This is a genomic window from Nonomuraea sp. NPDC050383, assembly GCF_044459125.1.
In the GTDB taxonomy this organism is placed as follows: Bacteria; Actinomycetota; Actinomycetes; order Streptosporangiales; family Streptosporangiaceae; genus Nonomuraea.
Genome location: NZ_JBITIP010000010.1, coordinates 108577 through 166247, shown reverse-complemented (window position 1 = coordinate 166247; position 57671 = coordinate 108577). Strand labels below are relative to the sequence as shown.

General features: G+C 72.8%; 46 protein-coding genes (2 of these 46 only partly in view). 20 read left to right on the top strand and 26 right to left on the bottom strand.

What is annotated here, in order from left to right:
* Positions 1–706, bottom strand: the 5' portion of a protein-coding gene (locus ACIBG4_RS25065) for a DegT/DnrJ/EryC1/StrS family aminotransferase (protein ID WP_397203861.1). It extends 467 nt beyond the left edge of the window; the window shows 706 of its 1173 coding nt (coding positions 1–706); the start codon lies at positions 704–706; its stop codon lies off the left edge, out of view.
* A 62-nt stretch (positions 707–768) separates the two neighbouring features.
* Between ACIBG4_RS25065 and ACIBG4_RS25060 the strand changes: the two genes are divergently transcribed.
* Positions 769–1974 carry a hypothetical protein gene (locus ACIBG4_RS25060; RefSeq protein ID WP_310713174.1) on the top strand — a complete coding sequence of 402 codons (1206 nt, stop codon included), beginning with the start codon at positions 769–771 and terminating at the stop codon, positions 1972–1974.
* A 73-nt stretch (positions 1975–2047) separates the two neighbouring features.
* On the opposite strand, the gene ACIBG4_RS25055 is transcribed toward ACIBG4_RS25060, so the two are convergent.
* From ACIBG4_RS25055 to ACIBG4_RS25045, 3 genes are all read right to left on the bottom strand, one after another.
* The gene (locus ACIBG4_RS25055; RefSeq protein ID WP_397203859.1) at positions 2048–3124 is read right to left on the bottom strand and encodes a dihydrodipicolinate synthase family protein; all 1077 of its coding nucleotides are present in this window, start codon (positions 3122–3124) and stop codon (positions 2048–2050) included.
* Between the two features lie 31 nt (positions 3125–3155).
* Positions 3156–4172 carry an NAD(P)-dependent oxidoreductase gene (locus tag ACIBG4_RS25050; RefSeq protein WP_355448072.1) on the bottom strand — a complete coding sequence of 339 codons (1017 nt, stop codon included), beginning with the start codon at positions 4170–4172 and terminating at the stop codon, positions 3156–3158.
* A gap of 82 nt (positions 4173–4254) precedes the next feature.
* Positions 4255–5154 (bottom strand): Gfo/Idh/MocA family protein, encoded by a 900-nt coding sequence (locus ACIBG4_RS25045; RefSeq protein WP_397203858.1) that lies wholly within the window; start codon positions 5152–5154, stop codon positions 4255–4257.
* Between the two features lie 120 nt (positions 5155–5274).
* Between ACIBG4_RS25045 and ACIBG4_RS25040 the strand changes: the two genes are divergently transcribed.
* Both ACIBG4_RS25040 and ACIBG4_RS25035 read left to right on the top strand, forming a co-directional pair.
* Entirely contained in the window at positions 5275–6015 is a 741-nt protein-coding gene (locus ACIBG4_RS25040) for a hypothetical protein (RefSeq protein WP_397203857.1), read from the top strand.
* A 50-nt stretch (positions 6016–6065) separates the two neighbouring features.
* Entirely contained in the window at positions 6066–7142 is a 1077-nt protein-coding gene (locus ACIBG4_RS25035) for a hypothetical protein (protein ID WP_397203856.1), read from the top strand.
* Positions 7143–7193: 51 nt separating this feature from the next.
* On the opposite strand, the gene ACIBG4_RS25030 is transcribed toward ACIBG4_RS25035, so the two are convergent.
* From ACIBG4_RS25030 to ACIBG4_RS25000, 7 genes are all read right to left on the bottom strand, one after another.
* Positions 7194–7700 (bottom strand): flavin reductase family protein, encoded by a 507-nt coding sequence (locus ACIBG4_RS25030; protein ID WP_397203855.1) that lies wholly within the window; start codon positions 7698–7700, stop codon positions 7194–7196.
* A complete protein-coding gene (locus tag ACIBG4_RS25025; RefSeq protein ID WP_397203854.1) occupies positions 7697–9040 on the bottom strand; it encodes an LLM class flavin-dependent oxidoreductase in 1344 nt (447 codons plus the stop codon). Before ACIBG4_RS25025 ends, ACIBG4_RS25030 begins: the two co-directional genes overlap by 4 nt.
* Positions 9037–9942, bottom strand: coding sequence for an ABC transporter permease (locus ACIBG4_RS25020; protein ID WP_397203853.1), 906 nt, complete (start codon positions 9940–9942; stop codon positions 9037–9039). The genes ACIBG4_RS25025 and ACIBG4_RS25020 overlap by 4 nt, the downstream gene beginning before the upstream one ends.
* Entirely contained in the window at positions 9935–10768 is an 834-nt protein-coding gene (locus ACIBG4_RS25015) for an ABC transporter ATP-binding protein (RefSeq protein ID WP_397203852.1), read from the bottom strand. Before ACIBG4_RS25015 ends, ACIBG4_RS25020 begins: the two co-directional genes overlap by 8 nt.
* Complete coding sequence (locus ACIBG4_RS25010) at positions 10765–11781, bottom strand: ABC transporter substrate-binding protein (RefSeq protein WP_397203851.1); 1017 nt, start codon at positions 11779–11781, stop codon at positions 10765–10767. Before ACIBG4_RS25010 ends, ACIBG4_RS25015 begins: the two co-directional genes overlap by 4 nt.
* Before the next feature lie 266 nt (positions 11782–12047).
* Positions 12048–12860, bottom strand: a complete 813-nt coding sequence (locus tag ACIBG4_RS25005; RefSeq protein WP_397203850.1) for an alpha/beta fold hydrolase — start codon at positions 12858–12860, stop codon at positions 12048–12050.
* Positions 12861–12907: 47 nt separating this feature from the next.
* Positions 12908–13693, bottom strand: a complete 786-nt coding sequence (locus ACIBG4_RS25000; protein ID WP_397203849.1) for a helix-turn-helix domain-containing protein — start codon at positions 13691–13693, stop codon at positions 12908–12910.
* Positions 13694–13779: 86 nt separating this feature from the next.
* Between ACIBG4_RS25000 and ACIBG4_RS24995 the strand changes: the two genes are divergently transcribed.
* Both ACIBG4_RS24995 and ACIBG4_RS24990 read left to right on the top strand, forming a co-directional pair.
* Positions 13780–14214 carry a hypothetical protein gene (locus tag ACIBG4_RS24995; protein ID WP_397203848.1) on the top strand — a complete coding sequence of 145 codons (435 nt, stop codon included), beginning with the start codon at positions 13780–13782 and terminating at the stop codon, positions 14212–14214.
* Complete coding sequence (locus ACIBG4_RS24990; protein ID WP_397203846.1) at positions 14214–14573, top strand: hypothetical protein; 360 nt, start codon at positions 14214–14216, stop codon at positions 14571–14573. Before ACIBG4_RS24995 ends, ACIBG4_RS24990 begins: the two co-directional genes overlap by 1 nt.
* A gap of 26 nt (positions 14574–14599) precedes the next feature.
* Here ACIBG4_RS24990 and ACIBG4_RS24985 read toward each other — a convergent pair whose 3' ends face one another.
* Positions 14600–15484 carry a TetR/AcrR family transcriptional regulator gene (locus ACIBG4_RS24985; RefSeq protein ID WP_397203844.1) on the bottom strand — a complete coding sequence of 295 codons (885 nt, stop codon included), beginning with the start codon at positions 15482–15484 and terminating at the stop codon, positions 14600–14602.
* Positions 15485–15633: 149 nt separating this feature from the next.
* Here ACIBG4_RS24985 and ACIBG4_RS24980 point away from each other — a divergent pair, with 149 nt between their 5' ends.
* Complete coding sequence (locus ACIBG4_RS24980) at positions 15634–16458, top strand: ABC transporter ATP-binding protein (RefSeq protein WP_397203843.1); 825 nt, start codon at positions 15634–15636, stop codon at positions 16456–16458.
* Positions 16455–17804, top strand: coding sequence for an FtsX-like permease family protein (locus tag ACIBG4_RS24975; protein WP_397203842.1), 1350 nt, complete (start codon positions 16455–16457; stop codon positions 17802–17804). Before ACIBG4_RS24980 ends, ACIBG4_RS24975 begins: the two co-directional genes overlap by 4 nt.
* Positions 17805–17889: 85 nt before the next feature.
* On the opposite strand, the gene ACIBG4_RS24970 is transcribed toward ACIBG4_RS24975, so the two are convergent.
* The gene (locus ACIBG4_RS24970; RefSeq protein WP_355445503.1) at positions 17890–18861 is read right to left on the bottom strand and encodes a helix-turn-helix domain-containing protein; all 972 of its coding nucleotides are present in this window, start codon (positions 18859–18861) and stop codon (positions 17890–17892) included.
* 177 nt (positions 18862–19038) lie between these two features.
* On the opposite strand from ACIBG4_RS24970, the gene ACIBG4_RS24965 reads away from it, so the two are divergent.
* Both ACIBG4_RS24965 and ACIBG4_RS24960 read left to right on the top strand, forming a co-directional pair.
* Positions 19039–22983 (top strand): S8 family serine peptidase, encoded by a 3945-nt coding sequence (locus ACIBG4_RS24965; RefSeq protein WP_397203841.1) that lies wholly within the window; start codon positions 19039–19041, stop codon positions 22981–22983.
* Between the two features lie 109 nt (positions 22984–23092).
* Complete coding sequence (locus tag ACIBG4_RS24960) at positions 23093–23815, top strand: dienelactone hydrolase family protein (RefSeq protein WP_397203840.1); 723 nt, start codon at positions 23093–23095, stop codon at positions 23813–23815.
* A 48-nt stretch (positions 23816–23863) separates the two neighbouring features.
* On the opposite strand, the gene ACIBG4_RS24955 is transcribed toward ACIBG4_RS24960, so the two are convergent.
* Positions 23864–24187, bottom strand: a complete 324-nt coding sequence (locus tag ACIBG4_RS24955) for a cupin domain-containing protein (RefSeq protein ID WP_397203839.1) — start codon at positions 24185–24187, stop codon at positions 23864–23866.
* 71 nt (positions 24188–24258) lie between these two features.
* Between ACIBG4_RS24955 and ACIBG4_RS24950 the strand changes: the two genes are divergently transcribed.
* Positions 24259–25221, top strand: coding sequence for a helix-turn-helix domain-containing protein (locus ACIBG4_RS24950; RefSeq protein ID WP_397203838.1), 963 nt, complete (start codon positions 24259–24261; stop codon positions 25219–25221).
* A 116-nt stretch (positions 25222–25337) separates the two neighbouring features.
* On the opposite strand, the gene ACIBG4_RS24945 is transcribed toward ACIBG4_RS24950, so the two are convergent.
* The 3 genes from ACIBG4_RS24945 to ACIBG4_RS24935 all read right to left on the bottom strand — a co-directional run bounded on the left by ACIBG4_RS24945 (position 25338) and on the right by ACIBG4_RS24935 (position 28217).
* Positions 25338–26288 (bottom strand): DUF5829 family protein, encoded by a 951-nt coding sequence (locus tag ACIBG4_RS24945; protein ID WP_397203837.1) that lies wholly within the window; start codon positions 26286–26288, stop codon positions 25338–25340.
* Positions 26289–26365: 77 nt separating this feature from the next.
* Positions 26366–27682 (bottom strand): UDP-glucose dehydrogenase family protein, encoded by a 1317-nt coding sequence (locus ACIBG4_RS24940; RefSeq protein WP_397203836.1) that lies wholly within the window; start codon positions 27680–27682, stop codon positions 26366–26368.
* Between the two features lie 127 nt (positions 27683–27809).
* On the bottom strand, positions 27810–28217 hold the full coding sequence (locus tag ACIBG4_RS24935; RefSeq protein WP_310713207.1) for a spore-associated protein A: 408 nt from the start codon (positions 28215–28217) through the stop codon (positions 27810–27812).
* A gap of 228 nt (positions 28218–28445) precedes the next feature.
* Here ACIBG4_RS24935 and ACIBG4_RS24930 point away from each other — a divergent pair, with 228 nt between their 5' ends.
* From ACIBG4_RS24930 to ACIBG4_RS24915, 4 genes are read left to right on the top strand one after another with little or no spacing between them, the layout of a single operon-like run.
* Positions 28446–29450, top strand: coding sequence for an NAD-dependent epimerase/dehydratase family protein (locus ACIBG4_RS24930; RefSeq protein WP_397203835.1), 1005 nt, complete (start codon positions 28446–28448; stop codon positions 29448–29450).
* Positions 29451–29460: 10 nt separating this feature from the next.
* A complete protein-coding gene (locus ACIBG4_RS24925; RefSeq protein WP_355445478.1) occupies positions 29461–30126 on the top strand; it encodes a PIG-L family deacetylase in 666 nt (221 codons plus the stop codon).
* A 10-nt stretch (positions 30127–30136) separates the two neighbouring features.
* On the top strand, positions 30137–31078 hold the full coding sequence (locus ACIBG4_RS24920) for a methionyl-tRNA formyltransferase (protein WP_397203834.1): 942 nt from the start codon (positions 30137–30139) through the stop codon (positions 31076–31078).
* Positions 31075–32727: a hypothetical protein gene (locus tag ACIBG4_RS24915; RefSeq protein ID WP_397203833.1), complete on the top strand. Its 1653-nt coding sequence runs from the start codon at positions 31075–31077 to the stop codon at positions 32725–32727. The genes ACIBG4_RS24920 and ACIBG4_RS24915 overlap by 4 nt, the downstream gene beginning before the upstream one ends.
* On the opposite strand, the gene ACIBG4_RS24910 is transcribed toward ACIBG4_RS24915, so the two are convergent.
* Genes ACIBG4_RS24910 through ACIBG4_RS24900 form a run of 3 tightly spaced genes read right to left on the bottom strand, consistent with a single transcriptional unit; the run spans position 32706 to position 36077 of the window.
* Positions 32706–34604 (bottom strand): N,N-dimethylformamidase beta subunit family domain-containing protein, encoded by a 1899-nt coding sequence (locus tag ACIBG4_RS24910; protein ID WP_397203832.1) that lies wholly within the window; start codon positions 34602–34604, stop codon positions 32706–32708. The two genes, ACIBG4_RS24915 and ACIBG4_RS24910, sit on opposite strands and share 22 nt — an antisense overlap.
* Entirely contained in the window at positions 34601–35845 is a 1245-nt protein-coding gene (locus ACIBG4_RS24905; RefSeq protein ID WP_397203831.1) for a condensation domain-containing protein, read from the bottom strand. Before ACIBG4_RS24905 ends, ACIBG4_RS24910 begins: the two co-directional genes overlap by 4 nt.
* On the bottom strand, positions 35838–36077 hold the full coding sequence (locus ACIBG4_RS24900) for an acyl carrier protein (protein WP_397203830.1): 240 nt from the start codon (positions 36075–36077) through the stop codon (positions 35838–35840). The genes ACIBG4_RS24905 and ACIBG4_RS24900 overlap by 8 nt, the downstream gene beginning before the upstream one ends.
* Positions 36078–36220: 143 nt before the next feature.
* Here ACIBG4_RS24900 and ACIBG4_RS24895 point away from each other — a divergent pair, with 143 nt between their 5' ends.
* Genes ACIBG4_RS24895 through ACIBG4_RS24880 form a run of 4 tightly spaced genes read left to right on the top strand, consistent with a single transcriptional unit; the run spans position 36221 to position 50770 of the window.
* On the top strand, positions 36221–37630 hold the full coding sequence (locus ACIBG4_RS24895) for a class I adenylate-forming enzyme family protein (protein WP_397203829.1): 1410 nt from the start codon (positions 36221–36223) through the stop codon (positions 37628–37630).
* 2 nt (positions 37631–37632) lie between these two features.
* The gene (locus ACIBG4_RS24890) at positions 37633–39147 is read left to right on the top strand and encodes a condensation domain-containing protein (RefSeq protein ID WP_397203828.1); all 1515 of its coding nucleotides are present in this window, start codon (positions 37633–37635) and stop codon (positions 39145–39147) included.
* Positions 39144–45326, top strand: a complete 6183-nt coding sequence (locus ACIBG4_RS24885; protein WP_397203827.1) for an amino acid adenylation domain-containing protein — start codon at positions 39144–39146, stop codon at positions 45324–45326. Before ACIBG4_RS24890 ends, ACIBG4_RS24885 begins: the two co-directional genes overlap by 4 nt.
* Positions 45323–50770 (top strand): amino acid adenylation domain-containing protein, encoded by a 5448-nt coding sequence (locus ACIBG4_RS24880; protein WP_397203826.1) that lies wholly within the window; start codon positions 45323–45325, stop codon positions 50768–50770. Before ACIBG4_RS24885 ends, ACIBG4_RS24880 begins: the two co-directional genes overlap by 4 nt.
* Here ACIBG4_RS24880 and ACIBG4_RS24875 read toward each other — a convergent pair.
* From ACIBG4_RS24875 to ACIBG4_RS24850, 6 genes are read right to left on the bottom strand one after another with little or no spacing between them, the layout of a single operon-like run.
* A complete protein-coding gene (locus tag ACIBG4_RS24875; protein WP_397203825.1) occupies positions 50744–51823 on the bottom strand; it encodes a 2-oxo acid dehydrogenase subunit E2 in 1080 nt (359 codons plus the stop codon). The two genes, ACIBG4_RS24880 and ACIBG4_RS24875, sit on opposite strands and share 27 nt — an antisense overlap.
* Positions 51816–52796 carry an alpha-ketoacid dehydrogenase subunit beta gene (locus ACIBG4_RS24870; RefSeq protein WP_397203824.1) on the bottom strand — a complete coding sequence of 327 codons (981 nt, stop codon included), beginning with the start codon at positions 52794–52796 and terminating at the stop codon, positions 51816–51818. Before ACIBG4_RS24870 ends, ACIBG4_RS24875 begins: the two co-directional genes overlap by 8 nt.
* A complete protein-coding gene (locus ACIBG4_RS24865) occupies positions 52793–53671 on the bottom strand; it encodes a thiamine pyrophosphate-dependent dehydrogenase E1 component subunit alpha (protein ID WP_397203823.1) in 879 nt (292 codons plus the stop codon). The genes ACIBG4_RS24870 and ACIBG4_RS24865 overlap by 4 nt, the downstream gene beginning before the upstream one ends.
* Before the next feature lie 59 nt (positions 53672–53730).
* A complete protein-coding gene (locus tag ACIBG4_RS24860; RefSeq protein ID WP_397203822.1) occupies positions 53731–55110 on the bottom strand; it encodes a nitrilase-related carbon-nitrogen hydrolase in 1380 nt (459 codons plus the stop codon).
* 35 nt (positions 55111–55145) lie between these two features.
* Positions 55146–55832, bottom strand: a complete 687-nt coding sequence (locus tag ACIBG4_RS24855) for a response regulator (protein WP_397203821.1) — start codon at positions 55830–55832, stop codon at positions 55146–55148.
* An 8-nt stretch (positions 55833–55840) separates the two neighbouring features.
* Positions 55841–56896 (bottom strand): sensor histidine kinase, encoded by a 1056-nt coding sequence (locus tag ACIBG4_RS24850; protein ID WP_397203820.1) that lies wholly within the window; start codon positions 56894–56896, stop codon positions 55841–55843.
* 154 nt (positions 56897–57050) lie between these two features.
* Between ACIBG4_RS24850 and ACIBG4_RS24845 the strand changes: the two genes are divergently transcribed.
* Positions 57051–57419: a hypothetical protein gene (locus tag ACIBG4_RS24845; RefSeq protein ID WP_397203819.1), complete on the top strand. Its 369-nt coding sequence runs from the start codon at positions 57051–57053 to the stop codon at positions 57417–57419.
* 111 nt (positions 57420–57530) lie between these two features.
* Positions 57531–57671 carry the 5' portion of a hypothetical protein gene (locus ACIBG4_RS24840; RefSeq protein WP_397203817.1) on the top strand. The gene runs 9 nt beyond the window's last position, so 141 of the gene's 150 nt are visible here — the first part of the coding sequence; its start codon is at positions 57531–57533; its stop codon lies off the right edge, out of view.

Sequence of the window (57671 nt, the reverse complement as noted above, 5' to 3'; positions counted from 1 at the left end):
CGTAGGAGGCGTGCGAGCGTCCGGCCGCGCGGTCCCAGCCCTTGTCCGCGAACAGCCGCATCCGCCTGGCCAGCGTGTCGTCCGAGGTGAGCGCCACCCCGCCGTCGCCGCAGGTGATGTGCTTCCACTGCTGGAGACTGAGGCAGGCGACGTCGCCCACGGTCCCCGCCGGACGGGGCGCGCCGCCCGCCCCGTCCGGCGCGGGCAGCTCGGTGAGCCACGCCTGCGCGCAGTCCTCGATCAGCGTCAGGCCGTGGGCGTCGGCCAGGGCGCGCAGCTCGTCGATCCGGGCGGGCGCGCCGAACAGGTGGACCGCCATGATCGCCCGGGTGCGCGGCCCGATCAGCGCGGCGACGGCGGCGGGGTCGAGATTGCCGTCCGCGGGGTCCACGTCCGCGAAGACAGGGACCGCGTTCTGCGCCAAGATGGGGGCCACAGTCCCGAAGTCCGTGATCGGCGTCGTGATGATCTCGTCTCCGGGGTCCGGCGCCGCCGCCACGACCGACAGATGGAGGGCCGCGGTGCCCGAGCTGCAGGAGATCGCATGGCGGAGGCCGTACATCCGCGCGATCTCCTCTTCGAGCCGCCTGGCCTCGGTGCCCCAGACGGAGTTGAGCATGCCGGAGCGGATCACCCGCTCGGCGGCGGCGACCTCCTCGTCGCCGAGCGTTCGGCCCGCCGCCTCGGCCATGGACGGGAACTTCACCGGGACACCTCACAAGGATATGATTGCGGTCTTGACCGAAATGAGCAGAGAGGGGGACGTGGGTGGGAATCGTCATCGGGGTCGTCGGCCCGCATGACCTGGTCGACGACGTCGCGGCCACGTGCGAGGACCAGCCCGGCGTCACCGCGCTGCGCCTGGACTACGACCACGAGTCCCAGGCGCCGGCGATCGCCGAGGCGCACGCCTCGGGCGTCGAGGGGTGGCTGTTCACCGGCATCGTCCCGTACATGCTGGCCCGCGACGCCGACGTGCTGACGCGTCCCGCCGCGTTCGTCGACTACTCGGGCGCGACCCTGCTCAGCGCCCTCGTACGGCTCCAGCGCGACGGCGTGGACGTGACCCGCCTGTCCATCGACACGCTGTCGGCGGCCGACGTGACGGCGACCTTCGCCGAGGCCGGGCTGCCCACGCAGGCGCTGCGCACGCTCCCCTACCGGCCCGAGATGACCTCCAGGAGCGCGATCGCCTTCCACCGCCGCGACCCCGGCCACCCGGTGATCACGTGCCTGAGCAGCGTCCACGAGGCGCTGCGGGACGAGATGCAGGTGCTGCGGCTCGTGCCCTCGGTCCATTCGGTCCGCGTGGCGCTGCGCCAGCTGCTGCTGACGGCCGAGGGCCAGGCCCAGGAGGACGCGCAGATCGCGCTCGGGCTGATCGAGGTGGCGGGCGAGGAGGGCCTGCTGCGCGAGGCCGCCGCGCTGGGCGGCACCGTCGCCGCCTTCCGCGGCGGCACGCAGCTGCTGGTGACCACCCGGGGGCCGCTGCACGACGCCACGGGCGGGTTCACCTGCCTGCCCATGCTGGGGCGGCTGGCCGGTCAGAACGAGGTGGTCCGCATCGGGTTCGGCCTGGGGCGCAGCGCGGCCGAGGCCGAGAGCCTGGCCCGCCGCGCGCTGGCCCGGGCCCGGCGCATCGGCGACGTGGCGGCCGTGCTGTCCTTGCGGGCCGACACCGACATCGTGCTGGAGTCGGTGCCCGCCGCCCCGGCGGCCGAGCACAACCTGTCGGTCATCGCCCGGCGGGTGGGCCTGTCGGTGTCCACGCTGGAGAAGCTCCTGGAGGCGCGGGCCGCCGCCGGGGAGGAGCCGCTGACCACCCGGGAGATCGCCGACCGCCTGGCCGTGCAGCAGCGGACCGCGCGCCGCATGCTGCACCGGCTGGAGCTGGCCGGGCTGGCCGAGCGCACCGGCAACCTGACCAGCGGCTCCAGCGGCCGCCCGCTCACGCTCTACCGCCTCACCCTCTGACCCGCCCGGCCGCCGGGCATGGGGCCGGGCATGGGGCGGGCGGGTCTCGTGCGGTGGCCGGCGGGCGGGCATGTCAGGACAGCCAGCGGTCCAGGCCGGCGGCGACGAAGTCGTCGTCGCGCAGCCACGGGTAGGCGGCCCAGACGCGGTCGAGCTCCTGGAGCTGCCCGGGCGACAGCTCCTCGGCCGGGTCCAGGCACCAGCGGCCGGCCAGCAGTCCCTGCCGGCGCAGCACCTCGTGGATGCCCGGGATGCACCCGTGGAAGCCGTTGGCGGTGTCGAAGATGGCGGCGTTCGCGTCGGTCAGGTGACCGTCCAGGGTGAGCAGCCGCCGCACCGCCGCGTCGTCGCCGGCGCGGGCGAGCTTCGCCTCCTCCAGCAGGTCCACGGCCCGCCGCACCCACACCGCCCACTGGCCGAGCAGGCCGCCGACGAACTCGATGTCCACCTCGCGCCCGTCCACCACCACGCGATGCGTGGTGATGAGGTCGGCCAGGATGTGGTCGTCGTTGCCGGTGTAGAGGGCGACGTCGCCCGCGCGCCCGGCGCGCACCACGCCGTGCAGGACGTCGAGCGTCCGATAGCGGTCGAACGGGGCGACCTTGATGCCCACCACCGACTCGATCGCGGCCAGGCGCGTCCAGAAGTCGCGCGACAGGGCGCGCCCGCCCACGGCCGGCTGGAGGTAGAACCCGATCACGGGAAGCACCTCGCCGACCGCCCTGGCCCGGTCGATCAGGGCGTCCTCGTCCAGGTCGCGGTGCGGGCTGAGCAGCACCATGTGGTAGCCGAGGGACCTGGCCAGCTCGGCCTCCGCCACCGCCTGCGCGGTCGGGCCGGTCGCCCCGGCCACCAGCACGACCTCGCGGCCGGCCTCGCCGGCGGTGCGGGCGGCCAGTTCGAGCACGGGCGCGAGCAGGCCGGTGCCGTGGATCGCGAACTGGGTGGTGTGCACGCCCACCGCCAGCCCACCGGCGCCCGCCTCGACGTAGTAGCGGGTCAGCGCCCGCTGGCGGCGCTCGTCCAGCTTGCGATCCTCGGTCAGGGCGAGCGGGTGCGCCGGGATGACGAGGCCGCGCCGGAACAGGTGGCGCACGGACGTCTGCGCCTCTGGAGCCGTGCTGAGCACGTGGGGGTCCCCCTTTGTCACGGGTGAGTGGGCTGCGGTGGGCGCGGGCGGGTCAGAAGCGGCCGTCACGGCGCTCGAACTTGGTGGGCTTGCCGAGCAGCGGCCCGCCGCCGGCGACCCAGCGGGCGGTGTGCTCGATCAGCTCGGCGGGGGTGATCTGCGGGTAGCCGAACAGGCGGTGGCAGCGTGAGGCGTTCGACAGCAGCGCCGTGGGCGCCTCCTCGCCGGTGAACACCGGCTCCTTGCCCAGGGCCTCCCCCAGCGCCAGCGCCGCCTGCCGCACGGAGACCAGCTCCGGGCCGGTGACGTTGAGCACGTACGGCGGCGCCTCGGCCAGCGCTAGCGAGCGCAGGGTGACCTCGTTGGCGTAACCCTGCCAGACGACGTTCACCTGGCCGGTGGCCAGGTCGACGGGCTCTCCGGCGAGGACCTTCTGGGCCAGGTCGACCAGCACGCCGTACCTGAGCTCGACCGCGTAGTTGAGGCGGATCAGCGCCATGCGGGTGCCGTACGTCTCGGCGAAGTGCGTCAGCACCCGCTCCCGGCCGAGGCAGCTCATCGCGTAGTCGCCCACGGGTCCGGTGGCGGAGTCCTCGGTGCTGCCGCCGCTGGTCACGGGGACGAGCGGGTAGACGTTGCCGGTGGACAGCGCGGCGATCCTGCTGTCACGGAACCGGTCGGCCACGCGGCCGGGCAGGTAGGCGTTGGTGAACCAGGTGGCGTGCTCGCGTCCCGCGGTGCCGAACTTGGCGCCCACCAGGAAGACCACGTTGGCCGCGTCGGGCAGCTCGCGCAGCGCCCGCTCGTCGGCCACGTCGGCGGGCACCACGTCGGCGCCCTCCGCCCGCAGCGCGTCGGCGAGGCCCGGCTCGGAGAAGCGGGACACGGCGATGACCCGCCGGTCGTGCCCGCCGGCGGCCGTGGCGTTGAGCGCGAGCCGCACCAGGCTCGGTCCCAGCTTGCCGCCGGCGCCGAGGATCATGATGTCGCCGTCGAGCCCGCCGAGGTCGTCGACCAGCCCGGCGCTCGGCCGCGCCAGCCGTTCCTCTAGTTCCGCTGTCGTCCGCACGCGGTCTCCCTCTGTACGTCATTTACGGTCCAGACCGTAACTGGCGCACAGTTGACCTGTCAACGGGTGGACGCAGCCGCGGTCAGGAGGCGGCGGGCGGGGCGCTCTCGCGGGCCGCGACCAGGACGCCGAGGACGGCGCGGGTCTGCTCCCACGGGACCGGGCTGGGCGCGCCCGCCACCATGTCGAGGAACGCCGCGATCGTCCCCTCGTAGCCGAGCCCCTTGACCGGGTCGTCGCCCCCCTCGATCACGACGGTCTCGGAGGAGTCGCGCCGGTGCACGGTGACGGTGTACTCCTCCCCCTCCGACACGCCGAGGACCTCCACGACGCCGGTGACGCCGTCCGCCCAGCGCAGCGCCATGACGCCGGTGTCCTCGGAGCGCAGGGTCGCGTAGTGCCGCCGCGCGCCGGCCGCGCCCGCCAGCGCCACGTCCGGTCCCAGCAGCGCGACCAGCAGCTCGACGCCGTGGATCCCCATGGTCACCATCGTGCCGCCGCCCTCGCCCGGCGTGTCCTGCCAGGCGTTGTAGCCGGTGGCCCACAGCCCGACGTCGTGCCGCACGGTGGCCCGCACGGCGAGCACGTCGGCCGGGTCCACCGTGAGCCCCGCGAACGCCGGGGCGAACCGCAGCACCGACGTCGACATCACCCGGTCGTGGATCGGCAGCCGGTCGAGCCGCTCCAGCTGGTCACGGCCGGCTGCCGCGGGCTTGTTGACGAAGCAGGCCGCCCCGGTCTCCAGCACCGCGGCCAGCGCGCCGGGCACCTGCGGGTTGGGCACGGTCAGCACCACCCCGTCGGGGCCGGTCGCCAGCGCCTCGGCGAGCGTCGGGACGACCACGGCCGCGGGGTGCTCGCCGGTGAAGCGCCGCAGCCGCTCGGGGTCCGGCTCCCACACCACCAGCTCGGCGTGGCTCGCCAGCGTGCGGGCGTCGGTGAACGGGTGACTGGTGGCGAGACCGGCGAGAACGATGCGCACGGGAGTCCTCCGGAGCGGCGGCGGGATGGGAGGGGACCATCATGGCAGCCGCCCCGCCGCCGCCCGCAGGTCAGCCGATCGTGCCCGGTTCGTGATCCACTTCCGGCATCATCGCCGACCATGAAGAAGATGATCACAGCATTGGCTGCCTGCGCCGTCATGTCGGCGGCCCTGTCCGCCGTCGCCGCCCCCGCGCAGGCGGCGCCCAAGGATCCCGTCAGCGTGCTGAAGGCCAAGCTCGTACCCGGGCACGGCGTGCGCTTCACCGAAACGGTCACCTGGTCGGACGGCACGGACGAGAGGGAGGTCCAGGACCGCAAGGGCGCCTTCCAGTTCGACCGCAAGGGCGTCGCCGCGTTCGACATCGACATCCACTGGGACGACGACGACTACGGGCGGCAGCGGGCCGTCGGCATCGGCAAGATCACGTACCACTCCGGCGGGGTCATGCCCATCGTTCTGCCGGAGGGCAAGACCTGGTACAAGGTCAAGCGGTACGGGATGCCCGACTCCTACAGCCAGATCCTCAACCCGGCCGAGCCCAGGACCCTGGCCGCGCTGATCGAGCACGGGAAGCCGGCGAAGAGCTCCGTCACCGGCACCATCACCTTCAAGGACCTCAAGCGCGTCTCGGCCTGGTGGGCGGGCGCGAAGGCGGACAAGTCGTTCGACAACACGAAGGTCTCCTACACCCTCACGCTCACCTCGGCGGGCCTGGTGAGCAGGGTGCAGAGCTCGTACACGGCGACGGAGGACGGGAAGAGCGCCATGGTCGCCGTGGACAGCCGCTACAGCGGGTGGGGTGCGAAGGTGTCGGTCAAGGCGCCGGACCCCGCCAAGGTGACCACCGAGTTCCGCTGATCCGCACGCTCGCCGGCGGCCGTGTGCCGTCCGTCTGACATCATCGCTACGTGCGTACGCTGCCGATGGTCCTGCTGATCCCGGTGGTCGCGCTGGGCCTGCTCGCCGGCTGCACGACGCTCCAGAACGCCACGGCCGGCAACGAGCGGTGGCGGCTGGCGCACCGGGCGCCCTCTCTGGAGTTCGGCGCCAGTCTCGTCCCGCTCGGCGAGCGTGAGGCGTGGGCCTTCGGCACCCGCCGGGTCGGGTGGTGGCACTTCGGCCCCACCGCCTACCACTGGGACGGTGAGCGCTGGCGGGCCAGTCCCCTTCCCTCCGGGCCGGGCGCCGGCGGCGGGCCGGCGGGCGCCTCCTCGCCCGCCAACGTCTGGCTCGTCACCAGCGGCGACGACGACGGGCGGCGGGCTCTGCGCTGGGACGGCCGGACCTGGACCACGATGCGGACCCTGCCTTCGCAGTCGGTCCAGGAGGTCGAGGTTCTCGGCGACACCGACGTGTGGTTCTTCGGCGACGACACGTGGCACTACACCGGGTCGGCCTGGGTCAGGGCCGACGTGCCCGTGCTGGTGAGCCGGGCGAGCGCGCGCTCCGCCACGGACATCTGGGCCATCGGCCGGGACAGGCGGGACGAGACCCAGCCCCGGGTGGCCCACTACGACGGCACCGGCTGGCGGATCGAGCCCCTCGGCGACGCCCTCCCCGCCTCCGACACGTCCTCCTCCTACGACCTCGGCGGCATCACCGCGGACGCCTCCGGCGTCTGGATCACCGCCAACGTCTCGGACATGACCGCGCGGACCACCACGCCGCTGCTGCTGCACCGCAGCGGGAACGTCTGGCGGACCGAGCGGGTGACCGCGGTGCCCGGCCCGTGGCGCGAGACGTTCGACCCCGTCCCGGACGGGCGCGGCGGCCACTGGTTCCTCGGCTCCGCCGATGTCAACGGCGACGACGCCGCGCTCGCTCACCGCTCCCCCGCCGGCGTCTGGACCCTGCGCCCGGTCGGCGCCCCGGGAACGGCGGAGTTCACGTCACTGGCCGGCGTCCCCGGCGGCTCGTGGCTGCTCGCCGCCGGCAGCTTCGGCGACGTCCGCGGGATCTTCCGCCACCAGCTGCCCGGCCGGTGAGGCGCCCGCGCCCGCGACCGCGGCCAGCCGGCCACGGTCGCGGGGGCACGGTCACGGGTGGGCGATGAAGCGCCCGAACCTGCCCTGGTGGTAGAGCAGCGGACGGCCCGTGCGGTGCACGTACGCCTCGGCGACCAGGCCCACCACGAGCACGTGGTCGCCGACGTCGGACGTCTCGTGGGGCAGGCAGATCAGGTGAGCCGAGACGTCCTGCAGCAGCGGCGCCCCGAGGGGCCCCGGACGCCACCGGGTGGGCTCGGCGAACCTGTCGATCCCCTTGCTCGCGAACCTGGCCGCCACCTCCGCCTGGTCACTGGCCAGCACGTTGACCGCGAAGTGGTCCGCCGAGCGCAGCCAGGGCCAGGTGGTGGAGCGCCGGTCGACGTAGAAGGAGACCAGCGGCGGGTCCAGGCTGACCGAGGAGAAGGAGGTGGCGGTCAGGCCGACGGGGATGCCGTCGCTCTGCGCGGTGATCACCACGACGCCGGCGGCGTGCACCGCGAGGGCGCGGCGGTAGCCGTCGGCGTCCACCGTGCGGTCGGGCAGGGTCTCGGTCATCCGGCCACCGCCACTTCCAGCTGCGCGCCGTCATGGGCGGCGTACCGGGAGCCGGGCCGGGCCAGTCCGTAGTTGCCGCGCAGGGTACGGCTCTCGTACTCGTCCCGGAACAGGCCCCTGACCCGCAGCTCCGGTACGACGTGGTCGACGAAGTCGGCCAGGCCTGCGGGCAGGAGGGGAGGCATGACGTTGAAGCCGTCGGCCGCTCCGCCCTCGAACCATTCCTGGATCTCGTCGGCGATCTGCTCCGGGGTGCCGGCCACCACGCGGTGGCCCCGGCCGCCGGCCAGCCGGCCGATGAGCTGCCTGACCGTGAGGCCCTCCCGCCTGGCCAGGTCGACGACGAGCTTGCGGCGGCTCTGCGCGCCCTCGGTCTCGACGGGGATGTCCGGCAGCGGGCGGTCGAGCGCGTCCTCGCTCAGCTCGATGCCGGTCATGCGGGACAGCTGGACCAGGCCGTACGCGGGGATGATGAGGTCCTCCAGCTCCTTCTCCAGGCGGAGCGCCTCCCGCTCGGTGGAGCCGATGATGGGCGAGATGCCCGGCAGGACGAGCAGGTCCCCCGGCTGCCTGCCGTGCCTGGTCACGCGGCGCTTGAGGTCGGCGTAGAACTCCCGGCCCTCCGCCAGGGTCTGCTGGGCGGTGAAGACGGCCTCCGCGTGACGGGCGGCGAACTCCTTGCCGTCCTCGGAGGAGCCCGCCTGCACCAGCAGCGGGTGTCCCTGGGGCGGGCGGGAGGTGTTCAGCGGGCCGCGGACGGTGAAATGCTCCCCCGCGTGCTCGATCGGGTGGATCTTGCCGGTGTCGGCGTAGAGCCCGCCCGCCCGGTCGGACAGGATCGCGTCGTCCTCCCAGCTGTCCCACAGCTTGGTGACCACCTCCAGGAACTCGGTGGCCCTGGCGTAGCGGTCGGCGTGCGCGGGCCGTTCGACGCCGAAGTTGTGCGCCTCGGCCTCGCCGGCGGAGGTGACGATGTTCCAGCCGGCCCGGCCGCCGCTGATGTGGTCGAGGGAGGCGAACTTGCGGGCCACGTGGAACGGCTCGTTGTAGGTGGTCGACACGGTGGCGATCAGGCCCACGTGGTCGGTGACGGCGGCGAGGGCCGCCAGCAGCGTCAGCGGCTCCAGGCCGCCGAGCGCGTTGTGCCGGACGTCGCCCCACAGGGCCAGGCCGTCGGCCAGGAAAACCGAGTCGAGCTTGCCGCGCTCGGCGATCCGGGCCAGGTCCTGGTAGTGCCGGACGTCGGCGATCCTCGACGGGTCGGTGCGCGGGTGCCGCCAGGCCGCCTCGTGGTGGCCGACGCCCATGAGGAAGGCGTTGAGGTGCAGCTTTCTCGTCATGTGGTCCTCCAGGTGGAGAAGCGGCGCTCGATCCTGATCAGCAGCAGGTTGAACAGCAGGCCGAGCGCGGAGATCGTGATGATCCCGGCGTACATCTCGGGGATGCGGAAGCTGGACTGGGCGTCCAGGATGAGGTAGCCGAGCCCGGCCTTGGCGCCGACCATCTCGGCGAACAGCAGGACGAGGATGGAGTAGGCGCCGGCCAGCCGCACGCCGGTGAAGATGGTGGGCACGGCGGCGGGCAGGATGACCTTCTGGAAGAGCCGGACCGGGCCGAGGCCCATGGACCGGGCCGACTTGATCAGCAGGGGCTCGACGGTCTTCACGCCACTGATCGTGTTGAGCAGGATCGGCCAGGAGCAGGAGTACAGCACGAAGGTGATCTTCGTGGTCTCGCCGATGCCGAGGATGAGGGTGAACACCGGCAGCAGCGCCACGGCGGAGGTGTTGCGGAAGAGCTCCAGGAGCGGGGTCAGGGTGTCGGCCACCGGGCGGTACCAGCCGATCAGCAGGCCGAGCGGGATGGCCAGCGCGATGGCCAGGCCGAACCCGGACAGCGAGCGGACCAGCGACGCCTCCAGGTGCTCGGGGAGCTGCCCGCCGAGCACCATCTCGTACCAGACGGCGAGGTCCTCCGACAGCGGCGGCACGAAGACCCGGTCGAACACGCCCAGCCGCGGCAGCACCTCCCAGGCGGCCAGCAGCAGCAGGATCGCCGAGGATTTCGTGAGCGCCCGCGAGGCCACGTGCCGATACCGTCGCGCGGCGGCGGACGGGCGGGCGCCGGGAGGCGTCTGCGGGCGGCGCGGCGGGTCAGGGGCGTGGGCGCCGACGGAGAGCCGCTCGGTCGCGCGCTCGCCCAGGGCGGTGGCGGCGGCGAGGTCGCCCGGCCGGTCAGCCATGGGACGTCGCCTTCCGCTCCAGGACCTGCGCCGCGGCGACCTCGTCGCGCAGCAGGGCCCACACGTGATGGCGGTACTCGCCGAACGCCGGGTCCGCGCGCAGGTCACCGTCCCGGGAGTCGAAGGACACCTCGACGATCTCCTTGATCCGGCCCGGCCGGGAGGTCATGACGGCGACCCGCTGGCCGAGGTAGACGGCCTCGTCGATGCCGTGCGTGATGAAGACGACGGTCTTGCCGGTCTTCTCCCAGATCCGCAGCAACTCCTCCTGCAGCGACTCGCGCGTCTGGGCGTCCAGCGCGGCGAACGGCTCGTCCATCAGCAGCACGTCGGGGTCGAAGGCGAGGCTGCGGGCGATCGCCACCCGCTGCCGCATGCCGCCGGACAGCTCGTGCGGGTAGCGCTCCTCGAAGCCGGTCAGCCCCACGAGGTCGAGGTAGTGCCGGGACCGCTCCCGCCGCTCCTTCTTCGGTACGGCCTTCGCCTCCAGGCCGAACTCGACGTTGGCCCGCGCGGTGCGCCAGGGGAACAGCGCGTACTGCTGGAAGACGATCCCCCGGTCCAGCCCCGGGCCGGTGACCGGCGTGCCGTCGATGAGGATCTGGCCGCCGGTCGGCCGCGTCAGCCCGGCGACCAGGTCGAGGAGCGTGGACTTGCCGCAGCCGCTCGGCCCGACGAGGGTGAGGAACTCTCCCTCGCGCACGTCGAGGTCGATGCCGGACAGCGCGACGAACGGCTCGCGGGCGTCCCGGACCTGGAACACCTTGCTGACGTCCCGGAGGCCGATCTTGGTCTTCACCGCGGTCCGGCCGAGTGTGGCGGTCATGACCCGCTCCCGTGGGCGTAGGGGTTGAACTCGTTGGTGTAGAGGTCGGACGGCTTCACCTGGCCGGGCCTGATCTCGCCCTCGCGGCTCAGCCAGTCGATCCACGTCTGGAACTCCTTGGCGGCGATGACGCCGCCCTTGCCGGCGATGCCGGTGCTCTTCCAGAACGTCACCGCGGTCGCGTCCTCGTTGCGTCCGCGCTTGGCGATGATCTGCTTGAACCTGGCGACGACCTCCTCGCGCGGGTGGCTCTGGGCCCACTGGACGGCCTTGGCGAACGCCTCGACGAACGTCCTCGTGGTGTGGGGGTTGCGCGCGATGAAGTCCTCGCGCAGCACGACGGAGCCGGCGGTGAACGGCCCGAACAGGCCGACGTCGGTGAACAACGGGCGCAGGCCGCCGCGTGCCAGCGCCTTGTCCTTGATGATGCCGCCGAGCGTGCCCACGTCGAGCTGTCCCCGGCGCAGCGCCTGCTCGGTGTTGACCGGGGGGATCACGACGAGCTGGACCTGCTTGATCTCCTCCGGGGTCAGGCCCGCCCGCTTCAGGTACTCCTTGATGACGGCCTCGTGGTGCGCGCCGAGCGTGTTGACGCCGATCTTCTTGCCGATGAGGTCGCGGGCGGTGCGGATGGGACTGTCGTCGGTCACGTAGTAGCCGCTGAAGCTTTTGTCGTCGGAGCCGTAGTAGCCGATCACCGCCTTGATCGGCGCTCCGGCCGCCTTCAGCTTGATGATCGCGCCGTTGAAGGCGCCGCCGAAGTCGGTCTGGCCGGTGGCGGCCGACTGGATGTCCTGGGGGCCGCTGGTGGTGTTGCCGACCCACTTGAGCTTGACGTCGCCGAGGTAGCCGAGGTCCTCGGCGAGCTCGGGGTAGGTGACGGCGCCGACGTTGCCCTGGTAACGCAGCACCTTCACCTCCGCTCCGCCGGGACGCGCCGAGCCCTCGGCGGAGCCGCAGGCGGCCAGTCCGGCCGCCGTCAGAACGAGAAGGAAATGCCTGATCTTGATCACGGAACGTTCCTCATGAAGAGGCGCGCCAGTGCGCGGGCGCGCGGGAAGAGGGTGGCACGAGCACCGTCGGCCATGCCGGGATGGGGAAGTGCGCGGTCAGCTGTCCGTGATCAACGACATTGCGCGCTGGCGACGTGACCGAAGTCGACGTGCGGGCGCCGGGTCAAGTGAAGGCCCTGGCTCATACCGGGAACGCTACGGCGCCGGTCGCGCATAGTCAACATTCCCTACTGGATATACATGAATATCCAGGGCCCTCCGGGCCGTCAGAACAGGTCGCGCAGCCGGGCGGCGTACGCGCGCGGGTGGGTGAGATTGCCGTTGTGGCCGCCGGGGAACTCCTCGACCTCTCGCCCGACGAGGGTCGCCAGCTCGTGCGCGCAGCGGTGGTCGAACACGTGCCGGGGCGTGGTGCGCCCCGCCGCCGGGATGATCCGCACCGGACTGGCGGCGATCGCGGCGGTGTCGAGGGTGTCGAGGACGATGGCGCCGAAGTCGTTGCGGATGAAGAAGTCGAAGGCGGCCCTGCGCCGGTCGTCCATGGGGTGCTGGGTGAGCCCGGGCTCGGTCTCCTGCCGGCCGAGCTGGATGCCGAGGACTTCGGCGATCTTGCCGAACGCTCCGGCGAGCCCCTGGTCCTGGTAGAGCCGCTGGAGTTCCTGGAGCTCCTCCTCGTGGAGGCGGCGTTCGGCGGCGGGCAGCAGGGAGGGCGCGACGGGCTCGTGGGCGACGAGCGTGTGGAGCTGGGCCGGGTGCCGGACGGCCAGGTGCAGGCCGAGCACCGCGCCGAAGCTGCAGCCGAGCATGCGGGCGGGCTCGTCGGTGAGCTCGGCGAGCAGCCGGTGCACGTCGTCGGTGTGCTCGGCCACCGTCGCGCCGCCGGCCGGGTCGTCCAGCGTGCTGCGGGACAGGCCGCGCCGGTCGTAGGTGATGACGGTGTGGTCGGCGACGAGCCGGTCCACCAGGTCGACGGTGCGGCCGGCGTCGCCCTCGCCGCTCTGGGAGATGAGCAGGACCGGGCCCGTACCGCGGACCTCGTAGTAGAGCCGGGCACCGGGGACGCTGAGGAATCCGTTCATGGCGAAAACATATCAGACTTGATGCATCTAATCAGATGTAATCTTGGTCACATGGCCCTCCGCCTGAGGATGTCCGCCGTGGGCTCGTCGGCGGGCAGGAACGCTTCGAGGCGCAGCTCGGACAGCGTGACGTCCACGGCCGTCGCGAACGACGTCAGCGTGGTGATGAGGCGCAGCTCGCCTTCCGGCACCCGCAGCCGCAGCGGCACGGCGAAGCCCAGATGCCCCGCCGGTGGGTCCACGTCGGGAAGGTAGCCGTCCAGCTCGGCGATGAACTCCTCCAGGTCCGGATCGGGGCTCTGCCGCAGCTGGTCGCGCAGGCTGCCGGTGATGTGGCGGCCCCACTCGGGCAGGTTCTCCACGCGGCGGGCCATGCCCTCGGGATGCAGGGCGAGCCGCAGCACGTTGAGCGGCGGCTCCAGCAGCGCGGGGGCGGCGCCCTCGTGCAGCACGCCGAACGCCGCGTTGGCGGCGACCAGCTCGCCGTGCCGCCGGACGACGACCGCGGGATACGGCAGGTGGCCGTCGAGGATGCGCTCCAGCGCCTCACGCACCGGGCCGAGCTCGGGGGCGTCGAGGCTCGACTCGGCGTACATCGGCGCGTAGCCCGCCGCGAGCAGGAGCTCGTTCCGCTCCCGCAGCGACAGCCCCAGCGACTCGGCGAGCCGCACCACCATGACGCGGCCCGGCCGTGAACGTCCCTGTTCGAGGAAGCTCAGATGGCGCTGGGTGGTGTCGGCCCGGATCGCCAGGTCGAGCTGGCTGAAGCGGCGGCGCGTCCGCCAGCGCCGTAGCTCGCGGGCGAACTGCTCGGGTTCCGCCAAGACCGTCATGTCACCATTCATAGTGGACATCCGCGGTGGCGCGATTCCCTCCAGGGAATCGCGCGGCCGCCGCCCGGGCCCGCACACTGCTGGCCATGAGCAACACATTCGATGTCAAGCAGTGCGCCGACCGCTATGTCGCCCAGTGGAACGAGCCCGATCCGGCGACGCGCGGCGCCCTCATCCGTGAGCTGTGGGCACCCGGCGGGATCCAGGTGCTGATCGATCCGCCCGAGGCGATCCGCGACGCCGCCGCGGCGCTCGCCTTTCCCGTGCCGCCGCTGGAGGTCCACGGCCACGAGGCTTTGGACGCCAGGGTGACCCGTGCCTACGAGATGTTCGTGGCGCCGGGCGAGCACGTCTTCCGGGTCGCCGGGGAGCCGTTCGTCCTCCTGTCGAACGTGATCGGCGTCCGGTGGTCGATGGTGTCCGTCCGGGACGGCGAGGTCGTGGGCGGTGGCCTGGACATCCTGGCCCTGGACGGCGAGGGCCGGATCCGTACCGACCACCAGTTCATCGGGGTGAGCTGATGCGCTTAACCAGGATCATCCGCACGGAGGACGGCGGTTCGGCGTTCGAGGACGGCGAGATCGCGCTCGAGCGGCGACAGGTCGCCGACGGGGTGCCGGCCATGGCGGTGGGCGGGCTGCCGTCGAGGGACGGCGTGCAGTTCCTGCGCAGCGCCGCGTTCGACAGCAGCGCCCACCCGGCGCCGCGCGAGCAGTGGGTGGTGATGCTGCGCGGCACGATCGAGGTGACGGTGACCGACGGCGGCCGGCGCCGTTTCGGCCCCGGTGACCTGGTGCTCGCCGCCGACACGACCGGCCTGGGGCACGTCACGACGGGCGTCGGCGAGGCGCCGTTCGAGGCGCTGTTCATCCCGCTCTGACGGACGGGGCGACACGGCGGGCGCGGCTAGGGGGCGCCGGGGCCGCGGTCCAGCAGGGCGGCGATGCCGTCGAGCATGCGGTGCAGGCCGAACTCGAAGATGCTCTCCGGCTCCGACGCCTGGAACGCCTCGCTGCCGAACTCCGACACCATGGGCAGCCGCGCGGCGTGGATGGTGCGGTGGATCGCGTCCTGCCGGGCGTCGGCCCACTGCTGACGGGTGTGCCGGGTCGTCCGGGCGACCTGCGCCTCGTGGGCGAGGGGGATGGCGGCGCTCTGCAGGTAGGTGCCGATCATGATGGCGACCTGGACCAGCGTGGTGAAGTCCAGGTCGTGGCCGGCCAGGGCGCGCATCCGCCAGTCGGTGTAGGCCATGAGGTTGGGGGCGACGGGCGGCCGGGTCGTGACCGCGACGAGGTGGGACACCCAGGGGTGGTCCTGGTAGATCGCCCACTCCGCGCGCGCGGACAGCTCCAGCTTGGCGCGCCAGCCGTCGGGGCCGGGCTCGGGCAGCGGCCGTTCGCCGAAGACCGCGTCCACCATGAGGTCGTTGAGCTCCTCGCGGTTCGCGACATAGCGGTAGAGCGACATCACGCCCACCCCGAGCCGTGCCGCGACGCGCCGCATGGACACCGCGGCGACGCCCTCCCGGTCGGCGACGTCGGTGGCGGTGCGCACGATGAGCGACCGGTCCAGGGCGACCTCCGGCGCTCCGCCCTCCGTCCCCGCGGGCGGCGGGTGCGGGACCTCCGCCTCGGGGGCCGCCCGGCCCTCCTCCCGCGCGTCGGCCGCCAGGCGGTCCGCGACCCGCATCCGGTAGGCCCGCGCCCGGCAGGCGCGCGAGCAGTACCGGGGAGGGCGTCCCCGCTCGCTCGCGCCGAGGGCCCGTCCACACGTCTCGCATGTCGGCATGCTCGATGTCCATCCTGATTTTCGTCACGAATCTCGCGGCGTGACGAAAGTATAGACGAAGCGCGGAGGAGCCATCGATTAACCCCATTTCACCTGCGTATATGGCTTCGCGTGCCGCATGTGCTCCCTGGGGGGAGTACGGTGTCTTTATGTCTCGTACAGCGTACTCACGAGGAGGGGGCGCTCCTGCCCCCCACGCCCTCGAACTGCACGACGTGACCAAGCGCCACGGACACGGCGACGCCGCCGTCACCGCCCTCGACCGGGTCACGATGCGCGTCCCCCGGGCCACCTTCACCGCCGTGATGGGCCCTTCCGGCTCGGGGAAGAGCACCCTGCTGCACTGCGCCGCCGGGCTCGACCGGCCCACGTCCGGATCCGTCGTCCTGGACGGCCGCGACCTGAGGGGCATGGACGAAACGGCCCTGACCCGCCTCCGGCGCGACCGCATGGGATTCGTCTTCCAGTCGTTCAACCTCGTGCCGACGTTGACGGTCGAGCAGAACGTGACACTGCCCCTGGAGTTCGCCGGCCGCCGCGCGGACCGCCGGCGGGTGCGGGAACTGCTCGCCCGGCTCGGGCTCGGCGACCGGACCGGCCATCGGCCGGCGGAGCTGTCCGGCGGCCAGCAGCAGCGCGTCGCCATCGCCCGCGCCCTGCTCTCCGAGCCTGCCGTCATCTTCGCCGACGAGCCCACCGGCGCGCTCGACACCAGGGTCGCCCGTGAGGTCCTCACCATCCTGCGGGAGGCCGTGAGCCTGACCGGCCAGACGATCGTGATGGTCACCCACGACCCGGTCGCCGCCTCCTACGCCGACACCGTGGTCTTCTTCGCCGACGGGCGGATCGCCGACAGCATGGCGCGCCCGCACGCCGCGGCGGTGGCCGAGCGCATGGCCCGGCTCTCCGAGCCGGCGCCCCCGGCCCGGACGGCCGGGACAGGCCTGCTGCACCGGACCGGTGACCCCCGATGATGTGGCGGCTGGCGTTCCTCACGATCCGCTCGCACAGGGCGTCCTTCCTGGCCTCGGCCGCCGTGATGGCGGCGGGCACCGCCCTGCTCACCGCGTTCGCGACGCTGCTGGAGACCGGGCTGAGGTCCCACGACGACACCGGGTTCCTCGTCATGCTGCCCGCCATCCTCGGCGGGTGGACGGTGGCGATCGTGGCCTTCGGCGTGGTCTCCACCGTGTCCCTGACGATCCAGCACCGGGAGCGGGAGCTCGCGCTGCTGCGGTCGATCGCCGCCACCCCGCGGCAGATCCGGCAGAGTGTCGTCCGGGAGACGGTGACGGTGGCGGTGCCCGCGGTCGCCGCCGGTCTCGCCCCCGGTGCGGGGCTCGGCGTGGTCGTCTTCCGGAGGCTGGTGGACGGCGGCCTCGTCGGCGCCCGGACCGAGCTCAGCGTGGGATGGCCGAGCCTGGCGATCGGGGCGGGCGTCTCCCTGCTCGCTGCGCTCGGGGCCGCGCTGATCTCCAGCAGGAGGGCGGCGTCCGTCCCGCCCGTGCGGGCGCTGTCGGAGGCCACGCCCGCGGCGGCTCCCCTGCTGACCCGGGCGCGCCTGCTCGCCGGCCTCGGACTCGTGGCGGTGGGGCTGAGCCTGGGGGCGGGGACACTGCTCATGGAGAACGGCCCGCTCCTCTCCAGCACGGCGGGCCCGGCGGGCGTCGCCGTGGCGGTCGGGCTCGCCCTGCTCGGCCCGGCGGCCGTGACGTGGGTCGGGCCGCTCACCCGGGCGGGCATCGGGACGGCGATCGGGGCGAGCGCCCGGCTGGCCGCCCGCAACGTCCACGCGCGGGCCAGGCACACCGCCGGCGTGGCGTCGCCCCTGATCCTCCTCGTGGGCATCGCCGCCGGAACGCTGTACATGCAGAGCACGGAGGACGGCGTTCATCAGGTGGCCGCCGCCGCGGGTGACGTCGGCTCACGGCTGGCCCCGGTGAACTACCTGGTCGTCACGATGATCATCGGCTTCTCGGCGATCGTCGTGGTCAACACCGTGGTGGCGGCCACCCGCCGGCGGCGTGGGGAGTTCGGCCTGCTGCGGCTGTCCGCCGCCACCCGCGGTCAGGTGCTGCGGATGGTCACCGTCGAGACCGCCGTCACGGTCGGCATCGGCGTCGTGCTCGGCACCGTGGCCGCGGCGGTCACGGTCGTGCCGTACAGCCTGGTCAAGACCGGCTCACCGGTCCCTCTGGGACCGCTCTGGACGTACCTGGTCATCGTGGGCGGCTCCTTGCTCCTCGTCATGGCCGCCACGCTCGGCACGGCGTTGGGCGCCCTCCGCGTCCGGCCCGTCGACGCCGTCTCCACCCCGTAGGCCGGCGCCGTCCCGAACCCGTGGGCCGGCGCCGTCCCGAACCCGTGAACGGCGCCTCCGGCGGTGACCCGGCCGCCGCCGCTCCCTAGATCCAGCCGCGCTCGCGGGCCGCGAGCCCGGCCTGGAAGCGGGTGATGGCGTTCAGGTCGCGCATGACCGCGTGGATGCGGCGCTGCACGGTACGCAGGCCGAGTCCCAGCGTCCGCGCGATGGCCTCGTCGGTCAGCCCGCCCGCGAGCAGCGCCAGCAGCTCCCTGGTCGCCTCGTCGGGCCCGTCGGGAGCGGCTGGGCGGGGTGTCCCCCGCAGCGGGAACCCCCGTCCCCACTCCCGTTCGAACAGCGCGATCAGCGCGTCCAGCAGGGCCGACTGGTGCAGGATGAACGCCGCGTCGATGGAGTACGAGCCGTTGCGGATGGGGATCAGCGCGAGCGCGTCGTCGGCGATCCACATCTTGGCCGCCGCCCCGGCCACCACGCGGGCCTGCTCGCCGTGGGCCATGGAGTCCTGGATGAGCCGCAGCTTGCCCGGCACCGCCAGGGACTCCAGGTCGTACACACTGCGGTAGTCGATGCCCGACTTGAGCATCCGCCGCTCGCGCTCGACGTTGTCGGCGTGGCCGCGCATGACGTACGGGGGCTTGTCGATGTTGCGGAACATGGTCTGGGCGCTGTCCTGCAGCGCGTACGCCCGGCTGATGATGTTGCCGGTCCCCGTGACGACCTCGACCTGCTCGGCCGGATGCGTCGCGTAGCGGGAGGCCAGGTGGAACGACGTGGTGAGCTCGTGGATGGCCGTGCGCACCTGGTGCAGCTCCTCCTCCTGGCGGGTGAGCAGCGGCCTGATCGCGATGTCGGGCGCGACGGCGACGTAACGGGCACGGCGGCCGGGCAGCCTGCTGGCCAGGCCGCGCCGCGCGAAGGCCGCCAGCGTGCGGGCCGCCAGGAGCGTGGAGACGCCGCAGTGCGTGGCGAGCTCCGCGGCGGAGGACCGCGGGTTCTCGACGAGCGTCGTGTACAGACGGCTCTCGGCCGGTGACAGGCCGATCGCTTCGAGCATCGGCGACGCCCCTTCTCCCGGTGGAGAGGTGGCGGGATACCGCCACCTGGCGGGTTTTGGCCCGTCCGGCGGACTTGTGCCCTGACTGATTCCCAGATTAGGTCAGCGAGGAAACGATCTCCATCGCGCGCGGGCGACGATGGCCGGTGTTTCTCACGTCTGGAGAAGGTTGTGCGCATGCTGTCCACCCCCCGGCGCCGCGGAGCCGTGGCCTTACTCGCGGCCGTCCTGGCGGTGCCGCTCTCCGCGGTCCCGGCAACGGCCACCACGGCGACCGCCGCCCCCTCGGCCACCAGGGCGAACGCGCCCGCGATCGGCACTCCACCCGTCAGGATCACGCTGATCACCGGGGACACCGTCACCTACGCCAGGGACGGCGCGGGCCGCGCGTCCGCCACCCTGGAGCCCGCCGAGGGCCACGAGGCGCGGACGTACCAGGCCCAGCAGGACGATCACGGCTACTACGTGATCCCCGCTGACGCCGGTCCTTACATCAGCAAGGGCCTGCTGGACAAGGAGCTGTTCAACGTCGACTACCTGGCGGCCAACGGCTACGGCGACGCCAAGGCCGCGCGGATCCCGCTCATCCTCCAGTACCGGCCGCAGACCAAGGCCGGCGACCTGGCGGGCAAGGCCAGGTCACTGAAGGGCGGCGGGGAGCCGGTGGTGCTGGAGAGCATCGACGGCGCGGCGATCAAGCTGGACAAGAAGGACGCCACCACGTTCTGGCAGTCCTTGGGAGGGAGCACGGGCAAGGCCCTGACGGCCGACCTGCGCAAGGTGTGGCTCGACGGCAAGGTCAAGGCGCTCGACGACGTCAGCAACGCGCAGATCGGCGCCCCCGCGGCCTGGGCGGCCGGGTTCGACGGCACGGGCGCCACGGTCGGCGTCATCGACACCGGCATCGACGCCGCCCACCCCGACCTGCAGGGCAGGGTCGCCTCGGCCCGCAACTTCGTCCCCGCGGGCAGCCCGGGCGGCGGCGACCCGGCGGAGGTCACCGACCGCGTCGGTCACGGCACCCACGTGGCGTCCATCATCGCCGGCAGCGGCGCCGCCTCCAACGGCAGGTACAAGGGCGTCGCCCCCGGCACCCGGCTGACCATCGCCAAGGCGCTGGACGACACGGGCAGCGGCAACGACTCCGAGATCATCGCGGCGATGCAGTGGCAGGCGGCCACCGCGCACGCCCGGGTGGTCAACATGAGCCTGGGCAGCAGCAGCCCGACCGACGGCACCGACCCGCTGAGCCAGGCGGCCGACGAGCTGACCGCCGCGTACGGCACGCTGTTCGTGGTCGCGGCCGGCAATTCGGGCCCCGGCCGGTACACCATCGCCTCTCCCGGCGCGGCCACCTCGGCGCTGACCGTGGGCGCGGTGGACTCCGCCGACCGGATCGCCGAGTTCTCCAGCCGCGGCCCCCGCCTGAGCGACGACTTCGCGATCAAGCCGGAGATCACCGCGCCCGGCGTGAACATCGTCGCGGCGCGCGCGGCCGGCACCTCCCTCGGCCAGGGCAGCAGCGTCCCCGGCGGCGGCCCCGTCGACGAGCACTACACCGCGGCGTCCGGCACCTCGATGGCCGCCCCGCACGTGGCGGCCGCCGCCGGCATCCTCGCCGCCCAGCACCCCGACTGGACGCCCGACCAGCTCAAGACCGCGCTGACGGGCACCGCCAAGCCGGGCGACGCCACGGCCCACGACCAGGGCGCGGGCCGGCTCGACATCGGCCAGGCCGTCACCCAGCAGGTCTTCGACGACCTGGCGACCGTCTACGCCGGCTTCACCGACCCGTACACCGGCCAGACGCTGACCCGGAAGGTGACCTACCGCAACACCGGCAAGGAGCCCGTCACGCTGAACCTGTCGCTGACGCTGAAGCACGGTGACGCCCAGCCCCCCGCCGGGATGGCCACGATCACCCCGTCGTCGCTCACCGTCCCCGCGGGCGGCACCGCGAGCGCGGACCTCACGATCGAGCCCACGCTTGGCGATCCCGGCTGGTACGAGGGGCGCCTGACGGCGACCGCGGGCACGGCCCGGCTGACCGCGCCGATCGCGTTCCGTAAGCAGGCCAGGATGAACACCGTGCGCGTCCGGCTCGTCGGCCGGCCCGAATGGACGATGAACCGGGGCATCGTGTCCGCCCTGCGGGTCAGCGACACCGACCCGCTCCTCGAAGGTGAGCCGATGACCGTGGCCACCGACGACTGGCGGGCCACCGACACGCCGGGCACGTTCGAGGCCCGGTTCAGGCTCGCCCACGGCGGCGTCTACTCCTTCGGCGACATGCCCTGGTGGTACACCAAGCCGGACCGGCAGCTCCAGTACGCCACGCTGCTCGCCCCCGAGATCAAGCTCGACGGCGACACCACGGTCACCCTGGACGCCACCGACGTCGAGCCCATCCGCGTGAGCACGCCCCGCACGTCGGAGCCGGTGTTCCTGAACGTGATGAACACCCGCACCACCGCCTCGGGCCGGATGTACGCGGGCGCCTCACTGCTCAGCTACGAGCCGGTCACCACCGGCAGCTACTGGGTCACGCGGCTGCGGAAGGCGCCCACGGTGGGCACCTCCATGGTGCTGTTCGACCAGATCCGCCGAGCCCCCGAGGTCGAGCTGACCGTGCCGGGCCTCCAGCTCAACCCCCGCTACGTCAGCGAGCACGACGCGCTGGTGCCGAAGTTCACCACGGACCGGCGCCTGAGCCTGACCACGGGCGACGACATGCGCGCCGGCGCCGACACGCGCGGCAAGCTCGTCCACCTCCCGGCCAGGGACTCCCTGCAGCTGTTCCTGGCCGACATGGAGCTGGCCGCCAAGGCGGGGGCCGCGGGCGTGGTCACCAGCGACCGGTTCGCCTGGCTGCTCAGCGACGCCGCGTACACGGCCCAGAACAAGATCCCGGTGCTGTGGATCGACAGCGGTGAGGCGGACCGGCTGGGCAAGGTGCTGGCCCGCAAGCCGTATCCGGTCGCCGCGCTGCGCTCCACGCCGACCACCCCGTTCGAGTACAAGCTGGCCTACTACGTGCGGGGCGCCACGGCCGGCCGCCTCACCTTCACGCCGAAGGCCCGCGACCTCACCGAGATCGACACCACCTACCACGCGCAGTTCCCCCCGAAGGCGGGCACATGGGGGCCGCACGCGGACTTCACGGAGGTCAACCACACCTTCGCGGAGGACCAGCGCTTCAGCGTCCGCGGCTCGCACCGCATCGCCGCCCCCACGGCCAGGACCGAGTACTACAACGCGGCCGGCGAGGACGTGCTGTGGGAGCGCGACTACTCGTTCCGCGACCCGGCCTCGGACGCCGAGCGGTACGCCTCCTCCTCCCGCGGCTTCACCCGCCCCACCCGGGAGCGGGAGAACTGGAACGAGGCGCTCGTGCCCGCGCAGCTCACGACCGGCCCGGACCTGCCGGACTGGGTCAGCCCGGCCCTGTACTGCGACGGCTGCCGCCAGGGCGACCGGCTGCGGCTGCGCGCGCTCACCCCGCTCGGCTTCGGCTACTACTCCGACGCCTCCGACCCGAGCCACACCTACCTGGGCGCGCCGGGGACCGAGGAGGTCCGCCTGTTCAGCGGTGACGCCGAGGTCAAGCCGCAGTACGACGACCTGGGCCTGCCCTACTACACCGTCCCCGCCGGGGCCGGGACGTACCGGCTGACGGACTCGTGGAAGGACGCGTTCCCCGGCAAGCACTCCGGCACCGGGGTCGAGACCACCTGGACGTTCCGCTCCGCCCGCCCGGCGACCGGCGACGCCCCGCACGCCTGCCTGGACACCGTGCTGTGGGAGGACAAGCAGCCCTGCGCCCAGGTGCCGCTGATCCGGCTCCGGTACGAGCTCGGGCTGCCGGGTGACGACACCGTCCAGGGCGGCAGGCCGTTCACCTTCACCGTGAAGCCGGAGGGCGGCAGGTCGCCGGCGCTGCGCGGGGTGTGGGTCTCCGCCGACAAGGGCGCCCACTGGACGCAGGCCGCGGTACTGCCCGGCGACAAGGTGCTCGTGCTCAACCCCAAGGGCCCGGGCAGCGTCTCCGTCAAGGTCGAGGCCAAGGACAGGGACGGCAACACCGTCCAGCAGATCCTCTCCGACGCCTACCTCGTGAAGTGACCCGGAGCGGGGGCAGGACACCCTGCCCCCGCTCCTGCGGCGGCCCGGCCTGTTACGTTACGTGTCATTTGAGCGAGGTTCGGGCGAAGGGCCGCTGATGAGAAAAGACGTGCGCATCCCACTGCCGGACAGCGGCTCCCTGGCGGCGACGGTCGCCTTGCCGGAGGGCGTCCCGCCCGCGGACGGGTGGCCGGGGGTCGTGGTGGTGCACGAGATCTACGGCGTCGAGCCGGACATGCTGGACGTGCTCGACCTGTTCGCCGCCCGGGGGTACGCGGCGGTCCTGCCCGATCTGTACAGCCACGGCAGCAGGGTCGGCTGCCTGGCGCGGGCCATGCGGCAGCTCGCGACCGGCAGGCCGGGTCAGCCCGCCGCCGACATCGACGCGACCCGGCGATGGCTGGCCGGCCGCGACGACGTCGACGGCGACCGGCTCGGGGTGATCGGGTTCTGCATGGGAGGCGGGTTCGCCCTGGCGTACGCGGCGAGCGCGCCGCCCGGCGTGCGGGCCGCGTCGGTGAACTACGGCATGGTCCCCCGCGACCAGGAGGAGCTGCGGCCGGTGTGCCCGGTCGTGGGCTCCTACGGCGGCCGCGACCGGGGCTTCCGGCCGCACGGCGCGCGACTGAAGGAGCACATGCGGGCGCTCGGCATCGAGCACGACGTCGAGATCTACCCGGACGCCGGCCACTCGTTCATGACCGACGGCCATCACCCGGTCGCCAAGCTGGCTCTGTTCCCGCTCAGTCACGGCAACGTCCGCCCGGCCGCGGACGACGCGTGGCGGCGCACCTTCGCCTTCTTCGACACGTACGTCGCCCACCCGGAGTGACCACGGATCACGGTGGCTACGGATCACGGTGGCTACGGATCACGGCGGCTACGGGAGGGGGATGCTGAGGCCGAGCATGCGGGCGCCGGTCTCGGTGCGCGGGCGGTGGGTGCTGCCGGGCGCGAACACCACGTAGCTGCCCGGCCCGAGCCGGTGCCCGCGGTCGATGAACTCGCCCGACACCACGTAGTAGCGCTCCTCGCCCTCGTGCACGTCCACCTCGGGCCACTCGGCGCCGGGGGCGAAGTCGTACGCCCAGCCGCGGCACCGGTCGGTGGCCGGCAGAGCGCGCCGGAAGATGCCGGGGGCGACCTCGACGGGCTCGATCTCGTCGAGGTTCAGGATCTGCATGTCGTCAGCAGGTGATGTCATGCCGCCATCGTCCCGGCGGACTCCCCCGCCCGCCCAGCGTCTGGTTTGACACCTACGAGTACTTTTCTGCCATGAAGCTGCACCGGGTGGCCGCTCTCGTGCTGGCGCCGCAGGCGACGTTCGAGCTCGCGTGCGCCCAGGAGGTCTTCGGCGTGCGCCGCCCGAGCCTGCCCGCCCGGTACGCGTTCGAGGTGTGCGGGGAGCGGCCGGGCGCCGTGCCCACCCTGGCCGGCTACGACATGGTGGTGAGCCGGGGGCTGGCGGCGCTGGAGGAGGCGGACACGGTGGTGGTGCCCGGCTGGCAGAACCACGAGCGGCCCGCCCCGCCCGCCGTGCTCGACGCGGTGCGGCGGGCGCACCGGCGCGGCGCCCGGCTCGTCGCGATCTGCTCGGGCGCCTTCCTGCTGGCCGAGGCCGGGCTGCTGAGCCGCCGCAGGGCGACCACCCACTGGCGGATGGCCGCCGAGCTGGCGGCCCGCTTCCCCGAGGTCCAGGTGGAGCCCGACACGTTGTACGTCGATCTGGGGGACGTCGCCACCAGCGCCGGCACCGCCGCCGGCATCGACCTGTGCCTGCACCTGGTCCGCGGCGACCACGGCGCGGCGTACGCCGCGCAGATCGCCCGGCACATGGTGATGCCCCCGCACCGCGAGGGCGGGCAGTTGCAGTACGCCGCCCCCGCCTCCGCCGCCCGCCCGGCGGAGTCCCTGGCCCGGGTCCTCGACTGGGCCGCCGGGCGGCTGCACGAGCCCCTGACCGTGGAGGACCTGGCGGCGCGGGCCGGCCTCTCACCGCGGACGCTCGCCCGCCGGTTCACCGGACAGCTCGGCGTCAGCCCGGGCAGGTGGCTGCTCGACCAGCGGATCGCCGCGGCGCGGGCTCTCCTGGAGGAGACCGATCTACCGGTCGAGACGATCGCCGGCCGCGTCGGCCTGTCCTCGGCCACCAACCTGCGCCGGCGCTTCCGGTCCCTGGTGCACACCACGCCGGGCGCGTACCGGCGCTCCTTCGGCCGGCGCGAGGAGGACGCCTGACGCTTCGCCGTCGTGGCCTCCCCGGAGTCGCCCGGCGGCTGGGCGAAGGAGCGCCGGACGACGATGCCCTCGTCGTCCGGCGGGTTGCCTACCAGGGGATGTTCACCGGGCAGCGGCTACTGGGGGCCGTCGAAGTTCCACACGGCGCGGGTGCCCGGGCCGACGAGGAGGGTCGACCGGCCGATCTGGACCTCGTCCTGATACGTGATCGTCTTGTTGAGCGAGAAGGTGACCTGCTTCAGGCCCGCCTGGGCGCGGGCGACGGCGTCGAGGCGGATCGTGGTGCCGCCGCCCACCGCGATGATGCCACCACCCGAGATGGTGCGGACGCTGAACCCGCCGGCCTTCAGCAGCGGCACCGCGGTGGCGAGGTCGCGCTCGGTGACCCCCATGTGGACGGCGGTGACGTCGCGCATCAGGTGGGTGCTGTAGGCGTCGGACAGGTAGCGCTCCCGGCTGACGTCACCGGGGTAGCTCTCCGGCTCGGTCTTGCTGCGCGGGTCGGCGAAGTACTCCGGCAGGTACTCCATCGCCCAGGGGTCGAAGGCGTCGTACTGGTCGGAGAAGGTGCGGATGGTGTCGAACCACGGGACCTTGACGCCGTCGCCGAAGTCACGCGTCTGGCGGTACTTGGCCGGGTCGGTGATCCCGAGGGCCTTCAGCCGGTCGGTGACCGTCGCCAGGTCGCCGGCGTGCTCGGTGGAGACTCCGAGCCCGGCGGAGCCGAAGAGGCCGTCCTGGCCGGGCAGATCGTTCTCGCCGAACAGCTCGATGTAGGTCTGGCGGCCGTAGAGGTAACGACCCGTCCAGGTCATCCCCCCACCGGTGGTGGTGCGGACCTCGAAGTTGGCGAACTCCTTCAGATAGTCGGAGTGCTCGATGGCGTCGGCGGTCGCGCGGTCGACCACGCTGTAGGCGTGGTTGTAGAACAGCAGCTGGCTGTCGGCGGCGGGCTGGGCTTGGTCGGCCCGCGCCGTCTGCACGCCACCCGCGACCGCCCCGGTGAGCGCGACGGCGAAGGCCGCCGTGAGGACAGTCATCATCCGTAACTTTCGGTAAAGCAGCATGTAAGCGATCTTAGGCCGAAGAAGATCACTTACACGGTTGATTCGAGGAAACCGCCCCCCGTCACGGCGCGCGGCGGCTACGGGCGGCCGACGCTCATGTACGTCCATCCGGCGGAGCGCATCCCGGCCGGGTCGAGCAGGTTGCGGCCGTCGAAGAGCACCGGACGCCGCATCACCGAGGCGGCCTTCGCCCAGTCGACCTCCTTGAGCTGGGGCCACTCCGTCACCACGATCGCCGCGTCCGCGCCCTCGACCGCCAGCTCCGGGGTCGCGTGGCGGCTCGTCGACGTCCACGGCTCCGTCTCGGCCGGGCGCGCCATGGGGTCCCAGCAGCGCACCTCGGCGCCCTCCGCCAGCAGCCGCGCCGCCAGCACCGTGCTGGGCGCCTCGCGCATGTCGTCGGTCCCCGGCTTGAACGTCAGGCCGAGCAGCGCCACCCTGGCGCCGGCCAGGGTGCCGAGCTCCTCCTTCAGCTTCTGGATCGCCCGCCGCTTCTGCAGGTTGTTGACCTCGATCACCGCCGACAGCAGCTGCAGGTGGAGGCCGGTGTTGCTGGCCAGTTGCCGCAGCGCCTCGGAGTCCTTGGGGAAGCAGGAGCCGCCCCAGCCGATGCCGGGCCGCAGGAAGTGGCGGCCGAGCCGATGGTCCAGGCCGACCGCGCGGGCGACCTCCTCGACGTCGGCGCCGGTGTTCTCGCACAGGGTCGCGATCTCGTTGATGAAGCTGATCTTCGTGGCGAGCAGGGCGTTCGAGGCGAGTTTCACCATCTCGGCCGAGCGCACGTCCATCACGACGACCGGCCCTTCCACGCCCTCGTGCAGGTCCGCGACCAGGCGGGCGGTCCCCTCGTCGGAGGCCCCGACGACGATCCGGTCGGGCCGCATGAAGTCGCGGACCGCGGTGCCTTCGGCGGTGAACTCGGGGTTGGAGGCGTAGCCGACGTGCCCGAGACCGGCGGCGTCCAGCGCGGCCCGCACCCGGGCGCCGGTGCCCACGGGGACGGTGGACTTCACCACCACCGCCCGCAGGTGCGGCGCGCCCTCCAGCGACGTGATCACCGACCAGACCCGGGACAGGTCCGCGTCGCCGGACGCGGACGGCGGCGTGTCCACGCACACGTACGCGACCTCGGCGCCGTCCAGGGCCTCCTGGAGGTCCAGCGTGAACGTCAGCCGCTCCTTGTTCCGGGCGATCATGTCACCCAGTCCGGGCTCGTAGATCGGTATGTCGCCGGAGCGCAGCAGATCGACCTTGCCCGGGTCGATGTCCCGGACCACCACCCGGTGACCGAGCTCGGCCAGGCAGGCACCGGTCACCAGACCGATGTACCCCGCGCCGAACACCGTGACCCGCCGCTCCGGCTTGCCGACCACTCCTGACCTTCCCTTCGCCATGAACCGCCACCACCCGCGACCCCGCCCGCCCGTCCATCCGTCCGTCCGTCCGTCCGGGAGCAAGGCCATCATCGCCCAAGGTCAGCACCCCTCCCGCCAGCGAGCCCGGGCAGCGGGGCGGCGAGGGTCAGTCGCAGTGCTCGAAGGGGCTCTCGTACCAGGAGCTGCCGTAGGAGCCGCCCCACATGATGCACTTGCCCGCGGCGCTGACCTTGACCGGACCGGCGTAGTACTTGTAGTTGTCCGCGTCCACCTTGCCGGGCGAGCCGTACACCTGCACCACCGCACGCACCCAGGCGGTGTTGCCCGCGGCTCCGGTCTTCCAGGTGACCACGCAGTTGCTGCTGCCGTTGTAGAGGAGGTACGTGACGGCGCTGGAGCCGTAGGCGTGGCTGTCGATGACGTGGTAGCTGCCGCCGCCGCAGGCCTCGACGGGCGAGGACGCCGCCATGGCCGGACTGCTCAGCGTGACGGACGCCGCCAGCGCGGCCGCCATGCCGAGGGCGAGGGTCGCGCTTCGCGTGATGGAGCCCATTGTGTGATCTCTCCTCATGATTCCACTGTGGCGATCAAGAGTAGGGGAAACGCCGGCACCCCATCCCGGACATCGGCCCAAGATCGTGACCATGCGGTGAAAACTTATGCCATGCGTGACAAGCATGGCGAAAACTGTTTTAATCCCACGCTAGGTGCCACAGGGGCGGCACAAGCCCCGTGTGGTCGTTTTTCCTCGAAATCGCAGCTTCGTGGGAAAGGCAGGCTCGTGGGAGCTCCAGGTGGCGAGGTCATCGTCACGGGCGGTCTCGGATTCATCGGCTCACATCTGGTGGACGCATATTTGGCGGCGGGCCACCGAGTAACGATCATCGACTCCAACGCAGGCGCGGTCATCGACGGCGAGGACTACGACGCCGACCCCCGCTGCACGGTCGTCCGGCAGCGGGTGGAGGACTACCTGGCGGCGGGAGGCGACTTCGCCGGCGCCGACCGCGTCATCCACGCGGCCTCGTACGTCGGCCCCGCCAGCATCCTGTCCAGGGCGGGCCGGCTCGGCCACGACATCATCGGCAGCACCGCACCGGTCATCGAGGCCTGCATCAGCGCCGGCGCGCCGCTGTGCCTGTTCAGCTCGGCCGAGGTGTACGGGCGCAGCGGCGTGCTCGACGAGAAGGACGACATCGTCGTACCGACGCAGTACAACACCCGCATCGAGTACGCGATCGCCAAGACGCTGGCCGAGGCGATGGTCTCCAACAGCCGCCGGCACGGCCTGCGCGGCGTCGTCATACGGCCGTTCAACGTGGCGGGGGCGCGGCAGTCGCGGGCGGGCGGGTTCGTCATGCCCACGTTCGTCCAGCAGGCGCTGGCCGAGAAGCCGATCACCGTGTTCGCGGGCGGCGACCAGGTCAGGGCCTTCATCGCGGCGAGCGACCTGACCGGGTTCCTGATCGACTACATGGACGCGGCCCTGGACGGCGACGACATCGTCATCAACGTCGGCAACCCGGCGAACGCCGTCACCATCATGGAGCTGGCCCACCGGGTGAAGGACCTCCTCGGCAGCGCGTCGCCGATCGTCAGCGTCGACGGCAGGAGCGTGCACGGGCCGTACTACGCGGAGGCGGAGTCGTTCCACAAGATCCCGGCGCTGCGGGCGGCGACGGGCCTCGGCTGGCAGCCCAGGGTCGCGCTCGACGAGCTGATCCTGAGCACCGCCGACTACTATCGCGCCCGCGAGGACCGGAGGGCAGCGAATGCGCCGCTTTGACCGTGTGCTGGTGATCTCTCCGCACGCCGACGACGAGGTACTCGGCTGCGGCGGTCTGATCGCCGCGCAGGTCGAGGCGGGCGCCGAGGTCCACGTCCTGTATCTGGCCGTCGACGGCATGCGGCACTACGGCCTCGACGGCGCCACCACCTATCGCCAGCGGCTGGACGAGATCGAGGCCGTCCGGGCCACGCTGGGCTTCTCCTACCAGATCGCGTACGGCGACATGGACCTGACCGAGCGGCTGGACACGCTGCCGCGCAAGGACCTGGTCGACCTGTTCGAGCAGGCGCTGAACGAGCGGCGGCCCGACCTGCTGCTGCTGCCGAGCTTCGCCGACTACGACCAGGACCACCTCGCGGTGTTCGGCGCCGGGTTCGCGGCGGCCAGGCCCATCGCCCAGCAGTTCGGCAAGTGGCTCGTGCCGACCGTGCTGCTGTACGAGATGTCGAAGCTGCAGTGGGCGGCCGAGCCGATGCCGCGCTCGACGGCCTACTGCGACATCAGCCCGCACATGGAACGCAAGCTGGAGGCGCTGCGCGGCTACAAGAGCCAGCACCGGCCCGCACCGCACATCAGGAGCGAGGAGTCGGTGACGGCGCTGGCCACGCTGCGGGGCGCGGAGATCGGAGTCACACACGCCGAGGCGTTCGGCGTGCTGAGGGAGGTCCTGTAAGGGTGGTTCTGTGAAGAGGTTCGCGTTCTGCACCGGTATGGAGTTCGCGGCACCCGCCGTGGACGTACTCGCCGCTCAGGGCACTCCCCCGTCGCTGCTCATCGGTTACCCGCCCCAGTTGCAGCACCGCTCGGGCTACGCCCCGCTGCAGGAGGCGGCGGCCAGGCACGACATCCCGCTGCTGGAGACCGCCGACATCAACGACGGCCGGGCGCACAAGCTGGTCACCGACCTGGGCATCGACCTTTTCGTGATCGCCGGCTGGTCACAGCTCGTCCGCGAACCGCTGCTGTCGGCGTGCCCGCTCGGCTCGGTCGGGTTGCACCCCACCCGGCTGCCCGAGGGTCGTGGGCGGGCCCCGCTGCCCTGGACGATCATCAAGGGCATCCGGTCCAGCGCCGTCAGCCTGTTCTTCCTGAACGAGGGCGCCGACGAGGGCGAGCTCATCGCCCAGCGCGAGTTCACGGTGAGCCGCCGCGACGACGTCACCGAGGTGTACCGCAAGGTGACCGAGATCAACATCGAGCTGCTCGCCCAGTACGTCCCGCTGCTGCTCGCGGGCCAGGTGGTGGCGCGCCCGCAGCCGCCGGGCGGATCGGTGTGGGAGCGGCGGCGGCCGGAGGACGGCGTGATCGACTGGTCCAGACCCGCGAGCGAGGTCTACGACTGGGTACGCGCGCTGGCCGCGCCGTACCCGGGAGCCTTCACCTTCGCCGGCGGGCGCAAGCTGTTCGTGCACAGCGCCGACCTCATCGAGTGGGGCGAGCACCGGGAGCCGCCGGGAACCGTGCTCGCGCCGGTCTGGTCGACCGGCGGCGCCGGGGCTCTGGTGGCGTGCGGCTCCGGGCTGCTCGTCGTCCGCGAGGTTCAGTGGGAGGGCGCCGGACGGCACGACGCGCTGGCCCTGCTGGAGTCGGGCGAGCTGTCGGTAGGCACATGCCTGGGGACGTGAGGCTCACCGGGGCGGTGATGGCGCACCCCAAGCGCATGGAGGCGGCCGTCAGGCTGGCGGGCGGCGTCCTCGACGTGGTCACCGATCCCGATCCGGCAGGGCGGCCGTCGGCGTTCCGGACGTCGCTGCTGGCGTGGTCGAGCATCCCCGAGGGAGCCACCCACCACGTGCTGCTCCATGACGACATGGTGCTGTCGGACACGTTCTTCGAGCGGGCGGCGGCGGCCGCCCGGGCCATGCCGGACGCGGCACTGGCGCTGTTCGCGTTCTGGAACTCGCGCAACGGCGCCGCCGTGCGCCTGGGCGCGCTCGCCGGGGCGCGCTGGGTGCGCGGCGCCGGGGAGTACACACCCGTCGCGGCGCTGCTGCTGCCCCGGCGGGTGGCCGAAGGGTACGTGGAATGGGCACGCGGGCGGGGCGGCACCTGGCCTGACGACGTGCTGATGGGCCGGTACCTCCGGCAGGCCGGTGTGCCGGTGTACGTCGCGGTGCCCAGCCTGGCCGAGCACGAGGACCTGGCCAGCCTGGTGGAGAACGACTTCCAGGGGCTGCGGCGCTCACCCTGCTTCTTCGCCGACGAGCCGCTGTCCGACGAGCCGCTGTCCGACGAGGCCAAGGTGCTCGGCTCCCTGGCCGCGATCCCGTTCTTCAAGCGAGGGGTGGCGCAGTGCGCCGTGCCCGGCGGCTCGGGGTGGCGGGACATCCGCTGTGAGGACTACCTGGACGGGCGGGGCTTCGACGTCGGCGGCCTGCGGGCGCGTTTCCCGGGCCGCTGGTGGCCGCTCTGGCTCACCGCCTTCACCATGGGCGTGGTCCAGGAGAACTCGGGGGACCCCCGGGTGCTGGACCGGGCGCTGGGGACCATGGGGCCCGGCGGGCTCTGTCACGAGCTCGGGGCCCGCGAGCTGGCCCGGCTGTCGGACGAGCTCCACGACGTCGCACGCGACGGGCTGGCGGCGGGGCTCTCGGCCGCTCCCCACGCGGTGGAACGGCGGACGGTCGCCGTGACCGGCCCTGACACCTGGCTGCGCGACCAGATCACGTGGGCGCTCGCCGACCGCGGTCACCTGGCATCCGATCGTCCCGACGCGCTGGTGCACGTCTGCGCGCCGGAGCCGGACGCCGACCCGGTCGAGGAGCTGCGACTGGCCCGCGCGGCCTTCGCGGGCTTCGGCGGCCGGAAGATCCTGCTCGGCTCCCGGGGGATCGCGGCCGGGGAGGCGGTGGCGTTGCGCCTCGGTGAGCCGTACGGGCCGGGGATGCCGCAGGGCGGGACGGTGGCGGAGCAGGTGCTGCGGTCGTCGCTGAACCGGCCGTTGCGAGCCGATGGCGGGGCGGGGCGCCTGGTGCACGTGCGGGACGTCGCCGCCGCCGTCATAGCCGCTCTGACCCGCGGATCGGGGGTGTACGACATCGCGGGCCCGCGGCCGTTGAGCGGGCGGGAACTGGCCGAGGCGGTGGCCGGGGCGGTCCGTCCCGTGCCGATCGAGGCCGCTCCTGATGCGGCGGCGGCGGACGGGGCGGCGGAGGAGACGGCGGTGGACGTCGGGCGGGCCTCGAGCGAGCTGGGGTGGCGGCCGGAGGTGGACCTCGACTACGGCCTGCACACGTGCGCGCAGTGGCTGGCCTACGAGAGCGATCGCCAGTAGAGGCGCCCGTCAGGAGCCGCGACGACGAGCCGTCCCGAGGCGGCGGCCGTCGCGACACGGCTCGCGGAAGGGGCCGGTCCGGGGGTCGTGGTCCAGGCCGGGCCCAGGTCGGTCCACTCCATGTCCTGACGGTCGACCGTTCTCGTCAGCACACGGTCGCCCGCGATGGCGAACAGGCGCCCGTTCATCGCCGTCAGGCCCGTGGCCCCGCCCCCGCCGCCCATCCGGACCCAGGCGGCGTCCGCGAGCCGGCGGATGGGGAGGTACCACAGCTCGTCGTCCGAGGTGAGGGCGAACAGAGCCTCGTCGGCGGCGGCCAGGCCCGTGGCGCGCTCCGGCGCCCGGCTCACGTCCGTCCAAGGGGCCGGGCGGAGGACGGGGTCCCGGTAGCGGATGGCGCCGCCGGGGGCCAGGCCGTACAGGCCCGCCGGCGGGCCGCCGTGGGCCTCACGGGGGGCGGCGAGCGCCAGGGCGTCGGTGACGTCGATCGGGCGCCAGGGCAGGTTCTGGCCGGACAGGTGACGGGTGCTCAGCGTTCCGCCGGACCCGGCGGCGAACAGCCGGTTCTCGCACACCACGAGCGCGACCGGCGGGTCCTCCGCGGCCGGGACCGGCGCTGCTTCCGGCGCCGGGGCCCGCCGGGTTCCCGCGGCCGGGACCGGCGGGCCGGCCGGGCCGATGTCCTCCCACCGCGGCGGGCCGGGAGGGCGGGAGAGGCGGTCCATGACGTTGCGGGTGATGCGGGCCAGGACCGGGTCGGTGGCCAGGGTGTTGCCCCAGTTGATGGTGCCCGCGTTGAAGACGGTCCCGGCTCCCAGCCGGTGCACGCCCATGGTCGCCGCACCGCCCTTGCCGTGGCTGCGCCAGTGCGACAGGTCCGCCGTGGCGAGGACGACGAACGACGGCGGGGTGCCGTCGCGGCCCGTGGCCCGGGGTACGCCGTCCAGCCACTCCAGGTCGGCGGCGTCCGTCTCGTAACCGAGCGCGCCCCTGCCGAACGTGTCGCCGTCCCGCAGGCCGGTGCCCGCGAAGACCCAGTGGTCGGTGAAGCGGGCGGTGTAGGACTCCTGGGACATCACCCGCGAGTCCACCCAGCAGCCGGCGCCGTTGCGGAAGGTCAGCCCGGTGAGGGTGTTCTCGGGACGGTTGACGGGGTCGCTGGGCCACTCGACGGTGGTGCGGCCGGGGTCGGTGCGCGAGAGGGGGTCGGCGACGGCGTCGCGGTAGCAGACCATTGTCCGGAGGTCGTCCTCGAAGCGGACCTGCCACCAGCAGGTGTTGCCGGAGAATATGGCGATATTTCCACCGGCCCGCGCGAACGCCTCCACCGCGTCCCGCATCTCCCACGACCAGTACTCGTCGTGTCCGTTGATCACCAGCAGCCGGTAGCGGCTGAGCAGGTCGAGACCGCCGTGCAGGTCCAGCCCCGAGCAGTAGTCGACCGCGTACCCCGACGGCCCGAGCCACCGCAGCAGCCCGAGCTCCCACTCCTCGACCTGCGGCCCCGCCCCCGGGCGGTCGAAGCTGACCTTGACCGCGCGATCGGGCTGCTCGGACTGGTAGAGCCCCTCACCGGGGACGCCTGGCCGGTTGTACGCCTCCCAGGTGGGGAAAGGGATCGACACCACCACCGGGGAGGCCGGCACCCGCCCCCGTACGACGAAGTACGCGGACCCGTCGCCCAGGACGGCGCGATAGAGCGAGCTGGGCCAGTCCGGGCCCACCTCGAGCGTCCAGGTGTCGCCGCCGGCCGTGTCCCGGAGCACGACCCGCCCCGACGGCACGTCCTCGACGGTGATCGCGCCCCCGTCCCCCAGCAGGTGGAACCGGAGGGTCTCGCCCTGCGCGCACGACGTGGCCGCTGCGTACAGGGTCATGCGGCCGCCGCTTCGACCAGCATCGACTCCAGGTCCAGCAGGAACCGTTCGATGGCCGGCGGCGCGAGCAGCGCGGTGTCGGCGTACAGCGACACCTCCATCCGCCCCGGCTCGCCGCCGAGATGCAGCCGGAAGTCGCAGATGTTGCGGTCCATGGCGTCCGTCCAGGCCAGCTCGGTCCGCTCCATCGAGGCGCGGACGGCCCGCTCGTCCAGCCCCGCCGCCCCGTCGTGCTGCACCAGCCGCTGGTCGTTGAAGCAGCCGAACGACCTGATCGCCGCTCCCACGCCCGACACCGCCTCCTCCATCGCGTACGGGTCGAACTGGGCCTGCCGGTACGCCCGCAGGGCCACGCGCCAGCCCTGCCGCACCAGCTCCCCGAACGGGGCGGTACGCAGGTCGAGGAGCACGAGCCCCTCCTGGGAGATCGTGGAGACCACGTCGCGGCGATCGGCCGCGAACCGGTTGTTGACGATCACCCGCATGCCGCAGAACCGCTGGCCCGTGAGCCGCCCGGCGAGCCGGACCGCGGCCGTGAGCAGCACCGTCGAGGAGCTCACCCGCTCGCGGGCCGCCACGGCCTGTGCCGCCGCGGCGATCGCCTCGGAGGTCATCGTGGCCTCCCGGAACCGCGGGCTCCGGGGGACCTCCGACAGGTTCACGGGGTCCATGCGCCGGTATTCGGACAGCCAGAAGGCCAGGGCCTCCTCCGACGTGCGCCGTCCCTCGGCCGAGTGCTGCCACTCGGCGATCTCGCGCGGCGTGGCGCTCCGCACCGGCGGGAGCGCATCGCGCAGCAGGAGCAGCCGGAAGTCCTTCACCAGGAGCTCGGCCGCGTGCCCGTCGGCGGCCAGGTGGCAGAGGACCAGCACGACATGCCGGACATGGTCGCCGGCCACGACGAACGCCACCCGCAGCGGCCACTCCTCCCAGTAGTCGAACGGCTCGGCCGACAACCGGTCGCACACCGCCTGCGCGGGTTCGTCCGTCACCTCGACGTACGGCCGGGCGACGGCCGAGATCCGCTGCCGGGGGCGGTCAGGGGGCCCGATGAGACGGGTGCGCAGCGCCTCGTGCCGGGCGACGAGCCTGTCCAGGGCCTTGACGGCGCGCTCGACGGTCACGGGCCGCTTCGGCGCGGCGAAGATCCGGCCGATGTTGAGATAGTGCTCCTCCGGCCGCGCCGCCACGACGGCCCGCCAGATGTCGTGCTGACCCCAGGTGAGCGGCGAGTCAGGCATGGAGCCGTACGTAGTCCACCAGCTCGTCCAGGCTGCCGGCCGACGCCAGGTCGAGCTCGACGCCGAACTCGGCCTCCACCGCGTCGATCAGCCTGAGATAGCCGAGCGACGTGACGCCGAGATCGGCCAGACTGGCCTCGCCCGCCAGCACCTCGGCCGCCTCGACCGCGCCGTCGGTGGCCTTGGCGACCATGTCGGCGAGCCGTCCGCGTAGCTCCTCGTCCGTCTGCACCTGGAAAAGCCCTCCCGTTTCCCGGAAATCGGGGCGAGTGTGTCACGCGGGGCGCGATGGCGGCAAGCGGCTGCCGGTAAGGGGTTGACGCAAATGTGCATTTTTTCTAGCGTCTTGCGGCAGCCCGATAATTATTTTGGGAGGTGGTTCAGTCGGCCCTTCCTGTCCCCGCTCTGCTGAGCTCACGCGCCGCCACCGCCCCCGACCACGAAGCCTTCATCGTCGCCGGAAGAGGCGGACTGACACTCGGTGAGTGGGACGAACGCTCCGACGCCGCCGCCCACCATCTGCTGGACCGGGGCGTACGCCGAGGTGACCGCGTCGCGCTGGTGTTCGGCGGCGGTGACTGGCTCGACTACGCGGTGAGCTGGATGGCGGTGCTGAAGGCGGGCGCCGTCGCGGTCCCGCTGTCGGACCGTCTGGCCGCGCCGGAGCTGGCCGCCCTGATCGAGCACTGCGGCGCGACGACGACCATCCGGCGCGGCGACGAGCTCACGGGCGCGTCCGGCCGGCTCCCGTTCGAGGCCGACCCGCTCGACCTCGCCCAGATCCTCTACACTTCCGGCACCACCGGACAGCCCAAGGGCGTGGCCGCGAGCCACGCGAACCTCACCTCCCCGCCTGTCCACCCCAAGCGCCGCCCGTTCGCTCATTCCCGGCATCTCGTGCACGCCTTCCCCATCGGCACCAACGCCGGCCAGGTCATGCTCCTCCACGCGCTGACCGCCGCGCCCACCGTGGTCACCCCGCCGCTGTTCACGCCGGCCCGCTTCGCGGCGCTCATCGAGGCGTACGCGGCGGGGACCGTGTTCGTCGTGCCCGCGATGGCCGTCGAGCTGCTCGGCGCGCGTGTCCAGGACCGCCACGACCTGTCGAGCGTGCTGCTGCTCGGCTCGGCCGCCGCCGCGTTGCCGCCGAAGGTCGCCGCCGAGCTGACCGAGGCGTTCCCGAACGCGACGGTCGCGAACTACTACACCTCGACCGAGGCGGCCCCGGCCCAGACGATCATGATCTACGACCCCGACCGGCCGGGCGCTCTCGGGCACGCGGCCGGCGCCCTGAGGATCGCGGACGCCGACGGGAACCCGGCCGGGCCGGGCGAGACCGGCGAGGTGTGGCTGCGCGGCCCGGCGCACTCCCGCGCCTACTACGGCGAGCAGCGCGACGACACCTTCCGGGACGGCTGGGTCCGCATGGGCGATCTCGGCTACCTCGACGACGAGGGCTACCTGTACCTCGTCGACCGGGAGAGCGACGTGATCAAGTCGGGAGCCGTCAAGGTCTCGACGCTCCAGGTCGAGGCCGCGCTGCACGAGCACCCGGCCGTGTCCGAGGCGGCGGTGTTCGGCGTGCCGCACCCGGTCATGGGCATGGCGGTGGCGGCGGCCGTCGTGTCACACGAGCCGGTGACGCTGGCCGGTCTGCGAGCCTTCCTGTCCGAGCGGCTCGCCCAGCACGAGCTGCCCACCCGGCTGCTGTGCGTGGACGCGCTGCCCAGGAACACCGCCGGAAAAGTGATCAAGCGAGAACTGCGCGGCATGGCAGAGGAGTGAACATGGTCCTGGCGTCGCAGGCGCAGCACGGCATGTGGATCACGGAGGTGATGCACGGCACCGGCACGGCCTACCACATGCCCTTCGCCATGTGGTTCGACGGCCCGCTGGACCGGGAGGCGATGCTGGCGGCGTGCCGGGCGGTGGTCGCGCGGCACCCGGTGCTGAGCTGCGCCTTCGAGGAGCGTGACGGCTCGCTGCACCTGGTGCCCGCCTCCGGCGCCCCGCCGATCGCGTTCGTCGTGGAGCCGGACCCCCGTCTCCTGGTCGAGCGGGAGATCGCGCTGCCGTTCGAGCTGTCCGCCGGGCCGCTGGCCCGGTTCACGCTGGTGGAGATGTCGCCGTCCCGGCACCTGCTGCTGTTCGTGGGTCATCATCTCGTCTTCGACGGCATCTCGAAGGACCTGCTCGTACGGGATCTGGCCGCCGCCTACTCCGGGGCCCCCTCCCCGCCGCTGCCCATGCCGTACGGGACGGCGGAGGAGCCCTCGCCGGAGGCGCGGGCGTACTGGCGGGCGCGGTGGCGCGAGGTGCCACACGTCGTGATCAACGGGGCTTCGAGGACGCCGCGACTGGCCGAGCACGGCGAGACCGTGCTGCGCGACCTGACCCACGACCTTCCCGACCTGCCCGGGTTGACCAGGTTCCAGGTGTTCCTCGCCGCCGTGCACGCCCTTCTGCACCGGTACGGCAACGCCGACACGTCCGTGGCCGTGTCCATGTCGACCAGGACCGCCGAGACCCGGGACCACATCGGCCTGTTCGCCACCGAGCTGCCGGTGTTCTCGTCGTTCCCGCCCGGAGGCTCCTTCCGTGAGCTGGCCCTGGGCCTCAGGGACGAGCTGCGCGAGCTCAACGCCTTCCGCGAGGTGCCCGTGGCCAGGGCGGTGGGCGGCATCAAGCCGAGGGCGGCGCTCGCGCCGGTGTCCATCAGCTACCGGCGGCGCGCGCCCGACCAGGTCTTTCCCGGCCTGAGCCTGTCGGTGGACTGGAAGATGTCCAACCACATGGTCAGGAACGCGCTCCACCTGCAGGCCGTCGACGGCGCCGACGGCCTGCTCCTGACGCTGCACCACAGCCCGGACGTGATCTCCCGGCGGGACGTCGAGCTGGCCGCGGACCACCTCTCCGCGGTGCTGCGCGCGGTCTCCGCCGATCCGGAGATGCGGCTCGCCGACCTGCCGCTCCCCGGCGGCCCCGTGCCCGCCCCCTTGGACGGCCCCTTGGACGCCACTGTGGCCGCGCCCGCGGCGGGGCCCGCGCACGCCGGGGCCGGCGGCGAGCTCGTCGAGGGGGAGCTGATCGAGCAGGTGCGGCTGATCTGGATGGAGGTCCTGCGGATGGACCACATCGCGCCGGACGAGGACCTCTACGACCTCGGCGGGCATTCCCTGACCATCACGCAGATCAGCGCGCGGATCAGGAAACGGCTCGGGGTGGAGGTGCCGTTCGACGTGTTCCTCGACGATCCGACGATCATCGGGGTGGCCGCGGCCATCGACGGGCTGCGGTCATGATCTCCCTGGGCCAGGAGCGGCTCTGGTTCCTCCAGCGGCTCGACCCGTCCGACGCGGCCTACCGGGTCGCGGTGGTCCGGCGGCTGCGCGGGGCGCTCGACGTCGAGGCGCTGACGAGGGCGTTCGGGGATGTCGTGGAGCGGCACGAGTCGTTGCGCACGAGGTTCCCCGACCAGGACGGCCTGCCGGTCGCGGTGATCGACCCGCCGGGGCCGGTCCCGGTGGAGCTCATGGCGTTCGAGCGGCCGGCCCCGGAAGGGCCCGCGCTCGACGAGGTCGCGCGGCTGCTCGGCGAGCGCGTCAACACGCCCTTCGATCTGGCCTCCGCCCCGCCCCTGCGGATCACGCTGGTCCGGCTGGCGGACGACGACCACGTGCTGTGCGTGGTGCTGCACCACATCATCGGCGACGGCTGGTCCCTGAACGTGCTGATGAGCGATCTGGCCGCCTTCTACCTCGCCCGCGTGGAGGGCGTAGCGGTCTCCCTCCCCGGCCTGCCCGTCCGCTACGCCGAGTACGCCGACGCGCAGCGGAGCCACGACGCCGGCGCCGACATCGGCTACTGGACGGGCCGGCTGGCCGGGGTGACGCCGCTGGAGCTGCCCACGGACCGGCCGCGTCCCGCCCAGCGGAGCAGCGCGGGCGACGACGTGGGCTTCGACCTGCCGCCCGAGCTCGCCGGCGCGCTGTCGCGGCTGGCCAGGGCCGAGCGCTCGACGCTGTTCATGGTGCTGCTGGCCGCCTACCAGGTGCTGCTGGCCAGGCATGCCGGGCAGGACGACATCGTGGTCGGCTCACCCACCGCCGGCCGCGATCGGCCGGAGCTGGAGCCGATGGTCGGGCTGTTCGCCTCCACGCTGGTGCTCCGGGGGGACCTGTCGGGCGATCCGTCGTTCACCGAGGTGCTGCGCCGTACCCGCCGTACCGTGCTGGAGGCGATGGCGCACCGCGAGGTGCCGATCGAGCGGGTGCTGTCCGCGCTCGACATCGAGCGCGACCTGTCGCGCACACCGCTGTTCCAGACGATGCTGGCGCTGCACAACTCCGCGGTCGGCTACGACGAGGCGGAGTCGTTCGCCGGGATGGAGAGCCTGCCGTTCCCGCACGGGGCGCCTCCGGCCATGGTGGACCTGCGGATGGATCTCTGGCCGTCGGGCGGGGGCTGGCACGGGGCGTTGTTCTACAGCACCGAGCTGTTCGACCAGGAGACGGTGACCCGGCTCGCGGCCCGCTTCCTGACCTTGCTGGCCTCGATCGTCGCCGCTCCCGAGACTCGGCTGTCGGAGCTGGACCTGCTTCCCGCCGCGGAGCGCGCGCTGCTCGACCGGGTCTCGCACGGCCCGTCCCTCGAGGTGCCGGCCGCGACCGTGGTGGACCTGGTCATGCGGCAGGCCCGGCTGCGTCCGGAGGCGACCGCCGTCTCGTGCGGCGACGACCACCTCTCCTACGCCATGCTCGCCGCCCAGGCCGTGCGGATCGCGGCGGAGCTGCGGGAGCGGGGCGCGGGACCCGGAGCCGTGGTGGCCGTCCGCGTCCGGCGGTCGGCGGCACTGCCGGGGACGCTGCTCGGCGTGATGCTGACGGGAGCCGCCTACCTGCCGATCGACCCGGCACTTCCAGAAAGCCGGGTGGCCTATGTGCTGGCGGACTCGCGAGCCCGGTTCACGCTGGACGACACCCCACCCCCGGCCGCCGCTCCCGAGCCCGTCACTTCCGGACCCGCCGCTCCTGGACCGGACGGCGGGTCGGCCGCCTATGTGCTCTACACCTCCGGTTCGACCGGCCGCCCGAAGGGGGTGGCCGTGCCCCACTCGGCGCTGGTGAACCTGCTGGCCGGGATGGAGCGGCTGCTCGGGGCCGGACCGGCGGACGTGTGGCTGGGCAGCACCTCCCTCTCCTTCGACATCGCGGGGCTGGAGCTCTATCTGCCGCTGGTGACCGGCGGGCGGCTGGTGCTGGCCGGTGACGAGACCGTGCGCGACGGCGCCGCGCTGGCCGGGCTGATCTCCGCGTCGGGCGTCACGCACGTACAGGCCACCCCGTCGGGCTGGAACATGCTGCTGTCCGCCGGACTCGACGCCTCCGGGCTGGTGGCGCTGGCGGGTGGCGAGGCGCTGCCGCTCGCGCTGGCCAGGCGGCTGCGACGGAGGGTGGCCCGGCTGTTCAACATGTACGGCCCGACGGAGACCACGATCTGGTCCACCGCCTGGGAGGTCCCCGCCGAGCCCGGCCGGGTTCGCATCGGACGGCCGATCGCCAACACCCACGTCCACGTGCTCGACGGCGCCGGCGCGCCGGCGCCGATCGGCGTGCCCGGCGAGCTGGCGATCGGCGGGGCCGGACTCGCGCTCGGCTACCTGGGCAGGCCGGAGCTGACCACCGAGCGCTTCGGGACCGGGCTCTACCGGACCGGCGACCGGGTCAGGTGGCTCGGCGACGGCGACCTGGAGTTCCTCGGCCGGGACGACGGCCAGGTGAAGCTGCGCGGCCACCGGATCGAGCTGGGCGAGATCGAGACCGCCCTGGAGTCGCATCCGGACGTGCGGCGGGCGGCCGTCGTCGTCCGCGAGGACGAACTGGTCGCCTACGTGGTGACCACGCCTGCCGCCCGGACCCCCGGCACCCCGGGCCCCCCGGCCGGCCTGCTCGACCACGTGGCCGGCTGGCTGCCCTCCTTCATGGTGCCCCGTGCCGTGGTGGCGCTCGACGCACTGCCGATGACGCCCAACGGCAAGGTCGATCGGCGGTCGCTGCCCGAGCCGGAGGGGCCGGTCGCGGGCAGGGGAGGCAGGCCGCGCACGGCCCGCGAGCGGCAGGTGGCCAAGATCTTCGGCGACGTGCTCAGGATCGGCGGCATCGGCGCCGACGACGACTTCTTCGCCCTCGGCGGCCACTCGCTGCTGGCCACCCAGGTCATCGCCAGGCTGGAGGCCGCGGGGACGACGGTGCCGCTGCGGACGTTGTTCGGGCATCCGACAGTGGCGGGGTTCGCGGCGACGCTGGAGGGTCTGCCCGCCGAACCGGGCCGCCCCCCGGCCCCGCGCCCGCCGGGCACGCTGCCTCCGCTCTCGGCCGCCCAGGAACGGCTGTGGTTCCTGCACCGGCTCGATCCGGGCGACGCCTCGTACAACATGTACGTCGTGCGCAGGCTTCGCGGCCCGCTCGACCCCGAGGCACTGCGGCGGGCGCTGACCGCGCTGCTCGCCAGGCACGAGTCGCTGCGCACCCGCTTTCCCGAGGTGGACGGGCGGCCGGTCGCCGTCGTCGAGCACGCCGCGCCCGCGGCCGTCGAACGGCTCGACGCCCGTGACGAGACGCAGGCCCGCGCGTGGGTCGCCGCCCGCACCAACGCCCCCATGGACCTCGGTACGGCGCCGCCGCTGCGGATCACGCTGATCCGGCTGAGCGACGACGATCACGTGCTGTGCGTGGTGCTCCACCACATCATCGCCGACGGCTGGTCGATCACCGTCCTCCTGAACGACCTGGCCGTCCTGTACGCCGAAGCCCGGTCGAGCGGCACGGGGGGCCTGGCGCCGCTGGTCGTCCAGCACGGGGACGTCGCACGGTGGCAGCGGGAGCAGGACGGGACCGCGGCGCTGGAGTACTGGCGGGAACGGCTCGCCGACCCGCCCACGCTGGCGCTGCACACCGACCGTCCGCACACGCCGGGTCCGGCGCGCGGTGACTTCCACCTGCTGGACATCCCCGCCGATCTGGCCAAGGCGCTGGACGCGACGGCGCGGCGGCACCGCAGCACGCTGTTCATGGTGCTGCTGGCGGCGTACCAGGCGCTGCTGGCGCGGCACACCGGTCAGACGGACGTCCTGGTCGGCTCGCCCACCGCCGGGCGGGACCGGGTGGAGCTGGAGCCGATCGTCGGCTATCTCAGCACCACCCTGGTGCTGCGCGGTGACCTGTCGGGCGATCCCACGCTGGACGAGCTGCTGGCCAGGACGCGAAGGACGGTGCTGGACGCGATGGCGCACCAGGACGTGCCGTTCGAGCGGCTGCTGGCGGACCTGGACATCGAGCGGGACATCACCAGGAAGCCGATGTTCCAGACCATGCTGACGCTGAACAGCCAGACCGCGGACGGGGAGCAGGATCGGCTCGGCGACGAGCTGGAGATGGCGTACTTCGACGACGGTTACCGGCAGGCTAAGTTCGATCTGGTGGTGGAGGCCTGGCGGGCGCCGGGGCGGCTGCGGGTGGCGTTCGGGTACGACGCGGGGCTGTTCGACCCGGAGACGGTGGCGGGGCTGGCCGACCGGTTCGCGGTGCTGTTACGCGGCATCGCCGACCCGGACCACCGTCATGCCCGCCTGTCGAGCCTGCCGATGCTCACCGCCGCCGACTCGGAGCTGATCGCCTCGGCGGGCGGCGACGGGAGCGCCGTGCCGGGCGTCGACGTGCCGGAGATGATCGCGGAAGCCGTCGCCGCCCACCCCCACGAGCCGGCCGTCGTCTGCGGGCCGGAGATCGTGACCTACGGCGAGCTGGCCGAGCGGGTCTCCCGGCTGGCCGACGAGCTGACCCGGCACGGCGCGCGGCCTGGTGACGTGGTCGGCCTCCGTCTCGGCCGGTCGGTCGACGCCGTGGTGGCGATGCTGGCCGTCTGGCGCACCGGAGCCGCCTACCTGCCCCTCGACCCCGCCGATCCCGTCACCCGCCACCGGCACATGCTCACCACGAGCGGCGCCCGCCTGACCGTCTCCGACGGCCTGCGCGTCTCAGGCGGCCTCTCGGCCTCCGGCGCGAACCGTCATCCCCACGATCAGCTCGTCCCGGCCGGCCAGCTCCTCCCGGACGGGCGCCCCGGCGGACAGGACCCCCGCGACGGCCTCGCGTATGTCATCTACACCTCCGGCTCCACCGGCACCCCCAAGGGGGTGGCGGTCGAGCACGCCGGCCTGGCCGCCCGTGTCCGGTGGATGCGCCGCGAGTACGGCCTGCGGCCCGGGGATCAGGTGGTCCAGCTGGCCTCGTTGAGCTTCGACACCCACGCCGAGGAGCTCTACCCCGCTCTGACCACCGGCGCCACGGTCGTGCTCGTCCCCGACGGCGGCGCCACCCTCCCCGATCTGCTCGCCGCACGCCCCGGCATCACCGTGCTCGACCTCCCGACGGCGTACTTCCACCAGCTCGTGGACCTGATCGACGAGATCGCCTGGCCGGCCGCCCTGCGCCTGGTCGTCATCGGCGGCGAGCAGGTGCGCGCCACCGCGCCGGCCCGGTGGCGCGGACGGTTCGGCGACCGGGTGCGACTGGTCAACACGTACGGCCCCACCGAGACCACGATCGTCGCGACCGCCACCGACCTGGCCGGCGACCCGGACCCGCGCCCGCCCATCGGCCGCCCGATCGAGGCCACCACCGTCCGGGTCCTCGACGCCCACGGCGCGCCCACCCCGCCCGGCGCCCCAGGCGAGCTGTACATCGGCGGCCCGGGCGTCGCCCGCGGCTATCTCGGCCTGCCGGAGCTGACGGCCAAGCGCTTCGTCCGGCTCCCCGGCGGGGACCGGTACTTCCGCACCGGCGACCGGGTCCGGCTGCGCCCCGACGGCCTGCTGGAGTTCCTCGGGCGCATGGACGAGCAGGTCAAGGTCCGGGGCTTCCGCATCGAGCCGGGCGAGGTCGAGCACTGCCTGCTCACGCATCCGGACGTGCGGCAGGTCGCGGTGGTCGCCAGGGACGGCGAGCTCGTCGCCTACGTGGTGGGCGAGGCGGCCGAGCTGGGCCGGCACGCGGCCGGGCGGCTTCCGCCGTACATGGTCCCCACCCGCTGGGTCGTCCTCGACGCGCTGCCGCTCACCGCGAACGGCAAGCTCGACCGCGGCGCGCTGCCGGAGCCGGACCGCCCCGCGGGCCAGGAGGCCACGCCGCCGCGGTCGGACGCGGAGGAGCTCGTCGCCGACGTCTGGGCGGAGGTGCTCGGCGCGGACAAGGTCGGCGCGTTCGACGACTTCTTCGCGCTCGGCGGGCACTCGCTGCTCGCCATCAGAGTGGCGGCGCGGCTCCGGGCGATCGCGGGGGTGGACCTGCCGATCCGTACGCTGTTCGCCCGCCGGACCGTCGCCGACCTGGCGCGCGCCGTCGAGGAGGCGTTGCTGGCGGAGGTGGCCGGGCTGTCCGACGAACAGGCGCTGAGCATGCTGGACCCGGAGGACACGGCGTGAGCGAGCTGACCCAGGCCCAGAGGGCGCTGCTGACCCAGCGGTTGCGGCGGCGCGGAAGCGCCGCGACGATTGCGCGGCTGCCGGAGGGGCAGGCGCCGCCGCTGTCCTACGCGCAGGAGCGGCTGTGGTTCATGGAGCAGTACGCGCCGGGCAACCCCGCGCACACGATCCCGCTCGTCCGGCGGCTGCGCGGCCCGCTGTCCGCGGAGCTGCTGGGTGACGCACTGGACCGGGTCGCCGCGCGGCACCAGCCGTTGCGGACCCGCTTCCCGGTCGGTGACGACGGGCAGCCGACGGTGACGGTCCCGGCTGACGTCGCGGTCCCGCTGACCATCGCCGACGCCGCCGACGACGACGGGGCGCGGGCTCTGGTCGACCGCTTCCTCGCCGAGCCGTTCGACCTGGTCACCGGGCCGGTGATCAGAGCCCTGCTGGTACGGCTGGCGGCCGACGATCACGTGCTGGCCCTCGCCGTCCACCACATCGCAGCCGACGGCTGGTCCGCGAACGTCCTGCTGCGCGAGCTCCTGACCTGCTACGACGGGGGCCCGCTGGCCGAACTGCCGGTCACCTACGGGGACTTCGCCGCCTGGCAGCGCGAGCGGCCCGGCGGCGCGGACGACGTGGCCTACTGGCGCGAGCGGCTGGCCGGCCTGCCGCCGCTGGAGCTGCCCACGGACTTCCCCCGGCCGCCCGAGCTGACCTACCTCGGTGCGGCACACCCTTTCCAGGTGGACCCCGCTCTGGTGACGCGGCTGGAGCGGCTCGGGCGCGAGCACGGCGCCACACCGTACATGGTGCTGCTGGCGGCCTTCGCGGCGCTGCTCGGCCGCTACGCCGGGCAGGACGACGTGGCGGTGGGCTCCCCGGTGGCCGGGCGTTCGCTGCCGGAGCTGGACGGGCTCGTCGGCTGCTTCATCAACATGCTCGCCATGCGGGTGGACCTGTCGGGCGATCCGTCGTTCCTGGAGCTGGTGCACCGGGTGCGGGACCTGTCCATGGACGCCTACGCGCATCAGGAGCTGCCGTTCGAGCGGCTGGTGGCGGAGCTGAACGTGCCGCGCGAGGTGTCGCGGTCGCCGCTGTTCCAGGTCCTGTTCGCGATGCAGAACTACGGCGGCGAGCCGTCATCCGCCGGCGGGCCGGCTGTCGAGGGGTTCTCGCCGGGCGTGTGGGCCACGCGGTTCGATCTGGAGCTGTACACCGGAGGCGATGGCTCGTTCCTGTTCGTCTACAACGTCGCGCTGTTCTCGGCCGAGCGGATCGCGCGCATGGCCGGGCATCTCGGCGCCCTGCTCGACGGGGTCGCGGCCGACCCGTCGGCCCCCGTCTCCACGATCGAGCTGCTCACGGCTCCGGAGCGGGCGCAACGGGAGCGCTGGAACGACACCGGGCTCGACCTGGGCGCGGCCGGCCTGTTGCACCGCCCGTTCGAGGAGCGGGTGCCGTACGCGCCCGATGCCGTCGCGGTCGACCACCCGGGCGGCGAGATCACGTACGCGGAGCTGGACCGGCGGGCCGCGCTGCTGGCCGCCGAGCTGACGTCGGCGGGCGTGGGGCGCGGGGAGCTGGTGGCGGTCGTGATGGAGAGGGGGTGGGAGCAGGTCGTCGCGGTGCTGGCCATCGGCAAGGCCGGAGCGGCGTACCTGCCGGTCGACGCGGACCTGCCGGACCGGCGGCGCTTCGAGCTGATGGCGCGCGGCGAGTGCCGCGTCGCGGTGACCCAGCCGTGGCTGGAGCTGACCTGGCCCGCCGGCGTGACCCGCGTCCCGGTGACGCCCGCGACGGCTCCGCCGGCCGCCCCCGAGTGCCCGGCGGAACCGGACGACCTCGCGTACGTGATCTTCACCTCGGGCTCGACCGGCAGCCCGAAGGGCGTGATGATCGAGCACCGAGCCGCCCTGAACACCGTCCGCGACCTCAACCACCGCTTCCACGTCGGCCCGCACGACCGGATCCTCGCGCTGTCGGCCCTCAGCTTCGACCTCTCCGTCTACGACGTCTACGGCGCCCTGGCCGCCGGGGCGACCCTCGTCATGGGCGAGCCGTCGGCCGACAAGGACCCCGCCGCCTGGGCCCGCCTGGTCACCGAGCACCGCGTCACCGTGTGGAACTCGGTTCCCGCCCTCATGGAGCTCCTCGTCGACCACGCCGAGCACGAAGGCACCGACCTGAGCTCGCTGCGCCTGGTGCTGCTGTCCGGCGACTGGATCCCGCTGACGCTCCCCGGCCGGATCCGCGCCCTGGCCCCGGAGGCCGAGATCATCAGCCTGGGCGGCGCCACCGAAGGCTCCATCTGGTCCATCTTCCACCCGATCGGCGAGGTGGACCCGGGCTGGTCGTCGATCCCCTATGGCCGCCCGCTGGCCAACCAGTCCTTCCACATCCTGGACCGCGGCCTGTGCGACGTGCCCGTGGGCGTGCCCGGCGACCTCCACATCGGCGGAGCGGGCGTGGCCACCGGCTACTGGCGCGACCCGGAACGGACCGCCGCCGCCTTCGTCGCCCACCCGCGCACCGGCGAGCGCCTCTACCGGACCGGTGATCTGGGCCGCTACGCCCCGGACGGCACCATCGAGTTCCTCGGCCGCGCCGACGCGCAGGTGAAGATCCGCGGCTACCGCGTCGAGCTGGGCGAGATCGAGACCCATCTCTCCCGCCACCCGGACGTGACCGACTGCGTGGTCACCACCCACGGCTCGGGCACCCGGGCGCAACTGGTGGCGTACGTGGTGGGCCGGGTCGATCCGGTACGGCTGCGCGGCCACCTCACCGAGACCCTGCCCGCGTACATGATCCCCACTCGCTTCGTCCCCCTCCCCCACCTGCCCCTGACGGCCAACGGGAAGGTGGACCGGCGGCGCCTGCCCGCCCCCACGTCATCGGCGGGCGACGCGGAACCGGGCGGGCGCGTCCCACCGGGCACGGAGGCGGAGCGCCTGGTCGCCGCGGTCTGGGCCGAGGTGCTCGACGTGGCGGCCGCCCACGGCGCGGCTTTCGGCGTCGATGACGACTTCTTCGACGTCGGCGGGCACTCCCTGCTGGCGATCAAGGTGGTGGCCAGGTTGCGCAGGGTGTCGCCGCCCGGCGCGGCGCCCATCGCCGTGGTGGACCTGTTCAAGCACCCGACCATCCGCGGGCTGGCCGCGCTGCTCGACGGCACCGCCACCGCGTCACGCGGGCTCCTGCACGAGCTGACGCCTCGCCGTGCCGCTCCTCCTGAACTCACCTACGTGTGCGTGCCGTACGGCGGAGGCGCGGCGGTGGTGTACCAGCCGCTGGCCGACGCCCTGCCGGAGACGTACGCCCTGTGGTCGCTCGCCATCCCCGGCCATGACGTCGGCCTGGACGAGGAGCGGCTGCCGCTGGAGGAGGTGGCGGCCCGGTGCGTGCGCGAGATCCAGGAGAAGGTCCGCGGACCTGTCGCGTTGTACGGGCACTGCGGCGTGGGGTCGGCCCTGATCGTCGAGATCGCGCGGCGGCTGGAGGCGGCGGGACGCGAGCTCGAAGCGGTGTACATCGGGGCGATCTTCCCGTTCGCCCGCCCCCGGAGCGGGCCCATGGCGGCGCTGTCCAAGCTGGCCAGACGGGAGTTCCTGCGGAGCGACCGCGGCTATGTCAACTGGCTGACGTCCATGGGTCTGGACATGGGCGACCTGGAGCCGGGACAGGCCCGGCACATCATCCGGAACATGCGGCGCGACAGCGAGGCCGCCGAGGAGTATTTCACCGGACTGTTCGAGAGCTCGGTGGAGCGGCTGCGGGCGCCGATCATCAGCGTGGCCGGAGAGCACGACCCGGCGACCGAGTACTTCGAGGAGCGGTATCGCGAGTGGCACTTCCTCACGCCCACGGCCGCCGTGGTGGAGCTGGACGAGGCGGGCCACTTCTTCCTGAAATATCGGGCGGCTGAGCTCGCCGAGATCGTCACCCGCACGCATCTCGCCATCGCACCGAGCGAGCCCGGCCCAGTCCCGGCAGCTGCCCCGGCATCAGGGCCCGTCGCAGAGCCCGTCCCAGAGCCCGTCGCAGAGCCGGGGGCGGGCGCGGAGGCCGTGGGCGGGGTCAGCTGGCGGTTGCGGGAGGTGTCGCGGGCCGGGACGCGGGCCGCGCCGGCCGGGCCGCAGCCGAGCATGAAGCGGTTCACGGCCGTCGCCACCGGTCAGCTGGTGTCCCTCCTGGGGTCGGCGCTGACCGGGTTCGCCATCCCCATCTGGATCTATCTGACCACGGGCTCGCTGGCGCAGTTCGCCCTGCTCTCCGTGATCGGGCTGCTGCCGGGGATGGTCGTCGCCCCGCTGGCGGGCGCGATCGTCGACCGGGGGAACCGCAGGGCCGTCATGCTCGGCGGTGACGCCGCCGCCGTCGGCGCCCAGCTCCTGTTCGGGACGCTCCTCTGGACGGGCAACCTGCAGACCTGGCACGTCTACCCCCTCCTCGCGGTGCTGTCCGTGGCGCTCACGTTCCAGCGGCTGGCCTACACCTCTGCCGTGCCGCAACTCGTCCCCAAGCGTTACCTCGGGCACGCCAACGGCATCGTCCAGATGGCCGGTGGCATGACGCAGCTGCTCGTCCCCCTCGCGGCCGTCGGGCTGATGGCCGCGATCGGGCTGGAGGGGATACTCGTGCTCGACGTGGCCAGCTACGTGTTCGCGATCGGGGTGACGTCGCTGGTGCGCTTCCCCGCCGCGATGGCCTGGCGCCGGAAGGAGCCGGTGCTGGCGGAGATGGCGGCCGGGTTCCGCTACTCCTGGGGGAACGCGGGGTTCCGTCAGATGCTCGTCTACTTCGCGGTGCTCAACATCTTCCTGTCGCCCCTGTTCCTGCTGATCTCGCCGCTGGTGCTCTCCTTCGGCACGCTGGCGGACGTGGGGCGGATCTCGTTCGTGTCCGGGCTGGGGGTCTTCGTCGCCGGTCTGACCATGACGGCCTGGGGCGGCCCGAGGCGGGGGCGGATGCGGGCGGTGCTGTGGTGCACGCTGGCGCTGGCGGTGTTCTGCCTGGTGACGGGGTTGCGGGCGGATCTGGTGACGATCGGGATCGGGGCGTTCGGGATGTCGCTCTGGGTGACGCTGCTGAACGGCATCTATGCCACGATCGTGCAGGTCAAGGTGCCGCAGCGGTTCCACGGGCGGGTGTTCGCGCTGAACACGCTGATCGCCTGGTCCACCCTGCCGCTCGGCTTCGGGCTCGTGGCGCCGTACGGCGCGGCGGTCTTCGACCCGCTGCTCGCCCCCGGCGGGGCGCTCGCCCCGACCGTCGGGGAGCTCATCGGGACCGGCGCCGGGCGGGGGGTGGGGCTGATGTACCTGCTGTTCGCCCTGGCGATCACGGTGGTGGCGGTGGTGGCGCTGCGGTCGAGACTGCCGGTGCTGCTCGACAGGAGCGCCGACGCGACCCCGGACGACCTGGTCGGGCTACAGGCCCTCGGGCGGACGCTCTAGGGTCTCCTTCAGCGCCTGCAGGAACAGGACGACCTCCCTGCCGTTGACCAGCCGGTGGTCATAGGCCAGGCCGATCGCCGCCACCGTCCGCTCGCCCTCGGGCTGTGGTGAGGTGAGGGCGACGGCGCAGGCCTGGCCGGGGAAGACGATCGGGACGGCCATGATGATGTCGGCGTCGTGATGGAGGGTGACGACGATGTTCCCGCCCGTGAGGTGCTCTTCGCCGAAGCCGCCGTGCTGGGCCAGCCTGCGGAACTCGGCCAGGCGCTCGGCGATGTCCGGCACGGTCAGGCGATCGCGGATCACCGGCACGTACAGGCCGGTTCCCATGTCGATCGTCACCCCTACGCGTGGCTGATCGGGGATGCGGACGGTCCGGTCGTCGACGAGCTCTGCGAAGAACATCGGGAAGTCGGCGTGCAGCCGGGCGACGGCGGCGATGAGCAGGTCAGGGAGGCCGACCAGCCTGCGTAGTCGCCTGGTCAGGGTCCGGGCCGTCGCCAGGGCGGGGGTGACGTCCACCTTGATCGCGGTGTAGCCGGCGGGGATGGTCTGGTGCGACCGGGTCACGGTCCGGCCGACCGCGCGCTGGTGGTTGGACAGCGCACGAGTCTGCCCGCCGCCGGTGGAGATCTCGGCGGCGAGCCGTTCGACGTCGGTTCGCCGCACCACCTTGACCTCCAGCCCGGCCACCAGTGCGGGGTCGAGGCCGAGCTCGTCCAGCAACGCGCGCGCGGGGGCCGTGACGATCGGCCCGCCCGCTTCGGGGACCGGCTCCGGCTCGGGCTCCGGCTCGCCGTCCGGCTGCGGCCGGGCGGCGGGCACCGGGCCGACTCGGGCGATCAGCTGGCCGGGGGTGCACGTCGCACCCGTCCGCACCAGCTGGGTGAGCACCCCGTCCTGCTCGCTGACCAGCTCGTCCACCGTCTTCGACGTCTCCAGCGTCACCAGCGGGTCATCCCGGCGCACCGGCGCGCCGTCCTCGGCCAGCCACTCCAGCAGCGTGTACTCCGAGTCGTTGTTGTTCAGTTTCGGGACCCGGATCTCACCCATCGAGCGCCTCCAGTACGGCCCGGCAGATCGTGCTGTCCTGGAGCACCACGTCACGCTCCAGGTGAGCGGCCGCGGGGATCACGCTGTCGGCCGAGCTGACCAGGCGGATCGGCCGCCGGAGCGAGCCCCACAGCCGGGTGTGCAGGTCGGCGGCGAGGTGGGCGCCCCAGGTGCCGCCCGCGCTGCCGTCCTCCGCCACGCAGATCAGTCCCGCCTGACCGAGCAGCGGCAGCAGCTCGGCGGGGTCGAACGGGTACAGGCGCGACGGGACCAGCACCGCCCCGGCGAGGTCATGGGAGAGCAGCAGTGTCCGCATGGCGGCGATGGCCCGGTGCGCCACGCCACCCGGAGCGATCACCACGTAGTCGAGGTCGCCGTCGAACCGCACCACGGCGACGTCTCCCACGAGGTCCCGGGTGAACAGCTCGTCCACGTCGTACATCCTGCGGGTGTAGAGGACCTTGTCCTCGAAGAGCAGGCAGGGCTCTTCCAGCGCGAGCATGCGGTCGAGGACGGCGCGGTTGTCGTGGAACGGCGACATCTCGAAGAGGGACAGGCCGGGCACGCCGACGAAGTGCTTCTGCAGGTTCTGGCTGTGGGTGGGGCCGTAGCCGCGATTGCCCCCCGAGGGGCAGCGAATGATCACCGGCATGGGGACGCGCCGGCCGTACATGGAGACGGACTTGCTGGCGAAGTTCACGATCTGGTCGAAGGCGAGCGCGGCGAAGTCACCGAACATGATCTCGACGATGGCCTTCTCCCCCGCCAGCGCGAGACCGGAGGCGGCGCCGACGATCGCGCCCTCGCTGAGCGGCGTCGTCAGGACCCGGTCGGGGAAGCGGGTGGACAGTCCGCGGGTGATCTTGAAGGCGCCGCCGTAGGGATCCAGGAGGTCCTCGCCGAGGACGTACACGCCCGGGTCGTCGCCGAGCAGGCCGTGCAGGGCCTGGTTGAGGTTCTCGCCGACCCTCACGCGGCGGTCCGGGCGGCCGGGGGGCGGGCGGCCACCTCTTCGGCGATCGCGTCCACGCGGGCGCGGGCCGCCGCCTCGATCCGGGCCGACTGGCCGGGATGCTCGGCCTGGTAGGAGGCGTACCAGTCGGGGCGAACGGCGTCCGGCGGGCGGGTGTCGTCACCCTTGCTGTGCGGGCCGAGGCGGTGCGTGGCGAATTCCACCACCGACGGCGAGCCACCCCGGACGGTCTCCACCAAGGGCGCCAGCTGCCGTCGTATGTCGGCGACATCCAGGCTCGACACCCGCGTGTGCCCGATCCCGAAAGCGGCGGCCCGCCCCGCGACGGTGCCCGCCATCTGCAGCTCGGTCGGCGTCGACTGGGCGATGCCGTTGTGCTCCACCACCACGAGCAGCGGCAGCCGCCAGAGGCCCGCCATGTTCAACGCCTCGTACACCGCTCCCTCGCCCCACGTCCCGTCGCCGATGTACACGCAGGCGAGCGCGCCGGGCTCGTGCCGCTTCAGGTGCAGGGCGACACCCGCGGCCACCGGCAGGCTCTGCCCCTGCACCCCGGTCGACAGGTAGCGGTCGCGGCGCAGATGCTGGCTGCCCCCCACGCCGTCGCACACGGCGCCCTTCCGGCCCATGATCTCGGCGAGCAGCCCTTCGGGGTCCTCGAACCGGGCCAGGTAGTGGCCATGACCGCGATGGTTGCTGAACACCCAGTCACCGTCGCCCAGCAGCGGGCGCAGGGAGACGGGAACGTACTCCTGCCCGAGGCAGGTGTGGGTGGTGCCGTTGAGCTCGCCCCGCTCGAAGAGCGCGAGCAGCTTCCGTTCGAAGGACCGGATCAGCAGCAGCAGCGCCAAGTCCTCATCAGCCAGCCTGTTCATAGGCCCCTTGAGTCCCGGGAGAACCTCCAGAAAGGCTATACAACACCGACTTGTCACGTCTACGGCTGATCAGCGGAACGCCGGCGGGCGGCGCCACGCGTGGCCCCGGCCAGTCCCAGGAGCAGCAGCCCGGTCGAGGCCCACGCCGCCCAGTCGCCCAGCCGCCCGTACAGGGTGGTCCGCGCGCGGCCGGGCAGTGCGGCGGTGACCGTGGTCATCTCCTTGGCGCTGCGCGCCTCGGCCAGCACACGTCCCCGCGGGTCGCTGACGACCAGCAGTCCCCCGCGGGCGGCTCGGGCGACCGACAGGCCGCTCTCGACCCCGCGGGTGATCGCCATCCGGCTGTGCAGCCAGGCGTCGTCGCCGAAGTCCCACGCGGGCGCGAGCAAGGCGGTGGCTCCCCTGCTGCGGTAGTGGCGGACCAGCTCGGGGAAGTCCAGGTCCTTACAGATGATCAGGCCCCACGTGGAGCCGGGCAGGAAGGTCAGGCTCCTGCCGGGAGTCAGCTCCGACTCCAGACCGGGAATCATGTGCTGTTTGTCGTACTCCACCGGGTAGGCCAGGGCCGCGTTGACCGTCACGTCGCCCTTGCGGAGGACGGCGCCGACGACGACGTCCACACCGGACCCGCCCCGTGGCGGCGGAGAGCCGGTGCGGAAGGTCTTCTCCGGCAGGATCACGACGTGGGCGCCCCCGGCCGCGGCGGCCTGGATCGCAGAGGTGTAGCGGCTCCAGAGTTCTCGTCCCTGCGGGGAGCTCAGCTCGACCGAGTCGGGCGGGTCGTCGGTGGAGACGAGAGCGACCTGCCGGCCCAAGCCGTCGGCAGGGCCCGTCGAACGCCAGACTCCGTGGCCGAGCGCCAGGCCCAGGATCGCGCCCGCCGTGACGGCGACCCGCAGCCTGCCGGGCGCGCCCGGCGCGAGCACGGCGGCGATGGCGGTAGGCACCAGCAGGAGCAGGAACGAGATGCCCCAGACCCCCGTGAGCGCGGCGGTCTGCAGCACGGGTGACACGTCCGCCTGGGTGTAGGCGAGACTCCACCAGGCGCCGTGCGGCGCCGACAGCGAGATCGCGTACTCCAGCGCCACCCATGCCGCCGGCACGGCCAGCGTCGCGAGGACCGGGCGCCCACCGGCCAGGAGGGTGCGGAAGAGCAGGGTGATGAGGCCGAACGCGATCGACGTGCCGATGATGACGGACGCCGTCACGACCAAGGGGGTCTCGATGGTGCCGGAGTAGTAGGACCACATCGGCGTCTGACCGCCCAGCCAGGCCAGTGCCGCCGAGGCGAAGGCCGTGCCGGCGCCCACCCTGCTCACCACGAGCAGGACCGGCAGGAACGCCACCCAGGTCAGCCAGGGCACCGGATGCAGCCCGGTCCCCAGATGCAGGAGGAGCGCCGACAGCAGAGCGGCCGCGACAGGAGCGAGTTTGTTCACACCTCGATGATCTGGACAACGTCCCGGCGGGCGCGTCAGTCGTGAGCGTGATCTCCTGGGTCACTCCCACCGGCGACGACGAGGCCGGACTCATAGGCGAAGGCGACCGCCTGCACCCGGTCGCGGAGGGCCAGCTTGGTCAGCATGCGGCTCACGTGGGTCTTGACCGTGTGCTCGGTGACGACGAGCTCGGCGGCGATCTCGGCGTTGGACAGCCCGCGGGCGACCAGCCGCAGCGTCTCGCGCTCGCGGTCGGTCAGCTCGCCCAGCCTGGCCGCCAGGCGCGGCGCGACATCGTGGCTGGGCCGCCTGACCAGGTCCTCCAGCAGTCGCCTGGTGGCGGCGGGGGACAGCAGCGAGTCACCGGCCGCGATGGTGCGGACGGCTTCCGCCAACTCGTCCCTGCGGATGTCCTTGAGCAGGAAGCCACTGGCTCCGGCGCGCACGGCGTCGTAGACGTACTCGTCCAGGTCGAACATGGTCAGCACCAGGACCTTGGCCGTGGTGGCGGCGCAGATCTGCCGGGTGGCCTCGATGCCGTTCATGCCGGGCATGCGCACGTCCATCACCACCACGTCGGGCCGCAGCTCGACGGCGGCGGCCACCGCGGACTCGCCGTCGGCCGCCTCGCCGACGACCTCCATGTCCGGTTGCGAGCCGAGGATCAGGCCGAAGGCCGCCCTGAAGAGATCCTGGTCGTCGGCGACGAGCACACGCAGCATGATCACCATCAAACAGGAAAGGCCGCCCTGACCACGAATCCGCCGTTGTCGCCGCTCCCCGCGTGCAGCGTGCCGCCGCACGCGGCGGCGCGTTCCCGCATCCCGGCCAGGCCGTACCCGCCGGAGTGCCCGCTCGGCCCGCCGCCCCCGTCGGCGATCTCGACCTCGAGCCCCTGCTCGCCCCACCGCACCCGCACGTGGACGGCGGGAGTACCCGCGTGTTTGAGCACGTTGGTCAGGGCCTCCTGGACGATCCGGTAGGCGGCCGCCTCGACGCCACCGGTGATGGGCCGCGGATCGCCCTCGACGGTCAGCGTCGTCTCGAGGCCGGTGCGCTCGAGCAGTCCCGGCAGGCCGTCGAGGCGGGGCTCCACGAGGTCGCCGCCCGCTGAGCGCAGCGCGGCCAGCAGCCCGCGCAGCTCGACGAGCGCCCCCCTGCCGGTCTCGGCGATCGCCTCGAAGGCCGCCTCGGCCCGCACCGGATCCAATGGCCCCGCCTCGGCCTGCACGACCATGAGCCCGACGGAGTGGGTGACGATGTCGTGCATGTCGCGGGCGATGCGGGTGCGCTCGCCGGCCACCGCCGCGATGTGCTCCTGCTCCAGCCTGCGGGCCCGTTCGGCCAGCTCGGCCAGGCGGGAGTGGCGGGCGCGGGCGCTGGTGCCCAGCGCGTACGCGGCCACGAACGCGGTCCCGATCAGCCGGACGGTCTGGTCGTCCTCGGCGGGCAGGGCCAGCGAGACCCCCACCGTGGCGGCGACGATCGGGACGGCGGCCATCCGCACCCGCAACGGGCTGAGCTCGGCGACGGTGTACACGGCCACGAGCGGCCCGAACGGCAGAAACGGCTTCTCCCACATGACCATGACGGTCATCGCCGCGCCCACCAGCAGCCCCGTGGCCATCGGCGCCCGGCGCCGCCACCACACCGGCGCCGAGGCCAGGAAGCCCAGCGCCACGATCCACCAGGCGCGCGGCTCGGGCACCAGGAGGGGGCCCACGGTGGCCACGGTCACCGCACCCGTGATCGCGGCTTCGGTCGTGCGCGACGACAGCACCGGCATCCGCCCACTATCCCGGAATTCCGGGACGCCGGGCATCGCTCTCAGGAGTGATCAGCCGAGTGAGCTCCCCCTGGCGGCCCCTGGACGGATCCCCGGTTCTGACACAAGGTCGGGAGTGAAGCAGACATCCCTTGAAACGCCCGTACGGAGGATCATGTCCCACACGATCGCTGCCTTGCTCGTGCTCTCCTCAACCATCACCGGTGGCCTGGGGGCGGCCGGCCAGGCGCCCGTGGTCAGCACAGCGGCCGCCACGGGCCCGAATCTCCGCGCCTGCTTCGACGGCAGGTGCAAACTCACCCTTTCCAGGCCCGTGTCGTTCCGGGTCAGCTCCCGCTACGGCATCACCAGACTGTCCATCACCTTCACCAGGCAGGTCGTGCGGGTGAAGGGCACAGGACCGGGCGTGAGCTCACAGGCGACACTCGGCGCGGGAGCCTCCGGATCGGTCAACGGAATCGGCGTGCGCGTTGTCTCACTGACCGGTCGCAAGGCGGCGCTGCGCCTGTCCCCGGTCCACTGACTCCACACAAAGTGGTACAGACGTCAAGAATGGCGACGAAGATCGTCACAATGCTATACAGGGGGAGATCGTCGGAAGCGCCGTTGCGGCGCCGACGGAGAGGGAGTCGCCTTGATCACTCTGCTTGCTCTGGAACCCCGTGAAGCAGGTACGAACGTGCCGGAGCCGACCGTCGGCTTCCGCGAGACCGTCATGGCGCAGGAAGGGCAGCTGCAGATCGACAGCACCTGGCCGCAGGCGGCCGACACCACC

Coding starts and splice junctions, on each gene's coding strand:
- ACIBG4_RS25040 (WP_397203857.1), top strand. CDS start 5,275: ATGAAGAAGATGATCACAGCATTGGCTGCCTGCGCCGTCATGTCGGCG.
- ACIBG4_RS25030 (WP_397203855.1), bottom strand. CDS start 7,700: ATGACCGAGACCCTGCCCGACCGCACGGTGGACGCCGACGGCTACCGC.
- ACIBG4_RS25025 (WP_397203854.1), bottom strand. CDS start 9,040: ATGACGAGAAAGCTGCACCTCAACGCCTTCCTCATGGGCGTCGGCCAC.
- ACIBG4_RS25020 (WP_397203853.1), bottom strand. CDS start 9,942: ATGGCTGACCGGCCGGGCGACCTCGCCGCCGCCACCGCCCTGGGCGAG.
- ACIBG4_RS25015 (WP_397203852.1), bottom strand. CDS start 10,768: ATGACCGCCACACTCGGCCGGACCGCGGTGAAGACCAAGATCGGCCTC.
- ACIBG4_RS25005 (WP_397203850.1), bottom strand. CDS start 12,860: ATGAACGGATTCCTCAGCGTCCCCGGTGCCCGGCTCTACTACGAGGTC.
- ACIBG4_RS25000 (WP_397203849.1), bottom strand. CDS start 13,693: ATGACGGTCTTGGCGGAACCCGAGCAGTTCGCCCGCGAGCTACGGCGC.
- ACIBG4_RS24995 (WP_397203848.1), top strand. CDS start 13,780: ATGAGCAACACATTCGATGTCAAGCAGTGCGCCGACCGCTATGTCGCC.
- ACIBG4_RS24990 (WP_397203846.1), top strand. CDS start 14,214: ATGCGCTTAACCAGGATCATCCGCACGGAGGACGGCGGTTCGGCGTTC.
- ACIBG4_RS24985 (WP_397203844.1), bottom strand. CDS start 15,484: ATGCCGACATGCGAGACGTGTGGACGGGCCCTCGGCGCGAGCGAGCGG.
- ACIBG4_RS24980 (WP_397203843.1), top strand. CDS start 15,634: ATGTCTCGTACAGCGTACTCACGAGGAGGGGGCGCTCCTGCCCCCCAC.
- ACIBG4_RS24975 (WP_397203842.1), top strand. CDS start 16,455: ATGATGTGGCGGCTGGCGTTCCTCACGATCCGCTCGCACAGGGCGTCC.
- ACIBG4_RS24970 (WP_355445503.1), bottom strand. CDS start 18,861: ATGCTCGAAGCGATCGGCCTGTCACCGGCCGAGAGCCGTCTGTACACG.
- ACIBG4_RS24965 (WP_397203841.1), top strand. CDS start 19,039: ATGCTGTCCACCCCCCGGCGCCGCGGAGCCGTGGCCTTACTCGCGGCC.
- ACIBG4_RS24955 (WP_397203839.1), bottom strand. CDS start 24,187: ATGACATCACCTGCTGACGACATGCAGATCCTGAACCTCGACGAGATC.
- ACIBG4_RS24950 (WP_397203838.1), top strand. CDS start 24,259: ATGAAGCTGCACCGGGTGGCCGCTCTCGTGCTGGCGCCGCAGGCGACG.
- ACIBG4_RS24945 (WP_397203837.1), bottom strand. CDS start 26,288: ATGCTGCTTTACCGAAAGTTACGGATGATGACTGTCCTCACGGCGGCC.
- ACIBG4_RS24940 (WP_397203836.1), bottom strand. CDS start 27,682: ATGGCGAAGGGAAGGTCAGGAGTGGTCGGCAAGCCGGAGCGGCGGGTC.
- ACIBG4_RS24935 (WP_310713207.1), bottom strand. CDS start 28,217: ATGGGCTCCATCACGCGAAGCGCGACCCTCGCCCTCGGCATGGCGGCC.
- ACIBG4_RS24910 (WP_397203832.1), bottom strand. CDS start 34,604: ATGACCCTGTACGCAGCGGCCACGTCGTGCGCGCAGGGCGAGACCCTC.
- ACIBG4_RS24905 (WP_397203831.1), bottom strand. CDS start 35,845: ATGCCTGACTCGCCGCTCACCTGGGGTCAGCACGACATCTGGCGGGCC.
- ACIBG4_RS24890 (WP_397203828.1), top strand. CDS start 37,633: ATGGTCCTGGCGTCGCAGGCGCAGCACGGCATGTGGATCACGGAGGTG.
- ACIBG4_RS24885 (WP_397203827.1), top strand. CDS start 39,144: ATGATCTCCCTGGGCCAGGAGCGGCTCTGGTTCCTCCAGCGGCTCGAC.
- ACIBG4_RS24875 (WP_397203825.1), bottom strand. CDS start 51,823: ATGGGTGAGATCCGGGTCCCGAAACTGAACAACAACGACTCGGAGTAC.
- ACIBG4_RS24865 (WP_397203823.1), bottom strand. CDS start 53,671: ATGAACAGGCTGGCTGATGAGGACTTGGCGCTGCTGCTGCTGATCCGG.
- ACIBG4_RS24855 (WP_397203821.1), bottom strand. CDS start 55,832: ATGCTGCGTGTGCTCGTCGCCGACGACCAGGATCTCTTCAGGGCGGCC.
- ACIBG4_RS24850 (WP_397203820.1), bottom strand. CDS start 56,896: ATGCCGGTGCTGTCGTCGCGCACGACCGAAGCCGCGATCACGGGTGCG.
- ACIBG4_RS24845 (WP_397203819.1), top strand. CDS start 57,051: ATGTCCCACACGATCGCTGCCTTGCTCGTGCTCTCCTCAACCATCACC.